Annotated in this window: 41 protein-coding genes (1 of these 41 only partly in view); 32 read left to right on the forward strand and 9 right to left on the reverse strand. The window is 32.4% G+C overall.

Annotation, left to right across the window (positions count from 1 at the left end; all coding sequences use genetic code 11):
* The 7 genes from IRZ80_RS15520 to IRZ80_RS15550 all read left to right on the forward strand — a co-directional run.
* Positions 1-387: the 3' portion of an AAA family ATPase gene (locus IRZ80_RS15520; protein WP_194642492.1), read on the forward strand. 816 nt of this gene lie to the left of the window's left edge; 387 of the gene's 1,203 nt are visible here — the last part of the coding sequence; its start codon lies off the left edge, out of view; its stop codon occupies positions 385-387.
* A gap of 3 nt (positions 388-390) precedes the next feature.
* Positions 391-972, forward strand: a complete 582-nt coding sequence (locus IRZ80_RS15525) for a DUF4276 family protein (RefSeq protein ID WP_194642493.1) — start codon at positions 391-393, stop codon at positions 970-972.
* Positions 973-1,095: 123 nt separating this feature from the next.
* Positions 1,096-2,775: a DUF6909 family protein gene (locus IRZ80_RS15530; RefSeq protein ID WP_194642494.1), complete on the forward strand. Its 1,680-nt coding sequence runs from the start codon at positions 1,096-1,098 to the stop codon at positions 2,773-2,775.
* Between the two features lie 9 nt (positions 2,776-2,784).
* Entirely contained in the window at positions 2,785-3,774 is a 990-nt protein-coding gene (locus IRZ80_RS15535; protein ID WP_194642495.1) for a hypothetical protein, read from the forward strand.
* 25 nt (positions 3,775-3,799) lie between these two features.
* Entirely contained in the window at positions 3,800-5,110 is a 1,311-nt protein-coding gene (locus IRZ80_RS15540) for an MATE family efflux transporter (protein ID WP_194642496.1), read from the forward strand.
* Between the two features lie 18 nt (positions 5,111-5,128).
* Positions 5,129-6,193 (forward strand): hypothetical protein, encoded by a 1,065-nt coding sequence (locus IRZ80_RS15545; RefSeq protein WP_194642497.1) that lies wholly within the window; start codon positions 5,129-5,131, stop codon positions 6,191-6,193.
* On the forward strand, positions 6,165-7,466 hold the full coding sequence (locus tag IRZ80_RS15550) for an O-antigen ligase family protein (protein WP_194642498.1): 1,302 nt from the start codon (positions 6,165-6,167) through the stop codon (positions 7,464-7,466). The genes IRZ80_RS15545 and IRZ80_RS15550 overlap by 29 nt, the downstream gene beginning before the upstream one ends.
* Here IRZ80_RS15550 and IRZ80_RS15555 read toward each other — a convergent pair.
* Entirely contained in the window at positions 7,414-8,511 is a 1,098-nt protein-coding gene (locus IRZ80_RS15555; RefSeq protein ID WP_194642499.1) for a glycosyltransferase, read from the reverse strand. The two genes, IRZ80_RS15550 and IRZ80_RS15555, sit on opposite strands and share 53 nt — an antisense overlap.
* Before the next feature lie 212 nt (positions 8,512-8,723).
* On the opposite strand from IRZ80_RS15555, the gene IRZ80_RS15560 reads away from it, so the two are divergent.
* From IRZ80_RS15560 to IRZ80_RS15570, 3 genes are read left to right on the forward strand one after another with little or no spacing between them, the layout of a single operon-like run.
* On the forward strand, positions 8,724-9,707 hold the full coding sequence (locus tag IRZ80_RS15560) for a UDP-glucuronic acid decarboxylase family protein (RefSeq protein ID WP_194642500.1): 984 nt from the start codon (positions 8,724-8,726) through the stop codon (positions 9,705-9,707).
* Positions 9,707-11,059, forward strand: coding sequence for an exopolysaccharide biosynthesis polyprenyl glycosylphosphotransferase (locus tag IRZ80_RS15565; RefSeq protein ID WP_194642501.1), 1,353 nt, complete (start codon positions 9,707-9,709; stop codon positions 11,057-11,059). Before IRZ80_RS15560 ends, IRZ80_RS15565 begins: the two co-directional genes overlap by 1 nt.
* Before the next feature lies 1 nt (position 11,060).
* The gene (locus tag IRZ80_RS15570) at positions 11,061-11,831 is read left to right on the forward strand and encodes a glycosyltransferase family 2 protein (RefSeq protein ID WP_194642502.1); all 771 of its coding nucleotides are present in this window, start codon (positions 11,061-11,063) and stop codon (positions 11,829-11,831) included.
* A gap of 2 nt (positions 11,832-11,833) precedes the next feature.
* On the opposite strand, the gene IRZ80_RS15575 is transcribed toward IRZ80_RS15570, so the two are convergent.
* Positions 11,834-12,361 (reverse strand): ORF6N domain-containing protein, encoded by a 528-nt coding sequence (locus IRZ80_RS15575; protein ID WP_194642503.1) that lies wholly within the window; start codon positions 12,359-12,361, stop codon positions 11,834-11,836.
* 113 nt (positions 12,362-12,474) lie between these two features.
* Positions 12,475-13,785, reverse strand: coding sequence for a phenylacetate--CoA ligase family protein (locus IRZ80_RS15580; RefSeq protein WP_194642504.1), 1,311 nt, complete (start codon positions 13,783-13,785; stop codon positions 12,475-12,477).
* 135 nt (positions 13,786-13,920) lie between these two features.
* Between IRZ80_RS15580 and purD the strand changes: the two genes are divergently transcribed.
* A complete protein-coding gene (gene purD / locus IRZ80_RS15585) occupies positions 13,921-15,195 on the forward strand; it encodes a phosphoribosylamine--glycine ligase (RefSeq protein ID WP_194642505.1) in 1,275 nt (424 codons plus the stop codon).
* Positions 15,196-15,263: 68 nt separating this feature from the next.
* On the opposite strand, the gene IRZ80_RS15590 is transcribed toward purD, so the two are convergent.
* A complete protein-coding gene (locus IRZ80_RS15590; protein ID WP_194642506.1) occupies positions 15,264-15,503 on the reverse strand; it encodes a DUF6341 family protein in 240 nt (79 codons plus the stop codon).
* A gap of 146 nt (positions 15,504-15,649) precedes the next feature.
* Between IRZ80_RS15590 and IRZ80_RS15595 the strand changes: the two genes are divergently transcribed.
* The gene (locus IRZ80_RS15595) at positions 15,650-16,579 is read left to right on the forward strand and encodes a DUF6427 family protein (protein ID WP_194642507.1); all 930 of its coding nucleotides are present in this window, start codon (positions 15,650-15,652) and stop codon (positions 16,577-16,579) included.
* Here the strand turns inward: IRZ80_RS15595 and upp are convergent.
* The gene (gene upp, locus IRZ80_RS15600; protein WP_194642508.1) at positions 16,574-17,227 is read right to left on the reverse strand and encodes a uracil phosphoribosyltransferase; all 654 of its coding nucleotides are present in this window, start codon (positions 17,225-17,227) and stop codon (positions 16,574-16,576) included. The genes IRZ80_RS15595 and upp overlap by 6 nt on opposite strands.
* A gap of 89 nt (positions 17,228-17,316) precedes the next feature.
* Here upp and IRZ80_RS15605 point away from each other — a divergent pair, with 89 nt between their 5' ends.
* From IRZ80_RS15605 to IRZ80_RS15625, 5 genes are all read left to right on the forward strand, one after another.
* A complete protein-coding gene (locus IRZ80_RS15605) occupies positions 17,317-17,922 on the forward strand; it encodes a DUF4254 domain-containing protein (RefSeq protein WP_194642509.1) in 606 nt (201 codons plus the stop codon).
* 21 nt (positions 17,923-17,943) lie between these two features.
* Entirely contained in the window at positions 17,944-19,722 is a 1,779-nt protein-coding gene (locus IRZ80_RS15610) for an ATP-binding protein (protein WP_228520923.1), read from the forward strand.
* 191 nt (positions 19,723-19,913) lie between these two features.
* Positions 19,914-20,927: a glycosyltransferase family 9 protein gene (locus IRZ80_RS15615; protein ID WP_194642511.1), complete on the forward strand. Its 1,014-nt coding sequence runs from the start codon at positions 19,914-19,916 to the stop codon at positions 20,925-20,927.
* Positions 20,928-21,246: 319 nt separating this feature from the next.
* Positions 21,247-24,012 (forward strand): outer membrane beta-barrel protein, encoded by a 2,766-nt coding sequence (locus IRZ80_RS15620; protein ID WP_194642512.1) that lies wholly within the window; start codon positions 21,247-21,249, stop codon positions 24,010-24,012.
* Between the two features lie 112 nt (positions 24,013-24,124).
* Positions 24,125-24,886, forward strand: a complete 762-nt coding sequence (locus IRZ80_RS15625; RefSeq protein WP_194642513.1) for a GLPGLI family protein — start codon at positions 24,125-24,127, stop codon at positions 24,884-24,886.
* Positions 24,887-24,936: 50 nt separating this feature from the next.
* Here the strand turns inward: IRZ80_RS15625 and IRZ80_RS15630 are convergent, their stop codons facing one another.
* Positions 24,937-25,245 carry a hypothetical protein gene (locus IRZ80_RS15630; RefSeq protein WP_194642514.1) on the reverse strand — a complete coding sequence of 103 codons (309 nt, stop codon included), beginning with the start codon at positions 25,243-25,245 and terminating at the stop codon, positions 24,937-24,939.
* 98 nt (positions 25,246-25,343) lie between these two features.
* A complete protein-coding gene (locus IRZ80_RS15635; RefSeq protein ID WP_194642515.1) occupies positions 25,344-26,396 on the reverse strand; it encodes a ferredoxin--NADP reductase in 1,053 nt (350 codons plus the stop codon).
* Between the two features lie 119 nt (positions 26,397-26,515).
* Between IRZ80_RS15635 and IRZ80_RS15640 the strand changes: the two genes are divergently transcribed.
* The 15 genes from IRZ80_RS15640 to atpG all read left to right on the forward strand — a co-directional run bounded on the left by IRZ80_RS15640 (position 26,516) and on the right by atpG (position 39,547).
* Positions 26,516-26,851: a PadR family transcriptional regulator gene (locus IRZ80_RS15640; RefSeq protein ID WP_194642516.1), complete on the forward strand. Its 336-nt coding sequence runs from the start codon at positions 26,516-26,518 to the stop codon at positions 26,849-26,851.
* A gap of 5 nt (positions 26,852-26,856) precedes the next feature.
* Positions 26,857-27,534 (forward strand): hypothetical protein, encoded by a 678-nt coding sequence (locus IRZ80_RS15645; RefSeq protein WP_194642517.1) that lies wholly within the window; start codon positions 26,857-26,859, stop codon positions 27,532-27,534.
* Between the two features lie 8 nt (positions 27,535-27,542).
* Positions 27,543-28,232, forward strand: coding sequence for a hypothetical protein (locus tag IRZ80_RS15650; protein ID WP_194642518.1), 690 nt, complete (start codon positions 27,543-27,545; stop codon positions 28,230-28,232).
* A gap of 60 nt (positions 28,233-28,292) precedes the next feature.
* Complete coding sequence (locus IRZ80_RS15655) at positions 28,293-29,753, forward strand: DUF5687 family protein (RefSeq protein ID WP_194642519.1); 1,461 nt, start codon at positions 28,293-28,295, stop codon at positions 29,751-29,753.
* 58 nt (positions 29,754-29,811) lie between these two features.
* Positions 29,812-30,507, forward strand: coding sequence for an ABC transporter ATP-binding protein (locus tag IRZ80_RS15660; RefSeq protein ID WP_194642520.1), 696 nt, complete (start codon positions 29,812-29,814; stop codon positions 30,505-30,507).
* 87 nt (positions 30,508-30,594) lie between these two features.
* Positions 30,595-33,252, forward strand: coding sequence for a tetratricopeptide repeat protein (locus IRZ80_RS15665; RefSeq protein ID WP_194642521.1), 2,658 nt, complete (start codon positions 30,595-30,597; stop codon positions 33,250-33,252).
* Between the two features lie 2 nt (positions 33,253-33,254).
* Positions 33,255-33,638 carry a polymer-forming cytoskeletal protein gene (locus IRZ80_RS15670; protein ID WP_194642522.1) on the forward strand — a complete coding sequence of 128 codons (384 nt, stop codon included), beginning with the start codon at positions 33,255-33,257 and terminating at the stop codon, positions 33,636-33,638.
* Positions 33,625-33,858: an AtpZ/AtpI family protein gene (locus IRZ80_RS15675; RefSeq protein WP_194642523.1), complete on the forward strand. Its 234-nt coding sequence runs from the start codon at positions 33,625-33,627 to the stop codon at positions 33,856-33,858. Before IRZ80_RS15670 ends, IRZ80_RS15675 begins: the two co-directional genes overlap by 14 nt.
* A gap of 12 nt (positions 33,859-33,870) precedes the next feature.
* Positions 33,871-34,263: a DUF6168 family protein gene (locus IRZ80_RS15680; RefSeq protein WP_194642524.1), complete on the forward strand. Its 393-nt coding sequence runs from the start codon at positions 33,871-33,873 to the stop codon at positions 34,261-34,263.
* A gap of 120 nt (positions 34,264-34,383) precedes the next feature.
* The gene (gene atpB / locus IRZ80_RS15685) at positions 34,384-35,538 is read left to right on the forward strand and encodes a F0F1 ATP synthase subunit A (protein WP_194642525.1); all 1,155 of its coding nucleotides are present in this window, start codon (positions 34,384-34,386) and stop codon (positions 35,536-35,538) included.
* Between the two features lie 102 nt (positions 35,539-35,640).
* Positions 35,641-35,832, forward strand: a complete 192-nt coding sequence (gene atpE / locus IRZ80_RS15690; RefSeq protein WP_185965906.1) for an ATP synthase F0 subunit C — start codon at positions 35,641-35,643, stop codon at positions 35,830-35,832.
* A gap of 116 nt (positions 35,833-35,948) precedes the next feature.
* The gene (locus tag IRZ80_RS15695; RefSeq protein ID WP_194642526.1) at positions 35,949-36,449 is read left to right on the forward strand and encodes a F0F1 ATP synthase subunit B; all 501 of its coding nucleotides are present in this window, start codon (positions 35,949-35,951) and stop codon (positions 36,447-36,449) included.
* 2 nt (positions 36,450-36,451) lie between these two features.
* Positions 36,452-36,985, forward strand: a complete 534-nt coding sequence (gene atpH, locus IRZ80_RS15700; protein ID WP_194642527.1) for an ATP synthase F1 subunit delta — start codon at positions 36,452-36,454, stop codon at positions 36,983-36,985.
* A gap of 36 nt (positions 36,986-37,021) precedes the next feature.
* Positions 37,022-38,599 (forward strand): F0F1 ATP synthase subunit alpha, encoded by a 1,578-nt coding sequence (gene atpA, locus IRZ80_RS15705; protein WP_194642528.1) that lies wholly within the window; start codon positions 37,022-37,024, stop codon positions 38,597-38,599.
* 87 nt (positions 38,600-38,686) lie between these two features.
* Positions 38,687-39,547: an ATP synthase F1 subunit gamma gene (gene atpG, locus IRZ80_RS15710; RefSeq protein ID WP_194642529.1), complete on the forward strand. Its 861-nt coding sequence runs from the start codon at positions 38,687-38,689 to the stop codon at positions 39,545-39,547.
* Between the two features lie 420 nt (positions 39,548-39,967).
* Here atpG and IRZ80_RS15715 read toward each other — a convergent pair whose 3' ends face one another.
* Together IRZ80_RS15715 and IRZ80_RS15720 are read right to left on the reverse strand one after the other, a co-directional pair.
* Positions 39,968-42,118, reverse strand: a complete 2,151-nt coding sequence (locus IRZ80_RS15715) for a peptidase domain-containing ABC transporter (RefSeq protein WP_194642530.1) — start codon at positions 42,116-42,118, stop codon at positions 39,968-39,970.
* An 85-nt stretch (positions 42,119-42,203) separates the two neighbouring features.
* Positions 42,204-43,361: HlyD family secretion protein (locus IRZ80_RS15720; RefSeq protein WP_317174778.1), on the reverse strand; the 1,158-nt coding region annotated here is incomplete at its 5' end.

A 43,361-nucleotide genomic window follows, 5' to 3' on the forward strand; every position in this document is an offset into this window, starting at 1 on the left:
AAAGACCCCTTTATTTCTCGATTTGTGTCCGATGGAACTATTAAAATGTTTGCGTATTTGGTTTTACTCAACGATCCAAAACCGCACCCATTGTTATGTATAGAAGAACCAGAAAATTATTTACATCCTGAACTTTTGATTGAATTAGCGGAGGAATTTCGGGATTATGCTAATAGAGGCGGGCAAGTGTTTATCTCATCACATTCACCAGATTTTGTAAATGCTTTAGAATTAGATGAACTTTTTTGGTTGAATAAAGACAAAGGCTTTACAAGTATAAAAAGAGCATTAGATGATAATGCAATATCCAATTTATTTAATGATGGTGATAAACTTGGTTATTTATGGAAACAGGGATATTTTATTGGTAGTGGACCTAAAAATTAATTTATGGCGAGAATAGAGATATTAGTCGAAGAACCATCAATGAAAGAATTTTTAACCATTTTATTGCCAAATGTTCTTGATAATCAATGGAATTTAAATGAGAATTATTTTATTAGAAGTTTCGAAGGGAAAAATGATTTACAGAAAAACATACCATCAAAAGTAAAATTTTTAAGTAATTGGAATCATGAACCAGTTGGTGTTGTTATTATGCAAGATCAAGACAGTTCAGATTGCAAAATACTTAAGAAGAAACTATTAGATAGTTGTAGTCAAAATGGAGATTGTCCTAAATTAGTAAGAATAATATGTAGAGAGCTTGAGTCTTGGTATCTTGGTGATTTTGTAGCTGTAAATAGAGCTTATCCAAGCTTTAAGTATCAAAATTATATAAATAAATCAAAATTTAGGATACCAGATAACTGTAATGCTTTTGATGAGATAAAAAAAATAGTGCCAGATTTTCAGAAAGTAGGAGGGGCAAAAAAAATAGCGCCATTTATAAATGTTGAAACTAATAAATCTGAAAGTTTTCAACAAACAATAAGTGGTTTAATACGTTTTTTTGAGACAGTAAAAGATTAGTTATAAAATTTAAAAAGGTTTGATTTATCATTTGATCCTAATTGAAAGAAGGTTTTTTAGAAAGAATGCAGAAAATATAAAAGTATAAAATCCTTACATTTGAAAGTATTAAAATAAAACAGCATGAAAGACGCAAAAAATATATCCAGATCCAGAGCGCATGAATCATCGGCGGCAATTGAAAAAATGTACATTACGATGCGTCATCTTTTTAATAGAGGATTTTATAAACCGATGGGAGTTTCTGGAGATACTCTGAGAGAAGCTTTATTGGCACTAAGACCTGAGATTTATGGAAACATAGCTGAGGAGAAAGTAGAATTGAATGGTCTTTTATATGTTATAGAACGTCTTCCGATAGGAATTGAAGAATGCCGTTTTATTAATCTTACATCGGATGAAGGGTATTCTAAATCTCATTTTCAAGCGATAGTGCCGCCAAAAAGACGCCGTAACTGTTACCGTATCGATGAAGAGCAGATGAATGTTGAAATAACCAGAGGACGATCTGATATTTATGATATTCTGACTCACTTAACTTTTATATTTATCGAATCTCATAAAATCAAGGACAGAGTTTTACAGGATGAGGTTGGTGAAGTTTCCCGTGATTGGATTAAACTGGAAGCAGCAGTTTCCCAAACCAAAAAACTCACTTTGGTAGAAAAAGAAAAAGCGATTTCTCATGCTGCCAACATTCTGGGAAGAACATTTGAGGAAGTTTTGAATATTTATGATGATTTTGGGACAGATACAGCCCCTGATCGTTTCCTGCATGTAATTTATTGGCTTGGAAAATTAGCAATCGAAGAAGTTAATGATAACCAGAAAAGAACGATTACTTTCAGTCCGGTTTTGAGAGAGCGTCTGGGTCACCACATTCACGGTGAAATCTGGGCAAACAACATCAAGGAAGTTTTGAAAAACAATCAATTGCTGGACAGACCTATTCATGTGATTAGTGCCAATATGCATTCCGTGATGAATTCTATTTTTGCAACACCGCTTTTAAAATCAAAATTCAAAGACAAATCGGATTTCTTTATTTATGAGGAATTAAGTAAATCTGGTGCCAATGAAGTGCGAAGCCAGGTAGAAGCTTTGGCATTAAAACAAGGAATGATTTTTTTGCCTGATACTTCGGGAACTAATATAGATGTTCAGATTTTTGATACAGCCAAAATAGATTGGTCAAAAACAGCTTTTCCTAAGGCAGATTTAGCCGAGAAAAAACCGGTGCTCATTGTTATGGATTATGCTTTTGGAGAACAGGCTTATGAAACAATCGATGAGCTTTTAAGACCTTATAAAAAAGACACTTTGCTACAGGTAGAATCGGTTTCTATTATGGGTAAAGCGGGAATTCTTGAAGGTGGAAAAGGAGATATTATGATTCCAAATGCTCATATCAATGAAGGAACGGCTGATAATTATTTCTTCGAAAATGAATTGACTCCACAAATGTTTGAAGGGAATGACATCGCCATTTATGCAGGACCAATGGTTACGGTTCTTGGAACATCATTGCAGAACAAAGATTTATTAAAGTTCTTTTATGAATCGACTTGGGGAGTTATCGGGCTTGAAATGGAAGGATCTTATTATCAGAAAGCCATTCAGGCAGCATCCAAAATTAGAAAAAGCGTTCCGTATGATATCAAAGTGAGATATGCATATTATGCATCGGATAATCCATTGGAAACTGGAAGTACTTTGGCTTCGGGAGGACTTGGGACGACCGGTGTAAAACCCACCTATTTGATAACAATTAAAATATTAGAACAGATTTTCAATATAAAATAAAAAGACAGCATGAGTGTAGGAAAAGGAAATAATTCAGAGAATCCAGAAATTGATTTACTAACGGTTTTTAGTAAAATTGGGGATTTCTTTGAATGGATTAATACCTTGTTGTTTAGAGCAATTCGTTTTTTTGTAAAAAATGTGATTGCTGTTGTTGTGTTAGCTGTTATTGGAGTTGGAGGCGGTTATTTTTTGGAAAAAGTAAGTCCTCGTTTTGAACAAAAAATAATTGTAGAACCAAATTTTAAATCGACGGATTATTTATATTCTAAAATCAATTTTTTGGAGGATAAAATTACCTCAAAAGACACTTTATTTTTAAAATCTATTGGAATTCAAAATCCGTCGGGAATAAGATCGATTACTATTGAGCCTATTGTTGATATTTATAATTTGATGAATAAGGACGGTAAAAACATAGATTTGTTAGAATTGATGGCACAAAATGGAGATATAAAATCCATTGTTAAGGAAACAACAACAAGTAAAAATTATGTGCTTCATACTATCATTATTAATACTGCTGCCATTGTTTCTGCCCAAAACTGCATAGAACCGATTTTGAAATATTTAAATTCCAGTGCTTATTATGAGGCTTATAAAAAAATCAATTCACAGAATATTCAAAACAAAATAAAAAGCAAGGAAGCTACTATTGCCCAAATTGACGGGATTTTAAATCAATTTTCCGGCCCTTACGGAAACCATGCAAATAGTGAAAAACTCATTTATTACAACGAGAATTTAAATTTAGACGGGATTGTTAAAACCAAAGATTCCCTGTCTGCTCAAATAGGGACATTAAAAATAGAACAATACAATACCAATAAGATAATTAAAGAAAAAGGAATTGTTTTAAATCTAAAAGATCATAAAGCGATTAGAGGAAAATTGACCCTTATTTTACCATTGCTTTTTATTGGTCTTTTTGTTTTCTTTAGTTTATTCAATTCTTTTTATAAAAAACAGTCTCTGAAAGTGAAAGCGAATTTGGAATAAATTTTTTGAGTATGAAGTATCAGATATGTTAGAAAAAATTCAGGGACGATTATTACAGATCAGCAGAAATCCTTTTGTTAAGCAAAGTTTAATCACTTTAATTTTGAGGGTTTTGGGTGTGGTAACGTTATTTGGTTTCACAATATTTCTAACCAAGACATATTCGGCAAAAATTATTGGACAATATGATTTTGTCCGTTCTTTTCTTTTAGCAATCGGCAGTATCTGTCTTTTGGGTTTTGATCAGTCAATTTTATATTTTAAAGGAAGATTGTCCGCTCAGAATGCTCTTGACCAATTAAAAAGTATTTATATCAAAATGGTTTTAATGCTGTTTGTAACCTCTTTGACAGCTTTAATAGTTATCTTTTTGATTAATGAACAAACAATAAACAATTATTTTTCGGATGAGGAAGTTTATCCGTTATTTTTAAAAACTGCAGCATGCTTATTTTTCTATGGAATAGCAACTTTAAACACTGAAGTTTTCAGAGCGTTAGATAAATTATATGTCGCCGAATTGTTTCGGAATGTTATCAAATATGTTCCGTTAATTATTGGAGCAATAATTTTGTTTTATTGGCATAAAGAAAGTTATTTGGCGGATGTTTTTTTGGCTGGGTTTGTTTTACTGTCATTAATCAGTTCTATTTTGGTTTATTATTATTTTAAGGATACCGCCAAAATTTTAACAGCACAAAATATTTCGCATAAAGAAGTATTTTTAAAATCATATCCAATTGCCATCAGCGGTATGGCAATATTTTTATTGATGTGCTTTGACATTATGTTTTTGAAGAAATATCGAAATACCGAAACGGTAGCTTTTTATTCTATAGGAGTAAAATTAATGACAATTGTTTCGGTAATAGTTTTAACGATAAACATTACGGTCTCTGCAAAAATTGCAGCGTTTTTTGTTAATAATGATCTGATAGAACTAAAGAAAGCGGTCAGGAATAGTGTCCGGTTAATTTTTGGAATAACATTCCCCGTAATAGTACTGATGTGTATTTTTTCAGAATATATTTTATCCTTTTTTGGAACTCAGTATATCGCAGCCAAAGAAGCTTTTTTGATTTTAATTATCGGTCAGGGAGTTTGTTCAGCATTCGGGACTGCTCCGGTTTATCTGAACATGACGGGAAGATCACATACATTTCAGGTTATTTTAATTACTGCGGTGATTATTAATTTTGTTTTGAATCGTTTTTTAATTCCAATTTACGGAATGACTGGAGCGGCTATTGCATTTGTTTTGAGTTCTTTTTTCTGGAACTTTGTTTCGGCAATTATTATTTATCGAAAAGATAAAGTAACCGTTTTTTTGCATTAAGCAAAATTATAGACCAACATGAAAACCCTAATTAAAAGAAGCTCATTTGTATTTTTACTTCTTGTGGCAGTCAATTTATCTGTCGCGGTTTTTTCATTTTATATTTTACCCAAAAAGTTTTTTTATGATGCAACGATTATTGCGTTAGACAGAGGCCATGAAATAGGTTTTATCGGGAGTTACCCGCTAACCATTTTGTTTTATAAAATAACGGGTTTACGATATTTATCGTATCCGATAATTGGATTGATTCAGTTTCCAATTTTGATGTTTGTCCTTTATAAAATAGGAATTCCTAACGGCTTCGAGAAATTAAATATAAAAAACGGGATTGTTTATTTGGGTATGTTTATGACGGCAATTTTTATGTCGATGCCTTCCAAAGAATTTATTACCTATTTATTTATTTCTCTGATTATTTTCTTATTTCTAAGCGAAAAGAACTCTTTTCGGAAGGTACTTTTTACAGTGTTTTTTTTATTAGCTCTTTTTGGAATTTTTTATCGGCCATACTTTTTTTTGATTCCGATTATTGCTGTGGCTATGTATGGAGCCATTTTAATTCATTTTAAGAATAAGACTTTTGCAGCTGTTTTTTATGGATTATTGGCAGCTATATTTTTATCGTTAATTTATGGAATCGTCGAAGGAAATTATTTTTCTCAAGTGAGCAGAGAAGTGGTAAATATTGGAAGAATAGGATCTGCAGATGCCAATTCAATAATAATACCACTACTAAAGCCAGACACCTGGTATGGTGAAACCATTGGTATATTTTATGGTTTTTTCACTGTAAATGTGCCTGTTAACGGATTAAAACATATTTTCTCTCCTCAGATTTTAATTTTTGTAATCTGGCAGCTTTTTTTATTTTACATTCTTTTGGTGCGTTTTTCAAGATGTATTAAATCAAGAAAAGATCACAAAGAAGAACTTTGGGCTTTGATTATTTTATTTGCCTTTTTTATTGTTCAAGGTATTTTTGAACCCGATTTAGGATCGGCAGTCCGGCATAAAATAGGTCTTTTTCCTTTAATTTATTATGCATTATACTATGACCATTTCAGAAAAAAACTTCAATAAAATATTCAATGGTTTTTTAATAGTATTGGCCATTACCATGATTTTCAGGAAACCATGCACGCTGTTGATTATAGTGTTTGCTATCTTTAATTTGCTTTTTGTAAAAAAAACCAATTATACGAAACAGTCTTTAATTTTAATGGTACTTATTGCTTCTCCTTTATTGATAGAAATTATAATGTTCTGGAACAATGATTCTTTTTTGAAAGGACTGAAATCATTAGAAAAATACAGTTCTCTGCTTGTTTTTTCTGTATTTATTTTAGGTAATTATCAGAGAATAAGATTTTATAAAATCCTTCGGTTTTATACTATTGCAACTACTATTTTATTATTATTTTTCTTTTTTAGATTTGTCATTTATTATCCAGAGCTGATGAATAAATATCTCAATGGAATTGATTTATGGGAAATGGGTTATGCATTTTCCAACAGTATTGGAATTCATGCGCCGGCACTGAATATGCATCTTGCTTTTGTTTCAATCAGCTGTCTTTATTTTGTTTTGGAAGGATTTAGAACAAACGGTCAAAAGGTATTGAGATGGATTAATTGTTTTGTTTTTGTGCTGTCTTTTTTCTTTATTCTTTTTGTAAATACAAGAATGGCATTATTCAATGCATTAATTGGTTTTATACTGGTTTTTTTCGGAGAAGTGTTTCGAAAATATAACTATAGAAAAGTACTGGGTCTTTTGGGTATTTTAATTGTGGTATTGGGAACGGTGTTTTTCTTTTTTGTCCAAAAGAATCCTTATATGAAAGAGAAGTATTCCTCGGTGACTTTTGCTTATATGGATAAAGTAGGAAAGCTTGATGAAATTGAAAATCCAGAAGCCAAAGTTTTTAACTCTTTGGTGACACGTGTTTCTATCTGGAAATCGGCATGGGAATTGTCTTTACAGTATCTTCCTTTTGGTGTTGGAGCTTCAGACGGAAAGCCAGAATTAGTAAAGTATTTTAAACAGACAAAGCAGCATTTTTTAGCTAAATATGAATTTCCGACTCACAATCAGTTTCTTGATTATTTACTAAAATTTGGAATATTGGGACCAATTATAGTTTTGCTTTATATTGGGACTATTGGTTATTTAGGAATTGATTTGAAAAATGCAATCGTATTTTCTTTCTTTTTTCTTTTTTTCACTTCCAATCTCACCGATGATTTTTTGCTGCGTTTTGACGGAATCGCTTTCAGCGGATTGTGGATGTCTGTTTTTGCTAGTTATTGGATGCAGAAAAATACTGCTGATAAAGATCTGAAAGGGCTTTGAAATTTTTGTTTTTATCAAATAAAGCATAACATCGTTTTAAGGCATTATTGCCAAATTCGATTCGGGTTTTCTCGTTTGTTAACAGTTCAAAATAGTTATCTAGTTCTTCAATGCTGTTAAAAAGAAAACCAGTTTCATTTGGAACAACAATATCTTTATTACCAATTATATTGGTAGCTAAAACCGGTTTTTTCATAGCCATTGCCTCCAAAACCGCTATAGGTAGCCCTTCCCAGACAGAGGTTTGAATATAAATATCAATAGCATTGAGTTCTTTTAGGACTTCATTTCTATCCAAAGACCATCCTGTTATTCGAATATTTGGAGCAGTCAGCGCAGCATTTAATTCCCCGTCACCAATCCAGACAAAATTAAAATCTGGAAATCGTAATGCAATTTGATTAAATAAATTTGGGGCTTTTTGAAATGTGATACGTCCAACAATACCAATTGTCAGTTTTGCGTTTTGATGAAATGATTGATGCCGCTGAATTTCCTCAATATTGATACCGTTTCGTATTAAGTGAGATTGTCCGATTCTTTTTGCTATTTCATATTCTGTATCTCCGCAGGCAATGGTTACACTGCCAAATAGTTTTGGAAAGCTTTTTTCAATTAAACAAAACAGATCTTTGGATAAAGAAGAAATATCTGTTCTAAGAAAAGAATATCCATGCGGCGTATAGAATGTTTTTTTTCTTTTAAATAATAAAAAACAAGCAATTCTTCCCAAAACACCCGCTTTAGAAGAGTGAAGATGGATAATATCCGGGTTTAGTTTTTTAAGTTCTTTCCTTAGTTGAAGTACTGCTTTAAAATCTTGAAAAGGGGCTATCTCCCGAAACATATCAACTCTTATAAGTGATACTCCTTTTGAGAACTCGGATCCGATTTTTTCAGTGTCAATTTCTTTGCGGTTTCCGCTATAGATAATAGTTGTAGAAATTTCTTTTCTTATTTGATCTTCTCCAAAATAATCAGACAAATCTTTGAAATAAGTATAAACGCCTCCTCCTAATGCTTCGATTATATGGACAACTTTCAAATTAAATAATTTTTAATGCAGCAAAAATATACTAAAGTAAATGAAATGCTTCTTTTTTGTGTATTCAAAAATTAAAAAAATTTAGTAAAAATTTAGATTGTCAGAAAAGGAAGCATTCTCTGTTAATCATTAATACAGAAAATAAAAAGGTAAAATATTTTACTATATTTGCTTTTAATGCTAAAATTTTGTGAAAATCAGCATATATAACTATGAAAAGAATACTCATTACCGGAGCGGCAGGATTTTTAGGTTCTCACTTATGTGACCGTTTCATCAAAGAAGGTTACCATGTAATTGGAATGGATAATCTTATCACTGGAGATCTTAAAAATATTGAGCATCTGTTCAAATTGGAACATTTTGAATTTTATCATCATGATATTACCAAGTTTGTCCATGTTCCGGGAAACTTAGATTATATTTTACATTTTGCTTCGCCGGCAAGTCCAATAGATTATTTAAAAATCCCAATCCAGACCTTAAAAGTAGGTTCGTTAGGCACACATAATCTTTTGGGATTAGCAAGAGTAAAAAAAGCCAGAATTCTTATTGCATCCACATCCGAAGTTTATGGAGATCCGTTAGTGCATCCGCAGACAGAAGAATATTATGGAAACGTAAATACTATTGGACCAAGAGGAGTATATGACGAAGCCAAGCGTTTTCAGGAATCCATCACAATGGCCTATCATACTTTTCATGGAGTAGAGACTAGAATTGTACGTATTTTTAATACTTATGGTCCTAGAATGCGTCTTAATGACGGACGTGTTATTCCTGCATTTATTGGGCAGGCAATTCGGGGAGAAGATTTAACTATTTTTGGTGACGGAATGCAGACCCGTTCTTTTTGCTATGTTGATGATCAGGTAGAAGGAATTTTTAGATTATTACATTCAGATTATGTTTATCCTGTAAATATTGGAAATCCAGACGAAATCACAATTAAGGATTTTGCAGAAGAGATTATTAAATTGACAGGAACAAGCCAAAAAGTAGTTTATCATCCATTACCAATAAATGATCCTTTACAGCGACAGCCCGACACTACCAAGGCGAAAGAATTATTAGGCTGGGAAGCTAAAGTAAATCGTGCCGACGGAATGAAAATTACTTATGACTATTTTAAATCATTATCCAAGGAAGAACTATCCAAGGAAGAACACAAGGATTTCTCTAAGTATATCAATTAGTGAAGACTACAACAGGAATATACTCGGGTTATATTAGACCATTTTCACGCTTAATAGATTTGATTATTATCATTTTTTTTACAGCGTATTTTTCGGGTATACCTGTTTTTCAAGATTATTATGCTTTTTTCATCAGTTGTGCGTGGTTTGTCATTGCAGTTAATTTAGGTTTTTATGAAGTCTATCGTTACACCAAAGTGACTACAATTTTGAATTGTACTTTAAAGCAGGCGGCTATTTATACTGTTTGCTGTTTTGCGATAGCTTATTTTTATCACGACAGCTACAGGTTGAATGCGATATTGCTTTTTACATCAGTATCGATAATAGTCATACTTGGATGTAAATTGTTTATTTATTTCTTCCTTCGTAAATTCAGAATTCTATTTGGCAGAAATTCCAGAAGGGTAGTTCTCGTAGGAAAGCACAGCAGCGTAAAGCCTTTGAAACGTTTTTTCGAAGAAAATCCAGATTATGGATACAAACTGATTGAAGTGTTTGATTTGAATCAAAATAAGGATGATTATTTCAGTCTGATTTTTTCTTCTATTTTGAACAATGATATTGACGAAATTTACTGTTCTATGCACGATTTGTCCAGTAAACAGGTTGAAGAATGTATTTTATTTGCTGACAATAATTTAAAAACACTCAAATTTATTCCAAGTAAAAAACAGTTATTGTCTTTAAATACTGTTTTTGAGTATTATGATTATATTCCGGTAATTTCACAACGGAAAATTTCTCTTGACGATACCCTGCATAAGATAATTAAGCGTGCTTTTGATATAATTTTTTCATTAGTAATTATAATCGGCATATTGTCTTGGTTAATCCCTATTTTGGGAATTATAATAAAACTAGATTCAAAAGGGCCGCTGTTTTTTGCACAAAAAAGAAATGGTTTGAATAATAAGGAGTTCAATTGTTTCAAGTTTAGATCAATGGCGATAAATAAATTGGCAGATGTTGAGCAGGCTTCTAAAAACGACAACAGAATTACCAAAGTAGGTAAATTTATCCGCAAAACAAGTATAGATGAATTACCGCAGTTTTTTAATGTTTTATTTGGAAATATGTCGGTAGTGGGTCCAAGACCGCATATGGTAAAACATACCAATATGTATGCAGAGCGAATAGATAAATTTATGGTACGCCATTTAATAAAACCAGGCATAACAGGTCTGGCTCAAACCAAGGGATTTCGAGGAGAAATTGAAACTGACAAAGATATTATCAATAGGGTACGGTATGATATTTTTTATATCGAAAAATGGACGCTATTGTTAGATTTTAAAATCATTTTTTACACAGTTTATAATGCTTTAAAAGGAGATCAAAAAGCGTATTAAAATGGAAACTTCTTTGATATCTATAATCACACCCTCGTTTAACTCTGAAAAATTCATTGCCGACACTATTCAATCGGTGCGGCATCAAACCTATCAAAATTGGGAAATGATTATTGTTGATGATTGTTCCAATGATAATACCGTTTCTATTATCGAACATTTTGCCTCTAATGATGAGAGAATACGTTTTTTCCAGCTGGATAAAAATTCAGGAGCTGGAATTGCCAGAGAAACTGCTTTATCAAAAGCCAAAGGAAAGTATATCGCTTTTTTGGATGCGGATGATTTATGGAAGCCTTTAAAACTGGAAAAACAGCTTCAATTTCTGAAAGATAATAAAGCACCTTTTACATTCTCTTTTTATGACTGTATAAATGAAGAGGGAAACCCGTTAAAAAAAAGGGTAGAAGCACCAATAAATCTTTCCTATTATCAATTGTTCTTTTGTAATTATGTTGGCAATCTTACTGGAATTTATGATGTAAATTATTTTGGAAAAATAGCTATTTCAACTACACGAAAACGGCAGGATTGGATGGTGTGGCTTACCATTTTGAAGAAAGTAAAAAATGCAAAACCAGTTGCCGAAAGTCTGGCTTTTTATCGTATTAGAGACAATTCCTTATCAGCTTCGAAAGTTGATTTATTGAAACATAATTTTGCCGTTTACAGAAGGTTTCACGGGTTCAATTATATAAGTTCCCTGTTTATTATGATTGGTTTTTTATTTACTCAATTGATAATAAAACCGTTTTACGTAAAGAAAATTTAGAATTATTTCTTGTATCCAATTTTTGTTCTCGGCTGTTCATTTTCTTTTTTATCAGCCAGTTCATCGAGATAGGAGAAAACCAATTCGATATTCTTATCATGGTTTTCCAACTTTTTCTGAATTTGAAGAATGTCAATTTTAATTTCTGTGGTGTCCAGAAGCATCTGTCTCACTTTGGTAAATATCCTCATAATTTGAATATTCGTTTGAATGGCTTTGTCGCTTTTCAGAACGCTCGACAACATAAGAACGCCATGTTCGGTAAAAACAGAAGGCAAATGGCGTAAACCCATCTTATCTGAATTGGAGGTCACAAATTGTGACCTCCAATTTTCAAACTCTGATTTATTAAGTTCAAACATAAAATCTTCAGGAAATCTGGATATATTTCTTTTTACTGCTTGATTTAAAACTTTGGTCTCAATTCCATAAAGTGATGCTAAATCTCTATCTATCATTACTTTTTGATTCCGGATAAAATAAATTTTGTTAGAAATCAATTCTTCAGAAAGTACAATTTCGTTTTCCATATATTATTTTTTAGTTTCTTTAAGGTCACAATTTGAGACCTTGAACATCTTGAAGTCCCAACTTGTGACCTCCAATTTTAAATCAAAAATATAAATATACGATTTTATTTACATTATAAAAGAGAAGTAAACTGTTTCAATTTTCCGCGATTGCTTCTTTCTAAGTTTGTTTTACGAATAAAAGTAAAGTGTAAATTTGGTTCCAAATAAAGGGAAACAGCTTGATTTATTTTTTCGATTTGTTCATTATTTAGTTCATAATCACTTACATATTCAATTTCAAATGCGTTTATCTTCATTTGTTTGATGATAAACTCTTTTACATTTCCGTCATCTTCTATAATGCTTTTGGTTACATAATAAAAAGTTAAACCTGGGGATTTTTTCCCGCTGGGCAAAATGGCCACATCATTAGTTCTGCCGATTAATTGTTTGAGGATTGGTTTCTTTAGTGTGCTTTTTTCGTTCAAAATCCCAATGTCACCAAGATCGTATCGAATGAAAGGATGTGCTTTATTAAAAAGAGAAGTAATTACGATCCGTCCAGAAGTTCCGTTGGGAACAGGCTGGTTATTGTCGTCCAAAATTTCCACAAACAGTGTTTCCGAATTCACCTGCCATTCGCCATCTGGATTTTGAAAGGCAATTAAGTCTAATTCTGAAGCGCCGTATTCATTGACTATTGGAATACCAAATTGTTTTTCCAAAAGTAGTTTGTCTTCTTCAAAAAGCATTTCTGAAGTGACCATGCATACTTTCAAAGTTGGGCAGATTTCCTTTAGAATGATATTTTTTTTCTGTAAAAATTTAGCAAACAAAACTATCGATGAGGTATATCCGTTGATATAGTCGAATTTTTTGGTTTTAAAATCTTTCAGAAAACCTTCCAAAACTTCGTCTGACAAATTGAATATGGAAAACCGATACCGATGACTCAAAAAATCCTTGAATCTTTCTTTTTTGTTTCCGATAAAATCCAGAGGAATACCATAAAATCGGGCTTGATAGGAAGAATTAAAATCGATTCCGAACCAGCCAAAACGATAAATATTGGAAGCCCAAGTCAAGGCATGGCAAAATTTATCTTTGGCAAATACAAAAGGATGCCCGCTGGAACCGGATGTTTTGTTGAGGTAAACCGATTTTTCATTGTAACCCAAAGAAAGCCTTTCTGCTAAAGGTTTCTGCAGGTTTGTTTTGTTCAAAATAGGTAAATCAGACCAGTTTTTAAACGAATCTGTCTGCGCTAATGCTGCATAAAACGGATTATTCTTTAAATGAAAATTGACAATTTCTGCTTTTTTCTGTTCAATAAAATGTTCGAAATTTTCTTCTGGAATGACAATAATTCTCTGCAGTTCAGCTTTGGCTTCCTTCATTGGAAAACCATTTATTTTTAGTGTCAGGTTGAATATTTTTAGCATCTGCAGGAATAAATTTTTTCAAAAATAATATTTAGCCGTCACTATTGAGGATTAAACGGCAACTTTTTGGGATATAATTATTTTTTACGTTCAAAACGGATTATTTTTGCACCACAACTTTTATAAAACTACACCATGAATATTTTACTATTAGGATCAGGAGGAAGAGAACATGCTTTTGCATGGAAAATGATTCAAAGTCCGCTTTGTGACACCCTTTTTGTAGCACCGGGAAATGCCGGTACTGCTCAAATTGCAAAAAACATAGACATCAGCGCCACTGATTTCGAAGCTATAAAAGCATTGGTTATCAAAGAAAATGTAGAAATGGTTGTTGTAGGGCCGGAAGATCCTTTGGTAAAAGGGATTTATGACTTTTTCCTAAATGATGTGGATTTAAAAAATATTCCGGTAATTGGTCCTTCAAAAATTGGAGCAACATTAGAAGGAAGTAAAGAGTTTGCCAAAGAATTTTTGATGAAACATAGAATTCCAACAGCAGCTTATGATAGTTTTACAGCTGAAACGGTTGAAAAAGGATGTAAATTTCTAGAAACATTACAGCCTCCTTATGTTTTGAAAGCTGATGGTTTAGCAGCTGGAAAAGGAGTTTTGATTATTCAGGATTTAGCGGAAGCGCAGTCAGAATTAAGAAATATGCTGGTTGGCCAAAAATTTGGCGCTGCAAGTGCTAAAGTAGTAATCGAAGAATTTCTTGACGGAATCGAATTAAGCTGTTTTGTTTTGACAGATGGGAAAAGTTATAAAATTCTTCCAACTGCTAAAGATTACAAACGAATTGGCGAAGGAGACACAGGTTTGAATACAGGCGGAATGGGAGCTGTTTCTCCAGTTCCTTATGTGGATGCTGTTTTGATGGAAAAAATTGAAACCCGTATTGTAAAACCAACTATCGAAGGTTTTCAAAAGGATGGAATCGCATACAAAGGTTTCGTATTTATTGGACTTATCAATGTTAATAACGAACCAATTGTCATCGAATATAACGTAAGAATGGGAGATCCGGAAACGGAAGTAGTTGTTCCAAGATTAAAATCGGATTTAGTAGAATTGTTTTTGGCTGTTGCCAATGAAAAACTGGACGAGTTCAATCTTGAAGTGGATGAAAGAAGTGCAACGACTGTTATGATGGTTTCTGGCGGATATCCTGAGGATTTCGAAAAAGGAAAAGTAATTTCAGGTTTAGAATCAGTAACTGATTCTATCGTTTTTCATGCGGGAACCAAATTAGACAATGGAAACGTGGTGACAAATGGCGGAAGGGTAATGGCAATTACTTCTTATGGAGATAATTTTCAGGAAGCCCTGAATAAATCATACCAAAATGTAAATAAACTGCATTTTGAAAAAATGAATTTCAGAAAAGATATAGGTTTCGATTTAATCTAAAATAAAAAACACGAATTGAACAATATTAAAAGTTTAATTCGTGTTTTAATTTTTATTTGGATTGGAGATTATTTTTCGTCACCCAAAAAAGAATGTGCTGTAGTATCTTGATATTCTTCTCCGTTTTCTTTTTGTAATTTCAATTGTTTAATCCAATAAACGATAGCAACTGCACAAATAATCATAAAGATCCAGTTGATAGTATTGGCACCAAACCAAGTTTTAAGTTCTAATGAACGCAAAAAGTCTAAGGGAGCGAATAAAATATTTACGAATAAGTATTGAATTCCTTCAAAAAATGATGTCATAATATATCTCTTTAATTTTTTTATTATTTTTTGTTTTGGAATTTTGAACGTTAAAAAAAAGAATTCATCAGAATCTTTTTTAATCTTGCCTAATTCCTTTTTAAACAAGTATTATATTTACAGTCACAAAAGTATAAAATATCCTTATGATAACAAGTGTTTTTAGAAAATCTACACCATTTAATTTTTCTTTGGTTGTTATTTTAATGCTGGTTTTCTTTTTTCTATATCAAATTCAAGATGTAACTTGGACTAATTCTGTTATTCTTATTCTTCAAAAAACCGGTTTATTTCTGATTTTATTTGCAACCGTTTTTCTTACTAGTTTTATATCCAAAAAGAATGGACTGAGCAGGGACAGTACTTACACGGCTTTTTTCGCTTTTTTATACTTGATTTTTTTTCCAGATTTATTCAGCAATCCCAATTTAATTCTATCCAATTTTTTTGTTCTCTTAGCCATTCGAAGACTTGTTTCTCTGCAGACGCTGAAAGAATCAAAAGAGAAGCTTTTTGATGCTTCATTGTGGATTTTTATTGCAGCTTTATTTCAGTTTTGGAGTATTTTATATATCCTTTTGGTATTTATATCGGTCATATTTCATGTTTCCAGTGATTATAGAAATTGGGTTATTCCATTTATAGCTCTTTTTGCTGTGTCTATTTTATTTGCTGCCTGCTCTTTAATTTTTGATATAAACAGCATTGCATTTTTAAAAGAGAGCAGCCAAATAGATTTTGACATTGATTATTTCACTAATAATTATCAAAACGCCTCTTTTTCTATATACATTACTGTGGCATTGTTTTTTATAATTTCGACTTTTTCCACCTTATCGAGCAGACCTTTGGTGCTGCTTTCATCTTATAAAAAAGTTATTGCATCATTCTTTATCGGAATTTTAGTTTTTGTTCTATCTGCCAATAAAAGCAATGAAACACTGGTTTTTACATTTGCGCCATTGGCGATTCTGTCAACATCTCATATCGAAATATCGCAGCCTAAACTGAAAGAAGAAATTGTGTTATTTGTGCTTTTAGCATGCAGTTTATTTGCATTTTTCTCCCAGTTATAATTTGGTTCCATAAGAGAGATCGCCGGCATCACCCAATCCAGGGACAATATAGCTTTTATCATTAAGTTTTTCATCGAGTGAAGCAATCCAAAGATGGCATACATCTGGTAAATTTTGTTTTAGATAAGCAACGCCTTCAGGAGCGGCAATAATTACAGCAATATGGATTTCTTTGGGAGTGCCCCGTTCGGTTAATTTATTAAAAACGGCAGCAATAGATTGTCCGGTAGCAAGCATAGGGTCTACCAGCAAAATATTTTTTCCGTTAAAATCGGCAACTGCCTGATAATCTAAATGAATTTCAAAAAAATCATCATTATTGGGATGATGTCTGTAGGCCGAAATAAAACCATTTTCTGCATTGTCAAAGTAGTTTAAAAAACCTTGGTGTAAAGCTAATCCAGCCCTCAGGATAGAACATACAACCAGCTGATCAGAAATTTCAGTAGTTTTTTTAATGCCAAGAGGGGTTGTAGTTTCCACATCTTTGTATTGAAAAGACTGACTCATTTCGTAAGCCATAATTTCGCCGATACGCTCTATGTTTCTGCGAAAACGCATACTGTCTTTTTGAATATCAACATTACGGATTTGACTTAAAAAATGATTCAGCACGCTATTTTTCTCCGATAAATAATGAATTTCCATGGAATTGTGATTAGAAATTTAATTTGTGTCGTTTTTTTATACTATCAAAAGTATAAAAAGTATCTTTGTGTTTCTAAAATCATAAAGATATGTTTTCAAAATTAGCTTATTCAGTATTTGAGCAAAGTATAAAAGATTATCATGTATTTGATAATGTTGACCAGCCTATAAACAATCCTTTTCCAAAAGATAAATTCGAACATTTATTGTACCTAAAAAATTGGATTGACACTGTTCAATGGCATTATGAAGATATTATTCGTGATCCGAATATTGATCCAGTTGCTGCTTTGACATTAAAGAGAAAAATTGATGCTTCGAACCAGGAACGTACTGATATGGTAGAATATATCGACAGTTATTTTCTTCAAAAATACAGCCAGATAGTTGTTAAAAATGGTGCAAAAATTAACTCCGAAAGTCCAGCTTGGGCATTTGACCGTTTGTCTATTTTGGCTTTGAAAATTTATCACATGAACGAAGAAGCCACTCGTACCGAAGCTTCACAAGATCACAGAGATAAATGTCAGGCAAAATTGAATATCCTTTTGGAACAAAGATCTGATTTGTCAACGGCAATTGAAGAATTATTGACCGATATCGAAAACGGTGATAAATTCATGAAAGTGTATAAGCAGATGAAAATGTACAATGACGATGATTTGAACCCTGTTTTGTATCAAAATAAGAAGTAATTTTAGATTTAGCATTTGTCTATGATAACAATTGATATATTAAAAAAACTCAAAGAGTCAGAAGACAAAGTTGAATTTAAAAAAGGCGAAAGAGGTAACATATCTTATGATGGTGGGTCTAAACCAAAACCAAGTGATAGACGAAGATGTATTTTAGGATATGTTACCGCTTTGTGTAATGAAGAAGGAGGACTTTTGGTTATCGGAATGAGTGATAATTACCCACATGAAGTCATAGGGACTAATCAAAATTTGAATTCAATAGGAGAATTAGAATCAAATATTTATAGAGATACTGGTATTCGTCCAAAAGTATTTGAGCTATATGAAAATTTAAAGAGGGTATTAGTAATTGAAGTTCCAAGCCGACCTGCAGGTAAAGTTTTTAAATTTGAAGATGTCGCTTTAATGAGAGTTGGGGAGGAATTAAAGCCAATGTCAGATGAAGTTTATTTAAAAATAATTCAGGAACATGAGCCCGATTTTTCTCAACAGTTTTGTGAAGATTTAAATGTTTCTGACTTAGATGAAAAAGCGATTTCAATTCTAAAAGACAAATATTCTTTAAAGCAAAACAATCCGAGCTTTAAAACACTTTCTAATGAACAGCTACTTTCTGATTTAGATTTATCAAAGAATGGAAAACTAACTAATGCCGCACTAGTTCTTCTTGCAAAAAAAGAAGTTCTAAATGAAAAACTTCCTCAAGCTGCAGTTATGTTAGAATACCGTAATTCTGAAAATCAGATTCCTTTTGATAACAGAATTGTTTTTTCAGAACCTTTTTTTATATTAATTGATGAACTTTGGAATACTATTAATTTAAGAAATGGTAGTTTTCCAATTCAAGATGGTGCTTATATTTTTAATATTCCTTTTTTTAACGAGGAAGTTATTAGAGAGTCGATTAATAATGCGATAACACACAGAGATTATAGAAAAACATCTGAAATAGTTGTAAAACAATTTCCTCAAAGATTAGATATAATAAATGCAGGAGGATTTCCAATAGGTGTCAATTTAGAAAATTTATTAAAAACACCAAGTACTCCCAGAAATAGACTTTTAGCAGATGTTTTGCAAAAGACAGGAATTGTAGAGCGTTCTGGACAAGGAGTTGATAAGATATTCTACAATACACTTATAGAAGGAAAAGCAGAACCAGATTATTCAAAATCTGATTGTTTTCAAGTAAATTTAAAATTATCAGCAATAATAGAAGATAGAGCTTTTGCATTATTTATAGTTGCAGTGCAAGAAGAATTACCAGAATCAGAAAAACTATCTGTTTTAGAAGTAATTACTTTAAATATGATTAAGAGAGGAGCAACAAAAAATAATTTAGATGCAGAAATCGTTTCTAAGCTTTTAGATAAAAAGTTTATTGAAAAAAGAGGTAAGACTAATGCTGTTTATTATATACTTTCCAAAGATTACTATGAGTTTACAGATGAAAAAGCAAAATATTATAATCTTCAAGAATTAGATGAAAGTCAGGTTTTAAATACCATTTTGCAGTTTTTATCTAATGAAAGTAAAGCAAAAATGAAAGATTTTGTTGGACTTTTTGAAGATAAATTATCCAGAAAACAAGTGAGATTCAGAGTTGATAAATTTGTTTCGAATAAGATATTAGAGCAACAAGGGGATGGCTCTACTTCAACTTATAAGTTGAGTGACAATTATATCAAGCAAATTGAAGTTATTTCTCAGGCAATAAACATCGGAATGAAAGAAATGGAAAAGAAGCAAAGACAGCAGATTGAAAAGACCAAAGAAAGACCAAAGAAAGACCAATAAATTGTTAAAAACCTCGCTGTTTTGTTAATAATCACATTGTAAACCATTGATTTTAAAGTAATTTTTAAAAATCGAAATGGCCAAAGAATGGCCAAAGAACCGGAACATTTTGCCACTTTCCGCCAATTTTTTAAATTAATACAATTAAAATTATTTATAAATTGTCAAAAAAAATCCAACATATCGCCGTCATGAGACTCTCTGCAATGGGAGATGCTGCGATGACCGTTCCTGTTTTGCGCGCTTTTGCGAATCAGTATCCGGAAATAAAAATCACGGTAATTTCGAGGCCTTTTTTCAAACCTTTTTTTGACGGAATTCCAAATCTTTCTTTTTTTGCTTTTGATGAAAAACAAAGACATAAAGGTTTCTTTGGACTGCTTCGGTTATTTCAGGATTTGAAAAACCTGCAGATTGACGCTTTTGCCGATCTGCATAATGTTTTGCGTTCGAAAGTCGTTCGTACGCTTTTTGCCTTGAGCGGAAAAAAAATCGCTTCAGTTGACAAAGGCAGAGAAGAGAAAAAAGCCCTTACCCGTGCCGAAAACAAAATCTTCAAACCACTCACAACGATGTTTGAAAGACACGCAAAAGTCTTTGACGAACTTGGTTTTCCAGTAGATTTATCAAATCCGGAGTTTCCAAAAAAATCAATTTTAGACCAAGAAGTGATCGGCATAATTGGAGAAAATAACCAAAAACTTATCGGAATTGCTCCTTTTGCACAATACGATTCCAAAGTATATCCTCAAGATTTAATGCAGGAAGTTATCAATCGGATGGCAGAAAATAAGAGTCAAAAAATCCTTCTTTTTGGAGGAGGAAAAAAAGAAATCGAAATTTTAAATCAGCTAAGTTTAGGCAAAGAGAATGTCATCAATATGGCTGGAAAAATTAAGTTTCCTCAGGAATTACAGCTCATCAGTAATTTGGATGTAATGCTTTCTATGGATTCTGGAAATGCTCATATTGCGGCGATGCTGGGTGTAAAGGTGATTACGCTTTGGGGCGCAACTCATCCGTATGCCGGTTTTTTACCTTTTAATCAGCCACTGGAAAATGCTTTGGTTTCGGACAGAAACTTGTATCCAAAATTACCGACATCCGTATACGGAAATAAAATTACTGAAGGTTATGAAGATGCTATGCGGACAATTTCTGCAGACTCTATTATTAAGCAATGTAAAAATATATTGTATTCATAATTTAAAGGCTTGTATTAACCCAATCCTTATTTATTTTTCCGATGGGATAATTATCAAATTATTAACAATTATCCTATCGAATATTAATAAACAAAATACTACTTTAGTTTCAAAAAATATTAGCTTATAAAAATTGTTGTCCAATAGGAATATTAAATAATTTTCCAATCTTTTTCCTTATCTGGAGAAGACTTAGTGAAGAAAATTAATAAATTAATTTTCTATTTTGTTTGGTATACAATTAATTAGTAATAACTCACTTTTTATCTGAAGTTTCTAAAGAATTTTGAAGACTTAATACGAAATATATAAAATTTTTATGCCGAAAATTACACTTACAATTGCATTTTTGTTCTTATTTTCTTTATCTGCGTTTTCTCAAAAAGCAAATCTCTCTGGTGTTTTAACAGAGGATAGCGAAAAAACCCCTGTTTATAATTCAGTTGTAGCTTTATTAACCCCTAAAGATTCTATTCTATATAAATTTACCCGATCGGATAAAGAGGGAAAGTTTAACTTCAAAAATGTAAAGTCAGGAAATTATATCTTGATGACAGCACATAGCTTATATGCCGATTATTTAGATTCCATATCCGTTGTTGAAAAGGACAAAAATATAGGAACGATAGCTTTGATAAGCAAAATGAAACTGCTTCGAGAAGTAATTATAAAAACCGGTTCTATTCGTATTAAAGGTGATACTACAAGTTACAGAGCAAGCGATTTTAAAGTCGATGCCAATGCAAATGTCGAAGAATTACTAAAAAAACTGCCAGGAATTCAGGTTGATAAAAATGGTACTATAAAAGCTATGGGGGAAAAAGTAGAAAAAGTATTGGTAGATGGCGAAGAATTTTTTGGAGATGATCCTGGTATGGCTGTAAAAAATCTGCGTGCAGATGCAGTAAAAGAAGTACAGGTTTTTGATAAAAAAAGCGATCAGGCGGAGTTTACAGGAATTGACGATGGCGAGACAAAAAAAACAATTAATTTAAAATTGAAGGAGGACAAAAAGAAAGGGTATTTTGGTAAAATAGATGCTGCGAACGGACCATTAATAGCAATTGCCCCAAGGTATAATACAAATGTTCTGTTAAGCAGTTTTAAGGGGAAAAGAAAACTATCTGCTTTTTTATTAAATGGCAATACAGGTCAAGATGGCTTGGACTGGCAAGATAGTGAGAAATATGGTACGAGAGATGATAATGTTAATATGAGCATGGATGATGATGGAAATATAAATTATGAATGGACAGGAGGGAATACAGATGATGAACCTTATGTTGATACTCAAAATGGTTTTATCAAAAACACTAATGCAGGATTGCAGTACAGTAACAAGTGGAATGATAAACAAACACTAAATGTTTCTCCAAAATATAACAATCAGATTTATACAAACACTAACAGCAGGAGCACTCAGACGCAAGTAGGTCAATCTCAATTGAATGAGAATACAGCAACAGTAAGTAATGTAAATCGCAGTAATTTTAAGTTAAATGCTGCTTATGATGTAAAATTAGATTCGGTAAATTCGATAAAATTTACTGCGAAAACCAATTTATACAAGACCGATAGTGATGAATTTATAAATGGAACTACCACTGGAGATAATGGATTGTTAAAAAACAAACAGGAAAAAACATTTACTACAGATTCAGACAAGCAGTCTTTTTCGGCAAGCATTTTGTTTAAGCATAAATTTGCTAGAGCCAGACGTACATTCTCTGTAAACAGCAGCTGGAACAGTCTAAATACCAATTCAAATAATTTTTTAAAATCTTCAAACGAAAGTTATGATGGAGGTGTTTTCTCGAGCAGGAATGATATAAATCAAAATAAAACTGGTGAGAAATCAAACCAAAATATTGCTGTCAATATTGCTTATACAGAGCCTGTAGGCAAGAAATTTGCATTGCAGCTTGCCTATCAAATTACGCATAACAGCGGAGATAGTAATTATTTGACTTATAATTATTCAGACGTTACTGGTAATTATGATTCGCTGGATCATTCTTTATCTAACGAGTTCAATCAGAATATAACAACCAATAAGCCAATTATAAAATTGAGTTACAATGCCAAAAAAATAAATTATAGTTTTGGAAGTGGTTTTGGTTTTACTTCATTTGATTTACAGGATCAGACTTTAGATAAAGAGTACAAACGTAATTATACTAATTTTTATCCAGCAGCAAATTTGTCTTATAAATATGCAAGTAACAGTAATTTGCGTTTTAGATATGAAGGAGGAACTAAACAGCCAACATTAGACCAATTACAGCCTTTGAGAAACAATCAGGATTTTTTTAATCAAATTATTGGTAATCCTGATTTAAAGCAGTCTTTTACTAATAGTATAAACATATCGAATAGCAGTTATAGTATCTTGACAGAATCCCAATTCTATCAAAATATATCTTTTAGAACAACAACAAATTTAATTTCCTATAATAAAGATATCGATTCAGAAAGTGCCAAAACAACCACCAAACCCATAAATACAAACGGTAATTTTTCTGCCAATTTATATTTTGGTTATGGATTTAAAGTAAAGAAATTGGATTTACGAATTTATTGCAATCCATCAGTTAGCTACAACAAATCAATAATTAGTATTAATAACGTACTTAATGATTCTAAGACTCTAAATTCTGGATTATCAGTTTATTTAAATAAATTCAAGGAAAAGAGGTATGAGATCAGTTTAAGTAATACTTTTTTGAATAATAGAAACAGTACTTCTTTAAATGACGATATAAAATCATTTAACACTAATAATTTGTCGTTGGATATGGGTATTTATTTTAGAGAAAAATGGAAATTATCCACAGATTATAATTTATACTCTCGTCAAAAAACGGTAGATTTTCAAACTAATCTCAACAATCAATTGTGGAATGCAAGACTTCAGCGGACCTTCAAAAAAGATGAGTTTACGGCCTATATTATGGTACGAGATATTTTGAATCAAAATATTGGAATCAATAGATATGTGTATGAAAATGTAACTGGAGAGGAAAGAAACGACAGGCTTCAAAGATATGCTATGTTAGGTTTTACTTGGAATTTTAAAAACAAATGAGAGTAAAAAAATAAATTAGTATTTCCTTAGTACCAGAATATACATTTTGGCAATGCTATTTCGATATTTTTTAAAGCAGAATCACAAAAAAATAATTATCAAAAGTCAAAATATGAAATCAATATTTTTTTTTATTGCAATACTAATTTCTACAACGAGCTCAAAAGCGCAGCAATTTATAGATAAAGCAGTAGTTGAATATGAAGTAAGCACCAATCTCAAAAAAACGATGAGTAATGATAGCTGGGACGAGAAGATGAAAGAAAACATTTCCGACTTAAAAATATCGTATTACACATACACTTTTGAAAACAATAAAAGCATTTACAAATTTGACAGGTGGAGCCCAAAAACAAGAATACCAAAAAATGAAAAAGATGCAGATGAAGAAAACAGCTGGTATTCTGATTTTACCAGCGGAACAATGAGTATGCAAAAGCAAATAGTTGGAACTAATTTTGTGGTAGTCGACAGTATATTAAATATTGAATGGAAGATTACAAACGAGAATAGAGAAATAGCAGGTTATAATTGTCGAAAAGCGGTGGGCAGAATAATGAATGATGTATATGTATTTGCTTTTTACACAAACGATATAACCATATCTGGAGGTCCGTGTACAGTAAATGGTTTGCCGGGTTTAATATTAGGGCTTTCCATACCAAGATTATACACCTCATTTATTGCAACAAAGGTAGATTTAAAAAGGATCGATAAACCCGAAATAAAACCCATTAGTGCTAAAAAAGTGTATGATTTGGCAGGGCTGAAGTCATTGATAGAAGATAAAACAAAAGATTGGTTTATCTATGGCGATGATAAAGAAGAAAATAAAAGACAAAAAAATATGTTTTTGTGGAATGCTTTTTTATAATTTTCAAAAATTTTAAACCTCATTATTCAAAGCAAAGACTGCAAAAGGATTCATAGCCAAATTCCGTTTTCCCTGCATCTTGTAATCAAAAATCTTTTTAGATTAGAAATAGATTCTTCAAAATCAGGTGGTTCTAACCCGAATCTTAAAAATTCCTGCTGTTGTTTTTCTGTTGCTTCGCATGCTTTTACGATTTCTTTTAGCATATCGAGCATAATGAGCTGCTTGTTTCCGTTTTGATCAAATTTCAAATCAGCCAGTTCGTCCTGTAATTTTTCGCAATAGCCTAAAAGATGCTCTACTTCATTTTCTTCAAGAAGATGAGGCTTGTTTTTGAATAATTCTCTCGGGTTTTTCATATAAAAAATGCGATTAGTATTCGAAAATAAGACTGAACCAGACCATGTAAAATTCTGATTGCTATTAGATTCTAAAATAAGCTATCTAAAATTTATTTCTAAACATCATCATAATCTACTTTTATCGTAGCTGTAGTCGGATGTGCCTGACAAGTCAGGATTAAACCTTCGGCAATTTCTTTTTCAGTAAGAATTGAGTTTTTCTTCATTTCGGCTGCGCCTTCTGTTACTCGGGCGAGACAGCTGCTGCAGATACCGCCTTGGCAGGAATAAGGAGCGTCTATTCCCTGTTTTAAGGCAGCATCAAGAATGCTCTGTTTTTGAGACATTTCAAAACTTGTTTCTTCATCATCAACCAAAACTGTAATTTTAGAATGACCGCTCAAGGATTGACTGATAGTCTGTTCTTTAGAAGAAGAAGTGAAAAGCTCGAATTTTATAGCCGATTCTTTTACGTTTTTTTCTTTTAGAACATTAGAAACGGTATTGATCATTTCTTCGGGACCGCACAAATAAAATTTGTCAAATTCCATTGTAGCATGCTTTGTATTCAATGTATAATTTACAGCTGCTTTGTCAATTCGTCCAAACAATGCATTTTCGGCATTAACTCTGCTGTACACATAATCTACAAACAGACGGCCAACATACTGCAGCTGTAAATCGTGCAGTTCCTGATGAAAAATAGTTTCTTCAGGAGATTTGTTTCCGTATACTAGTGTGAAGGAACTTTTCGGCTCACTTTTCAAAACAGATTTTATGATGGATAAAATTGGAGTAATTCCGCTTCCTGCTGCAAAAGCGATATAGCTTTTTTGGCGGTCATTTTCAGGTTCAAAAATAAATTTCCCTTCTGGTTTTCCTACCTCTAGGATATCACCAGCCTTTAATTTTGTATTTGCAAATTGTGAAAAAAGACCGTCTTTTACTGCTTTTACTGCAATTCTCAATTCACCGCTTCCAGGTGCTGAACAGATGGAGTATGCTCGGCGGATTTCGGTATTGTCTAATGTCAAACGTAAATTTATGTATTGGCCGGCAATGAAATCATAATTGGATTTTAATTCTTCGGGTACATTAAAAAGTATCGAAACGGCATCTTTGGTTTCGCGTTTTACTTCTTTTACAATTAATTTTAGAAAATTTGGCATGAGATTGTTTTTTTGCAAAGATAGTAAACGACAACGTTTTCTAAAAGTGAAATTTTTATGCATAATTTATTTATGTATAAGTTTCTTATGTATATTTGTGTTACAAAATAGAATCCGAAATGAAAAACTCACAATTATATAAGGGCAGTCTGAACACCATAATTATGAAACTGCTCGAAGAAAACGGTAAGATGTACGGTTATGAAATTACCCAAAAAGTAAAAGCAATTACACAAGGCGAACTCAATATTACCGAAGGGGCTTTGTATCCGGCTTTGCATAAACTGGAGTCGGAAGGACTGCTGGATGTTGAAATTGAAAAGGTGGACAATAGATTGCGTAAATATTACAAACTCACAGAATCAGGGGAGAAAGAAACGGTAAACAGGCTATCGGAACTCGAAGATTTTATTAGAAATATGCAGAGTTTAGTGAATCCAAAACTTGAATTCTAATTTTTATGAAAAGGGGATTAACAGCCGAGCAAATAGAATATATTTCAAATTACATTCAGTCTTTTGGCATAAAATGGTATGAACTTCAAGTGGAATTAACGGATCACTTTATTTCTATCATGGAAGAAATTTGGCAGGAAGACGAAGAACTTACTTTTCATCAGGTAAAATACAAAGCGGAACAGCGTTTTGACAGAAATTATTTTGAGGTTTTACAAGAAGAACGGTCATCTGTTTTAAGGAGAAAATATAAAAAGCAGCAATGGCAGATGGTTGCCGAATATTTAAAATTTCCTAAAATCATGATGAGTTTTTTGTTAGCTGTTTTGATGTATCGAATATCATTTTATTTAGAGGATATTTCATTATATATCAAAATTTTATATGGGACTTTGCTTGGAGCTTCTGCAATTTTATTGTTTAAATGGTATCTCTCTCGAAAAATAAAAGGTCAACTATTTTTATCGGTTGAAATGACTATAGTGATGAATAACAGTTCTATAATTATTACTTATTTCGCTATGATGCTTGCCAACAATTTTAAAGAAGCGCTGCAGGAAAATCATTTGTATCTGTTTCCTTTTTGTTTTTTATGGGTAGTAGGAGTATTGCTTATAATTACTGGTAAACATTTAACAGATAAAGTTGTTTCGGTAACTAAAAAACAATATCAACTTATATAATTTAAGTTATGAAATTATCAGCCCAACAAATCGAACAGTTATATGCTTTCACCCGCCGGCATTATGTAGAATGGTATGATTTGCAATCGGAATTAGTGGATCATCTGGCAAATGCCATAGAACAGGAATGGGAACAAAATCCGAATCGGAGTTTTGAAGAAATCCTGAACAAGGAGTTCCAGAAATTTGGTGTTTTTGGTTTTATGGATGTGGTAGAGGAAAGACAAAAATTTTTGAACAAGAAATACAGCCGGCTTATTTGGAGTTATTACAGGGAATTTTTTGGCTTACCCAAAGTTATACTGACGTTGACATTGTTTTTTGCTGTTCATACCATAAATCAGCTGATTGTTAACCCAGATTTTTTTCCAACAATTGTATTTTCTTTTTCATTGATTGGTTTAATTTATACTTTAAAAAGGCGAAATGATTTTAAAAGGAAAGCAAAGATGACAGGGTTAAAATGGTTTTTTGAAGATATTATGCTCAACAGAGACAGCATTTTACTTTTTTTACTACCCTCAGCGATTTTTAATTTTTTTAATTTTTTTCAAAATAATTTGGAATCTTCTCAATGGACTTTAATAGTTAGTGAAATTGCTATTGTTTTAGTCGTACTGCTTGTGTTTATTCAGCTGATGGTTGTTCCTAAAAGAGTTGCTAAAGATTTGTCAAAATTATATCCTGAATATTGTTGAAAAAAAGCGTAACATTTTCCTACTCTAAAAGACTCATTTATAAAACCAAAATAAAAAACCATGTTTGCAAAATTTATTTATCTTGAATGGAAATCTTTTACGAGATCAGCTTCTTTCGCTTCAAGTCTGGTCTTGAAAATATTGATGGGATTTCTGGTTCTTTATTTTACTGTTCTTTTCTTAGCAATGGGTGTTGGAGCATTTTATATTCTAAAGAAAATGCAGCTGGATCCGTTGGTTACAGTAAACAAGTTCTTAATTTATTACTTTGTAATGGATTTGATTGTACGCCTTTTGCTTCAGGCAATTCCAGTGATGAACATTAGGCCTTTATTAACGCTGCCTTTTAAGAGACCAACAATTGTTCATTTTTCTTTAGGAAAAACAGCTTTATCTTTTTTTAATGTAACGCATGCATTTTTCTTTGTTCCTTTTTGCGCTGTTTTGCTATATGAAGGCTATGATCCAATAAGCGTTATTCTTTGGGGAACAGCTCTTTTTTCATTAGTTTACTGCAATAATTTTTTGAATATTTTATTGAATAACAAAGATAATTTACTGGGTGTTTTTATTGCGGTAACAGTAATTTTGGCTGGATGCCAATATTATAAAATCTTTGATGTTACAGCTTATGTTTATCCGTTTTTTGAAGCGTTATTTCATACCAAATGGGCTTTTATAATTCCAGTGCTGGTCTTGTCCGGTCTCTATTATTGGACATATAATTATCTAAAAGGCGATTTGTATCTGGATGCGGGATTATCTGTCAAAAATGATATTGCCAAAACAGAAAACCTGACTTGGTTAAATCAATTTGGGACTTTAGGAACATTTTTGAAAAACGACATTAAATTAATCAAAAGAAATAAACGCTCAAAAACGACAGTTGGAGTCAGTATGATGTTTTTATTTTATGGATTAATATTTTTTAACAATCCTACCCAGCCAGCAGTGATGCACATTTTTGCAGGAATATTTGTCTCGGGCGGATTTTTATTCACTTTTGGACAGTTTGTTCCAAGTTGGGACAGTTCCTATTATCAATTGATGATGACGCAGAATATTCCGTATCGCGGTTATTTGAGTTCCAAATGGTGGCTTGTAGTTATTGCAACAGTTATTTCTACAATTTTAGCATCGTTCTATTTGTATTTTGGCTGGCAGGTATATCTTACCATAGTTGCTGGAGCGATTTATAATATAGGTGTTAATTCACATCTTGTATTATTAGGAGGGGCTTTTACAAAAACACCAATCGATTTATCAATGTCAAAAGGGGCTTTTGGTGATAAAAAATCATTTAATGTAAATACAATGCTGCTTACATTGCCAAAATTACTCTTACCGGTATTTTTATATTGGCTGGGTTCCTATTTAATGAATCCAAAACTGGGACTTGCTTTTGTAGCTTTGGCCGGGGTATTAGGGTTTATGTGTAGAAATGTAGTTTTTTTAATGATAGAAAAAATTTATAAAAAAGAGAAATATAAAACTATCGAAGCCTACAAACAAAAGGCTTAAAATCTATTCTTTTAATCAAATAAACGGTTAAACAATTTAACAGTTAAACTTATAAAAAATGATACAAGTAAATAATCTTTCCAAAAAATACAGCGAGACAACCGTTTTAAATATAGAATCATTAGAAATTCCAAAAGGACAGAGTTTTGGATTAGTGGGCAATAATGGAGCAGGAAAAACTACTTTTTTCAGTTTATTACTGGATTTAATTCACCCTACAACAGGAAGTATTTTAAATCATGAAATTCAGGTAAATAAGAGCGAAGACTGGAAACCTTTCACTGCTTCTTTTTTAGACGAGAGTTTTTTGATAGGATATTTAACTCCCGAAGAATATTTTTATTTCATTGGAGATTTAAGAGGTCAAAACAAAGCTGATGTTGATGCACTGTTGGCGCAGCATGAAGAGTTTTTCAATGGTGAAATTCTTAAAAATAAAAAATACTTAAGAGATTTGTCAAAAGGAAATCAAAAGAAAGTTGGGATCATTGCAACTTTGATTGGTAATCCAGAAGTCATTATCCTAGACGAGCCTTTTGCTAACCTGGATCCAACAACAGTAATCAGACTCAAAAAAATAATTAAAGAACTGGCAGATAATCCAAACGTAACAATATTGGTTTCCAGCCATGATCTGCAGCACACAGTTGAAGTTTGCGATAGAATTGTAGCTCTTAATAAAGGAGAATTGGTAAAAGATATTCAGACTTCAAAAGAAACGCTGCAGGAATTGGAATTGTTTTTTGCGGTTTAAATTTATATATTACAAAAAGAAACGTATTTTTACAAGTCATTATACTAAAATACTTTTTAGAAAGTTTAATGATTTAAACGTTTTCCCTTGAACAGCAATACGTCAAAATACATTTTAGCCATAATCTTTATATCTTTCCTGGTAGCCTGTTCTACCAAGAAGGATACTTTTTTGGCTAGAAATTCTCATGCTTTGAGTACAAAACTCAATATATTGTACAATGGACAAATTGCTTTAGACAAAGGCATCAAAGGAATAAATGACAATACTGCCGAAAATTTCTGGAAACGGCTGCCAGTCGAAAAAATGCAGATTACAGATGATGTGCCAGTGGATGGAAAATCTAAAAATACCGATTTTGAATTAGCTGAGGCCAAAGCAACCAAAGCCATTCAGAAGCACTCTATGAATATTGGCGGGCATGAAAAAAACTATCAGATAGACGAGGCTTATTTATTGCTGGGAAAATCGAGATATTACGATCAAAGATTTATTCCTGCGCTAGACGCATTCAATTACATTCTTTATAAATATCCCAACAGCAGTAATATTTACGATGCAAAGATTTGGCGCGAAAAAACAAATGTCCGTTTAGGAAATGAAGCGGTGGCTATAAAAAATATTTCAAAACTCATTAAAGACAATGAGTATATGAAAAAAGATATTAAAAAACAGAAGCTAAATAAGCAGGAATTCGCGAATGCGAACGCAATCCTGGCCAGTGCTTTTTTAAATTTAGAAGAAAAAGACAGTGCTGTAGCAAAGTTAAAATTAGCTAATCAATTCACCAGAATTCATGAGGAGAGAGAGCGTTATTCTTTTTTGCTAGGCCAGCTGTATGAAGAATCGGGGCAAAAAGACAGTGCTATTTATTTCTATCAGACGGTTATCGACATGAATAGAAAAGCCGAAAGAAAATTTGTTATCCAGGCCTACGCAAAAAAAGCGCAATTGTCAGATTACAAGGATGAGGACTACGACCTGTTTGTCAAAAAATCTAAAAAGATTATGGAAGACAGAGAAAACAGACCCTATCTGGATGTGATTTATCATAGTATCGGAATCTTTTATGATCATCATAATGAAAAAGAAAAAGCTTTAGATTTTTACAATGCTTCTTTAGAAAAAAAATCTTCTGACTCCTATTTGAATGCTTCCAATTATAGAAACATTGGAAATTTGTATTTCAAGCATACTGAATATCTCAGTGCGGCCAAAAGCTATGATAAATGTTTGGGACTATTGGATCCTAAAACCAGAGAGTTTCTTCAGATTTCAAAAATCAGAAAAAATTTAGATCAGGCTATTGTTAATGAGACAATCGCTAAAAGAAATGACAGCATTATTTATGTATATAATTTAAAAGAGCCTGAGCAGATTGTCTACTACGAGAATTATATTCAAAAATTAAAAAGCAGTGATGAGCTTAAAAAACTGTTAGAGGAGAAACAGAAAAAAATAGAAAATAACATTTTGTTAAATGGAAATCAAAATAATCCAGATCCAGCAATTCCTAATCCAAATGGAGAATCTATAAGTTTACCGGCTAATATTCCTGATACGCCTTCATCTCCAATTGCTAATACCTTTTATTTTTATAATCCGAATACGGTGGCGTATGGAAAATTAGAATTTAAGAGAATCTGGGGAAATAGGATTCAAAACAGTTATTGGAGATTTTCATCGGGAGCAAACCCAGGAGCAGCTTCTGGAGCAAACGCAGCAGGAGAAATCACTGCTGCACCATCAGATGATAAACTAGCCGCTCCAATGGCTGTGAATGAGAAATATACCACTGATTATTATCTGAAGCAATTGCCAAAATCACAAAAAGAGATTGATAGTATAAGCAAAGAAAGAAATGCAGTTTATTATGAATTAGGAGTTATTTATAAAGAAAAGTTCAAAGAATACGATTTGGCTTCCAATAGATTAGAACAATTATTATTGTACCAGCCTGAAGAAAAACTAATTATTCCCACTAAATACAATTTATATAAAATCTACGAAATTACTAATGCTGCTAAAGCAGAAGGCATTAAAAAGGAGTTAGTAAGCCAATACCCTAATTCGAGATATGCACAGATTATTACAAATTTAAATACGGCTCAAGGAGCAGGCATAGGTACTCCGGAAGGGGAATATGATAATTTATACCGACAGTTTAAGCAGGAATCTTTTGCATTAGTTTTGAGTCAGGTCGATGGTTTAATCAGCAATTTTGCAGGTGAAGCTATTGTACCAAAATTTGAACTGCTGAAAGCAAATACTATAGGAAAGTTATATGGATTGGCAGCTTATAAAAAAGCAATACAATATGTTGCTGATAATTATTCAAACAGTGAAGAAGGAAAAGATGCTGAAGAAATTCTCAAAACCCAGATTCCGCTTTTGGAACAAATGAAATTTAGTACCACGGATAACAATAACTGGAAAGTTGTTTTTAAAATAGATAAAAATGACACTAAACTTGAAACAATAATTGAAAGCAGGATAGCTTTGTTTTTTGCCAATGAAAATGTAGAAAGGCTAAAATATACCTGTGATTCCTATTCTGAAAAGGAAAGTTTTGTTTCAATAACCGGTATACATTCGCAATCGTATGCACAATTCGTTGCTGCTCTTTTTGCTGAGAATGAACAATATAAAATCAGCCAGCCAGGAATTATTATTTCTGGTGAAAATTATAAAATAGTTCAAATCAAGAAAAATTTTGAAGAATATCTTTCATTAAAAAAACTGTAATTATGTTTGATAAAAAGCCCAAATCCTACACAGACCTTTTAGGAAAGACAAATAGAATAGTCGAAGGGACTACTATACACGGAGATATTATTTCGCCAGCCGATTTTAGATTGGACGGGGAGCTGATAGGAAACTTTACATCTAATGGTAAATTAGTAATTGGACCTTCGGGCAGTATCAAAGGAGATATTATTTGTAATACAGTAGACATAGAAGGAAAATTTGAAGGCAAAATAAAGGTAGAAGGCCTTTTGAATATAAAAGAATCAGCCAATATTATTGGTGAGGTCGAAATTGGCAAACTGGCGGTAGAACCTGGTGCCTTCTTTAATGCTACCTGTGTCATGTTCACTAAAACAGAAGCCGCACCAAATGCTAACGAATAACGATCCCAAAAAAAACAACTACAATAAATGGCTGGCCTTGATTAATATTCCCATCCAAATGGGAGTTATTATCTTTTTGTTTTCTTATTTAGGAAATTGGCTGGATGAGAATCATCCAAGTACCAAAGTATATTATGTAAAAATAATGGTAATGGCCGGTGTTTTCTTGGCACTGTATAATGTAATCCGCCAAGTAAACGAAATAAACAAAAAACAATAATAGTAAAGTGTAATGAGTTTAAAAAAAATGTATTCTTTTTTTGTTTTAATAGGTGCCGCATTCCTATTATATGTAATTCATAAAATGGTTTTCTATGTTTTAAACATTAAAGAAGCGTCTTTTCATTATTCACTGGAAACACTTTATTTCTTTTTCCTGACTTTGTCGGCAGTTATTTTCAAGGTTTTATTAACAGTCAAAGAAAAAAGTTTTGACAACGTAGGAATGTCGTTTCTTTTGGTGACCAGTGTTAAGATGGTTTTTTGTTACTTGATTTTAAGGCCATTATTACAGACTCCAAAGTTAGATAATCCTGTGGAACGAATAAATTTCTTTATCCTGTTTATTGTCTTTTTAACAATTGAGACACTTTTTACGATACGCTTAGTAAACGAAAAGCAATAATCAATATCGCTGTGAATCAAATTCTCAAAAAAATACGTTTATAATCCTTTTGAGTATTAATAAAAAATGTACCTTTGCACCAAATTTTAGAATCGTTAAAAAATAAGATATTTAAGAGATATGGTGATTTCCAACAAAGCACTTAGATTTATTATAGCGACTTTCGTTATATGTCTTCCTTTTATTAGTTTTGCAAACCCTGAAACTGCTACTACAAATGCTCAAAATGTAGAATCTCACGAAGGTTCAAAATCAGGTCATGAAGCTCACGGTGAACCTACAGATGTGAAATCTAAAGTTAAGGCATTTATAAAACACCACGTTTTAGATTCTCATGAATTTTCTTTTTTTCAAGATGATGAAACAGGAGAACATTATGGATTTCCATTACCAATTATTATTTGGGACGGTGGACTTCAAGTTTTTTCTTCTTCAAAATTTGAGCACGGTGAAGCTGTTGCCGAATCAAACGGAAACTACTACAAATTAAATCACCATGACGGAAAAATTTACAAAACAGATGCTGCTGGTACTATAACCGAAGATGAAGCAACAGGTTTTCCAGTAAATGAGCGTCCTTTGGATTTGTCAATTACAAAATCAGTTTTGTCTATAATAATAGCAGCTATTTTAATGTTCTTCATTTTTTCAGGTTTAGCAAAATCTTATGCTAAAAATAATGGAATCGCTTCTGGAGCAGCTCGTATCTTTGAGCCACTTGTAATATACGTACGTGACGAAATTGCAATCCCTAACATTGGCGAGAAACATTATAAAAGATATATGAGTTATTTACTGACTATCTTTTTCTTTGTGCTGTTCCTAAATATTTTTGGTTTGATGCCTTTTGGTATTAACGTTACAGGAAATCTTACTATTACTTTTTCATTAGCTATCCTTACTTTTTTAATAACAAACTTTACTGCCAATAAAAACTATTGGGGGCACATTTTCTGGATGCCAGGTGTACCAAAAGTTATGCGTATTGTTTTGGCTCCTATTGAATTATTAGGAGTTTTCATTAAGCCATTCTCATTGATGATTCGTTTGTATGCAAACATTTTTGCAGGACACATTGTATTGATGAGTATTATCGGTTTGATGTTTATTTTCAAGAGCTGGCTAGGAAGCAGTTTGTCATTTGGATTGTCATTTGCACTTTCTATCCTTGAAATATTAGTAGCATTTTTACAAGCGTATATTTTCACGATGTTATCTGCTTTGTACTTTGGTGCAGCAGTAGAAGAGCATCATCATGAGGAAGCTCATCATTAATATTTAGATTTCGGATATTAGATTTCAGATTTTCATAATCTAAAATTTAAGTTCAAAAATCTAAACTCAAAAAAGCATGTTTAATTTTTAATTATATATATTATGGAAATTCCACAAATCGTAGGAGCAGGATTGATCGTTATCGGAGCAGGATTAGGTATTGGTAGAATCGGTGGTTCAGCAATGGACGCTATCGCTCGTCAGCCAGAAGCTTCAGGTAAAATCCAAACTGCAATGCTTATTGCAGCTGCACTTATTGAAGGTATTGGTTTTGCTGCGTTATTCGCATCTTAATTAAAACTAAAAAAACAATAGTTACAACGGTTGGTTGTAACTATTGTTTTAATTATTGAAAATTATATAAACAGATTAAATTTTATTTTTAAAATACAACTTACAATTTATAAAACATGGAAAAGTTAATAAATCAGTTTGAGTTAGGTTTGTTCTTCTGGCAAATATTAATATTTGTTGGATTAATTCTTTTATTGAAAAAATTTGCTTGGAAACCAATTCTTGATGCTGTAAATGATAGAGAAGAAGGAATTAAAAATGCTTTGCTTTCTGCTGAAAATGCTAAAAAAGAAATGCAAAATTTGCAAGCTGATAACCAGCGTATTTTACAGGAAGCTAGATTAGAGCGTGACAACATGCTTAAAGAAGCTCGTGAAATGAAAGACAAAATGGTTGACGATGCCAAAAATGAAGCTCAGGCTCAAGGTCAAAAAATGATTGACCAAGCGAAAGCTGCAATCGAAAGCGAAAAAAATGCAGCTATGGCTGAATTGAAATTGCAAGTTTCAACTTTGTCACTTAGTATTGCTGAAAAATTATTGAAAGAGGAATTGTCTAACAAAGAAGCTCAGACTAAATTGGTTGAGAAATTGTTAGGGGACGTTAAATTGAACTAATCATGGCAAGTACTAGAGCAGCAATTCGTTATGCGACCGCAATTTTAGATTTATCCAATTCGAAAGGGGTATCTGAAGCTGTGAATAATGACATGAAATCTATTGCTTCAACGATTAAGGGAAATGAGGAATTGAATACTTTTATTCAAAACCCAACCATTAAAGTAGAAGTGAAAGAGAAAGCACTTTTAGAAGTTTTTGCTACTGTTGACAATGTAACCAAAGGTTTGATTCATTTGTTATTTGAAAACAAAAGATTTGAAATCCTTGATGTTATTGCGGCAGAATACAGCAAATTGTTTGATATCAAGAATAATGTTGAAGTTGCCAAAGTAACAACTGCTGTTGCTATGGACGCTGCACTTGAAGCTAAAGTTTTGGCTAAAATTGCAACACTTTCTGATAAAAAAATCACGATAGTAAATACTGTAGATCCTTCTATCATCGGAGGATTTATATTAAGAATAGGCGATCAGCAGTATAATGCTTCAGTTGCCAGCAGATTACAAATATTAAAGAGAGAGTTAAGTAATTAGTTTTATTACACATAAGTGTCTAAATTATAATTTAAGATGGCGGAAATTAAACCAGCTGAAATTTCAGCGATATTAAGAAAGCAAGTAGAAGGTTTTGAGTCTGGTGCTACACTAGAGGAAGTGGGTACAGTACTTCAAGTTGGAGATGGTATTGCTCTTATTTATGGGCTTTCAAATGTTCAATACGGTGAGTTAGTTGAATTCGAAAACGGATTAGAAGCAATCGTTTTGAACCTTGAACAAGATAATGTTGGGGTAGTACTTTTAGGACCTTCAACAGGAATCAAAGAAGGATCTACAGCAAAAAGAACACAACGTATCGCTTCTCTTAAAACAGGAGAAGGAATGGTAGGACGTGTAGTAAACACTCTTGGTTTTCCAATTGATGGAAAAGGACCAATCGGTGGTGAATTATTCGAAATGCCTTTGGAAAGAAAAGCTCCTGGAGTTATCTTCCGTCAGCCGGTAACTGAACCATTGCAAACAGGTGTAAAAGCAGTTGATGCTATGATCCCAGTTGGACGTGGACAGCGAGAGCTTGTTATTGGTGACCGTCAGACAGGAAAATCTACTGTTTGTATCGATACCATCTTAAATCAAAAAGAATTTTATGATGCAGGTAAACCTGTATTTTGTATATATGTAGCAATTGGTCAAAAAGCTTCTACAGTTGCAGGAATTGCAAAAACATTAGAAGAGAAAGGAGCAATGGCTTATACAGTGATCGTAGCAGCAAATGCTTCTGATCCAGCTCCAATGCAAGTTTATGCTCCTTTCGCAGGTGCTGCAATTGGAGAATATTTTAGAGATTCAGGCCGTCCGGCTTTAATCGTTTATGATGATTTGTCTAAACAAGCTGTTGCTTACCGTGAGGTTTCTCTTTTATTAAGAAGACCACCAGGACGTGAAGCATATCCTGGAGACGTTTTCTACTTACACTCCCGTTTATTAGAAAGAGCTTGTAAAGTTATCGCTGATGACAGTATTGCTAAAGACATGAACGATTTACCAGATTCTTTGAAAGGAATTGTAAAAGGCGGAGGTTCTTTGACTGCATTGCCAATTATCGAAACTCAAGCGGGTGACGTATCTGCATATATACCAACAAACGTAATTTCGATTACTGACGGACAGATTTTCTTGGATGGAGATTTGTTTAATTCTGGGGTTCGTCCTGCAATTAACGTAGGTATTTCTGTATCTCGTGTTGGAGGTAATGCTCAAATTAAATCAATGAAGAAAGTATCAGGTACTTTGAAATTAGATCAAGCACAATTCCGTGAATTGGAAGCTTTTGCTAAATTCGGTTCTGATCTTGATGCTGTAACATTGAACGTAATTGAAAAAGGAAAAAGAAACGTTGAAATCTTGAAACAAGGTTTGAATGATCCTTATACAGTTGAAGACCAAATTGCAATTATCTATGCTGGATCTAAAAACTTATTGAGAAATGTTCCTGTGAACAAAGTGAAAGAATTTGAGAAAGATTTCTTGGAATTCTTGAACAACAAGCACAGAGCTACTCTTGATGCTTTAAAAGCAGGAAAATTAACAGATGAAATTACAGATGTACTTGAAACTGTTGCAAAAGAAATTTCAGCGAAATATAACTAATTTTAGTTGATGGTTGTTGGTTGATTGTTGCTGGATTTATCCAAGTAAACTATCAACCAACAACTAACAACCAACAACTATAAAAAAATGGCAAATTTAAAGGAAATCCGTAATAGAATTACTTCCATTTCATCTACGATGCAGATTACATCGGCGATGAAAATGGTTTCTGCAGCAAAGCTAAAGAAAGCACAAGATGCGATCACTGCAATGCGCCCTTATGCCGAAAAATTAACGGAATTATTGCAAAATCTTTCTGCTTCACTTGATGGTGATGTTGGAGGAGAATTTACTACACAGCGTGAAGTAAAAAAAGTATTAATTGTAGCAATCACTTCTAACAGAGGTTTGTGCGGTGCTTTTAACACGAATGTAATTAAGGAAGCTAAAAACCGTTCTGAATATTATGCAGGTAAACAAGTAGATGTTTTTGCTATCGGAAAAAAAGGAAACGATATTTTATCTAAAACGTCAACTGTAATTGACAATCAAAGTGCAATTTTTGATAATTTAACTTTTGACAATGTTGCGGTTATTGCAGATACATTGACTCAAAAATTTGTTTCGGGTGAATATGACAAAATTGAATTGGTTTACAATCAATTTAAAAATGCTGCTACTCAAATCGTTCAGGTAGAACAGTTTTTGCCACTAGCACCTATTCAATCTGATAAAGCAGTATCTAATGGGGATTACATTTTTGAACCTGCAAAGGAAGAAATTGTAATGACGTTAATTCCAAAAGCTTTGAAAACACAATTGTATAAAGGTATTCGTGATTCATTTGCATCAGAGCATGGAGCACGTATGACTGCAATGCATAAAGCAACTGATAATGCAACTGATTTGAGAGATCAATTAAAATTGACTTACAATAAAGCACGTCAGGCAGCAATTACAAATGAGATCTTAGAAATTGTTGGTGGTGCCGAGGCTTTGAAAGGTTAATGTAAAATAAAGTAATGAAAAAAGAGCCCAAAAGGCTCTTTTTTTATGCTTTGTTTTTAAGGGAACAATAGCTTTATAATCCCACTGCTCTATTTTTTAAGAGGTTTATCTTAGCTTTTCCCCTTGCTTTGTTTTTTTATATGGGAACAAATAGCTTTATAGTCCCTAAGCTCTTTTTTAAAGGGTAATTTAGCTTTTCCCCTTGCTTCGTTTTTTTATATGGGAACAAATAGCTTTATAGTCCCTAAGCTCTTTCTTTAATGGGGTGTGTTTAGCTTTTCCCTGTACTTTGTTTTTTTAAGGGGACAATTAGCTTTATAAACCCCTAATTTTATACTAACAAATTACAGATAATAATTTGGGTTGTACAATACCCACTTTTAGTGATTTTTTAATTAATTATGTTAATTTTTCAGTTTATTAAACCAATCCTTGTTTATTCCACAAATCATAATATTTTCCTTTTTGCTCGATTAAGGCAACATGATTTCCGGTTTCGATTATAGTTCCATTTTCCATTACCAAAATAGTATCTGCATTGGCAATTGTACTTAATCGATGGGCTATTACGATAACTGTTTTTCCTTGTGATTTATAATTATCAATAACTTGTTTTATAATTTGTTCGGCACTAGTGTCTAATGAAGAGGTGGCTTCATCCATTAATAAAATTTCTGGATTTTTGTATAAAGCTCTAGCAATTGCTATTCTTTGTTTTTGTCCACCCGAAAGCATGGCGCCATTTTCGCCAATTTGGGTTTCAAAACCGTTTGGTAGTTTCTCTACAAAAGAAGTAATTCCTAACTGCTTAGACAAATCTAAAACCCTTTGTATATTGGGGAAAGAATCTCCTAAAGCTATGTTTTCTATAATATTTCCTGAAAACAAATTGAGTTGTTGCGGAATAACACCAATGCAATTTCGCAAACTTTGATAATGAATAAATTGTGCATCATAATCACCAATGTATATTTCCCCTTCTTTTATAGGATACAAATTTTGCAAAAGCGAAATCAGCGTTGTTTTACCACTTCCGCTTTCACCTACAATGGCAGTTGTTTCATTTTTTTTGAAAACAGCATTAAAATTTTTGAATACTTCTGTTCGTGAACCATATCGAAAAGACACATTCTCAAATGTTATGTCACCAATATTTTCTTTTTGTAAGGGTACTTTGTTTTCGGTTTCTTCCCGTTCTAAATCCATTATTTCAAAAAGGCGATCTGCTGCTATTAATGCATTTTGAGCGGTTTTATTCATCCCAATCAAGGAGGCAACTGGAGATGTAAAATATCCAATTAATGCATAAAACGAGAATAATTCTCCTGGAGTGATTTCTCTATCAATAACATAACCAGAACCAATCCACATTAAAATAACGGTAAAAATTGAAGCCAAAAACTGGGTAGAAGTTGTTGCAAAAATTCCATTTAAACCAGATTTGTAAGTGGTAAACAATAATTTCACAAATTTGTTTTCGGTTTTTAAATTAGAAAATTCTTCAATTCCAAATTCTTTTACAGTTCTAATATGTGTTACACTTTCTACTAACTGTGTTTGTAGTTCTGCAGCATTTTCCATAATGTTCCGTTCTACTTTTTTGTTGAATTTATTCAAAATAAAATAAATTAAGGAATAAAACGGAATTACCAGCAAGATTACTAAAGCCAATTTCCAGTAGTAAGTGAACATTAACGTAAATGAAAAAATAACAATGAATAGATTTACAATCATATCAATGGCAACTTCGTTGATGAAGGATCTAATTTTGACAGCATCATTTATTCGAGACGTTATTTCTCCAATTTGCATAGTATCAAAAAACTGTTGTGGTAAATGCAGTAAATGTTTGTAGTACCCCAAAATCAATTTAGCATCAATAAGTTGTCCTGTTTTCATTACAAAAACACTCTTTTTTGACCCAATGTATCCTTGTAGCAAAATAATGGCAATCATAGAAACACTCAATAAATTGAGTAATTTTCTATTGCCTTCGACCAAAACATAATCTGTTATTTTTTGAATATAAATGGACATGGCTAATCCCAAAACGGTAAAAAGAATGGCACCAACCAAAGCTTGAATCAAAATGGTTTTATGTGGCTGAACCAAATCCCAGAAACGTTTTATTGGGGATATCTTTTCGTTGTATGTTCTAAAATCATTATTTGGGGCAAAAAGCACTAAAACTCCTGACCATATTTTTTGAAATTCTTCAAAAGTATAGGTTTCCATTTTTCCAAAAGCGGGATCCATTACTTCTATTTTATCTTTACCAACGGAATAAATTACCATGTAATGATGTAATTGTTTCTTTATGACAACATGCGCAATAGCAGGAAGCGGAATTTTATCGATAGCGTCCATACCTCCTTTGACACCTTTGGCGTAAAAGCCCATTTTTTCGGCAGCTTCTATAATTCCCAATACATTTGTCCCTCTTTTATCAGTATTGGCATATTGACGAATGCGCGCTATAGGTAGATTAACGTTGTAATGATTTCCAATAGAAGCGAGACAAGCAGCGCCACAATCTTTAATATCATGTTGTTTAATTTTTATTGAGGCCATTAAAAGAATATAGATAAGAGATAAAAGATTTTATCAGAATTAGAGTATTGATTTTGAATATGTATTCTCAAATAGAGAATACATATTAGTTCTGTAGGTTTGAAGCTAATTGTTTAGGATTTAACCAATCATCAATTTTATCGAATAACAAGTCAAACAAACTTCTTCTAGTAATAATGTATCGTGTGGTTAGGGTCATTCCCTTGGTTACTTGTGTTTTGTAACCCGATTGCAAATTCATTGTTGTTGTATTTAAAGCAGATCGTACTTTAAAAAAAACTTGTTCACCTTGAATAGTAATATTATGGTCAATGTCGATTACTTTCCCTTCCAGTAATCCCCATTGGTTGTAGTTGAAAGCATCGATTTGAAATTTTACTTTTTGGTTTTTTTGTATCAGCCCAATATCGTTTGGCGAAACTGTATTTTCTACAATTAATTTATCAGTAGCCGAAATGGTAGCAATAGCTTGTGAAGCATTCAAGAAAGAACCCGTTTGTATGCCCGAATAATTTTCAATCGTACCGGTTAGTGGCGCAATGATGTAATAATTATGAGATTCGACTCTTATGTTTTCGAGTTTGCCTTCTAAGTTTTTTAGTTGTATCTCAAGATCTCTTTTTTTGTTTTCCCAAATACTGAGTTGGTTTTTTTCATAAGTTGACACTGCTTGTTTTGAAAAAGTAAGCTCAAAATTGTATTTTTCAAATTCTGCTTGGGCAATTACTCCTTTGTCATAAAGCGTTTTATTTCGATCAAAATTAGATTTTGCCTGTGTAATTTTGCTTTGCAATTCCGTTTTTTTACTCAAATAACTATACCATTCCTGTTGAATGTCTGGAGTTTTTATCAGAGTGTTTTTCCCTAAAACTACAAGTGATAAATCCTGAATACGAGATTGCAAATCGACTGCTAATTCCTTATTGGTTGCTTTTTCGGTATCTAAATTTTCTTGTGTGAGACGCACTAGTGTATCGCCTTGGCGTACCACTTGATTGTTCTTGAGTTTCACAAAAGTAACTTTGCCATTGACCAAACTGCTCAACGGAACATTATCTGTCGTACTGCGAATCATACCTCGACTCTGACTGCTAATGTCAATTTTGATTATAGGAAGTAATATCAGAAAAAAGAGTATGGCTAAAATAAGTATCAAATAGATGGAAATACTCTTGGTTTTGTTTTTGGCAATAAGGTTTTCAATGTTATTTATTGGGTCTGAACTGAAGTTGTTCATAGTAGA

This window comes from Flavobacterium sp. HJJ (genome assembly GCF_015351475.1).
GTDB lineage: Bacteria > Bacteroidota > Bacteroidia > Flavobacteriales > Flavobacteriaceae > Flavobacterium > Flavobacterium marginilacus.

What these genes read in the sequence shown, in the direction of transcription:
- IRZ80_RS15525 (WP_194642493.1), top strand. Translation starts at nt 391, where the DNA reads ATGGCGAGAATAGAGATATTAGTCGAAGAACCATCAATGAAAGAATTT.
- IRZ80_RS15530 (WP_194642494.1), top strand. Translation starts at nt 1,096, where the DNA reads ATGAAAGACGCAAAAAATATATCCAGATCCAGAGCGCATGAATCATCG.
- IRZ80_RS15535 (WP_194642495.1), top strand. Translation starts at nt 2,785, where the DNA reads ATGAGTGTAGGAAAAGGAAATAATTCAGAGAATCCAGAAATTGATTTA.
- IRZ80_RS15540 (WP_194642496.1), top strand. Translation starts at nt 3,800, where the DNA reads ATGTTAGAAAAAATTCAGGGACGATTATTACAGATCAGCAGAAATCCT.
- IRZ80_RS15545 (WP_194642497.1), top strand. Translation starts at nt 5,129, where the DNA reads ATGAAAACCCTAATTAAAAGAAGCTCATTTGTATTTTTACTTCTTGTG.
- IRZ80_RS15550 (WP_194642498.1), top strand. Translation starts at nt 6,165, where the DNA reads ATGACCATTTCAGAAAAAAACTTCAATAAAATATTCAATGGTTTTTTA.
- IRZ80_RS15560 (WP_194642500.1), top strand. Translation starts at nt 8,724, where the DNA reads ATGAAAAGAATACTCATTACCGGAGCGGCAGGATTTTTAGGTTCTCAC.
- IRZ80_RS15570 (WP_194642502.1), top strand. Translation starts at nt 11,061, where the DNA reads ATGGAAACTTCTTTGATATCTATAATCACACCCTCGTTTAACTCTGAA.
- IRZ80_RS15575 (WP_194642503.1), bottom strand. Translation starts at nt 12,361, where the DNA reads ATGGAAAACGAAATTGTACTTTCTGAAGAATTGATTTCTAACAAAATT.
- IRZ80_RS15580 (WP_194642504.1), bottom strand. Translation starts at nt 13,785, where the DNA reads ATGCTAAAAATATTCAACCTGACACTAAAAATAAATGGTTTTCCAATG.
- purD (WP_194642505.1), top strand. Translation starts at nt 13,921, where the DNA reads ATGAATATTTTACTATTAGGATCAGGAGGAAGAGAACATGCTTTTGCA.
- IRZ80_RS15590 (WP_194642506.1), bottom strand. Translation starts at nt 15,503, where the DNA reads ATGACATCATTTTTTGAAGGAATTCAATACTTATTCGTAAATATTTTA.
- IRZ80_RS15595 (WP_194642507.1), top strand. Translation starts at nt 15,650, where the DNA reads ATGATAACAAGTGTTTTTAGAAAATCTACACCATTTAATTTTTCTTTG.
- upp (WP_194642508.1), bottom strand. Translation starts at nt 17,227, where the DNA reads ATGGAAATTCATTATTTATCGGAGAAAAATAGCGTGCTGAATCATTTT.
- IRZ80_RS15605 (WP_194642509.1), top strand. Translation starts at nt 17,317, where the DNA reads ATGTTTTCAAAATTAGCTTATTCAGTATTTGAGCAAAGTATAAAAGAT.
- IRZ80_RS15610 (WP_228520923.1), top strand. Translation starts at nt 17,944, where the DNA reads ATGATAACAATTGATATATTAAAAAAACTCAAAGAGTCAGAAGACAAA.
- IRZ80_RS15615 (WP_194642511.1), top strand. Translation starts at nt 19,914, where the DNA reads ATGAGACTCTCTGCAATGGGAGATGCTGCGATGACCGTTCCTGTTTTG.
- IRZ80_RS15620 (WP_194642512.1), top strand. Translation starts at nt 21,247, where the DNA reads ATGCCGAAAATTACACTTACAATTGCATTTTTGTTCTTATTTTCTTTA.
- IRZ80_RS15625 (WP_194642513.1), top strand. Translation starts at nt 24,125, where the DNA reads ATGAAATCAATATTTTTTTTTATTGCAATACTAATTTCTACAACGAGC.
- IRZ80_RS15630 (WP_194642514.1), bottom strand. Translation starts at nt 25,245, where the DNA reads ATGAAAAACCCGAGAGAATTATTCAAAAACAAGCCTCATCTTCTTGAA.
- IRZ80_RS15635 (WP_194642515.1), bottom strand. Translation starts at nt 26,396, where the DNA reads ATGCCAAATTTTCTAAAATTAATTGTAAAAGAAGTAAAACGCGAAACC.
- IRZ80_RS15640 (WP_194642516.1), top strand. Translation starts at nt 26,516, where the DNA reads ATGAAAAACTCACAATTATATAAGGGCAGTCTGAACACCATAATTATG.
- IRZ80_RS15645 (WP_194642517.1), top strand. Translation starts at nt 26,857, where the DNA reads ATGAAAAGGGGATTAACAGCCGAGCAAATAGAATATATTTCAAATTAC.
- IRZ80_RS15650 (WP_194642518.1), top strand. Translation starts at nt 27,543, where the DNA reads ATGAAATTATCAGCCCAACAAATCGAACAGTTATATGCTTTCACCCGC.
- IRZ80_RS15655 (WP_194642519.1), top strand. Translation starts at nt 28,293, where the DNA reads ATGTTTGCAAAATTTATTTATCTTGAATGGAAATCTTTTACGAGATCA.
- IRZ80_RS15660 (WP_194642520.1), top strand. Translation starts at nt 29,812, where the DNA reads ATGATACAAGTAAATAATCTTTCCAAAAAATACAGCGAGACAACCGTT.
- IRZ80_RS15670 (WP_194642522.1), top strand. Translation starts at nt 33,255, where the DNA reads ATGTTTGATAAAAAGCCCAAATCCTACACAGACCTTTTAGGAAAGACA.
- IRZ80_RS15675 (WP_194642523.1), top strand. Translation starts at nt 33,625, where the DNA reads ATGCTAACGAATAACGATCCCAAAAAAAACAACTACAATAAATGGCTG.
- IRZ80_RS15680 (WP_194642524.1), top strand. Translation starts at nt 33,871, where the DNA reads ATGAGTTTAAAAAAAATGTATTCTTTTTTTGTTTTAATAGGTGCCGCA.
- atpB (WP_194642525.1), top strand. Translation starts at nt 34,384, where the DNA reads ATGGTGATTTCCAACAAAGCACTTAGATTTATTATAGCGACTTTCGTT.
- atpE (WP_185965906.1), top strand. Translation starts at nt 35,641, where the DNA reads ATGGAAATTCCACAAATCGTAGGAGCAGGATTGATCGTTATCGGAGCA.
- IRZ80_RS15695 (WP_194642526.1), top strand. Translation starts at nt 35,949, where the DNA reads ATGGAAAAGTTAATAAATCAGTTTGAGTTAGGTTTGTTCTTCTGGCAA.
- atpH (WP_194642527.1), top strand. Translation starts at nt 36,452, where the DNA reads ATGGCAAGTACTAGAGCAGCAATTCGTTATGCGACCGCAATTTTAGAT.
- atpA (WP_194642528.1), top strand. Translation starts at nt 37,022, where the DNA reads ATGGCGGAAATTAAACCAGCTGAAATTTCAGCGATATTAAGAAAGCAA.
- atpG (WP_194642529.1), top strand. Translation starts at nt 38,687, where the DNA reads ATGGCAAATTTAAAGGAAATCCGTAATAGAATTACTTCCATTTCATCT.
- IRZ80_RS15715 (WP_194642530.1), bottom strand. Translation starts at nt 42,118, where the DNA reads ATGGCCTCAATAAAAATTAAACAACATGATATTAAAGATTGTGGCGCT.